Below are 57671 nucleotides of genomic sequence, written 5' to 3' on the forward strand. Positions count from 1 at the left end.
GCGCGAGGCGATCCCCTACAAGCGCACAACGTCTCGATCCTTTTCCGTCAACAACGACTACACTTCCTGCGGGTACCGTTTCTAGCGCTTCTCGAACAAGTACATTATCCTCAAAAACATCTACTGTTGTCATTGGTCCATAAAATGATGTTTTTCCACCATAACTTTGAAATGTCAATGAACAAACGCGTACACGTTCCCCGTATTGATCGCATAAATCTGCCGTTTTCATCCTCATCCCCCATTTTTGTCAATCTCAACATAATAATATTCAATTTATTCAGAAAAATCAATAAATGAAAACGAAAAGAACGAACTGTTCTCTTCTATCGCTCCGTTCGTTAAAAAATAAATAAACAAAACGAGAAAGCAGTAAAAAAGCAACGTTTCAAAAAAGCTAGACGTACGATAAGTCATAATAAAACGATATCTTTTTTTCGAAAATGGCCAAAGTAGCGGAACACCTTGACTCGAACAGTAATCAGCTAACACATGAAACGCATAACCGAGACATAATCCGAGCGTAAAAGGAGAAAAATGTTGGAATAATAAAACGGCTGTGATCGCTCCCCATGCTAATAGCGAGTGCGTAAATCCACGATGACCAAACGCCTTTTTCACTTGTTTCGCCACACCAAGTGAGCGGCGACCAATATACGAATTTGGTTCATCAATATCAGGAAGCAACCCTCCAATAGCTAATCCTGCTGCATAGGTAACAGTAAAAGATATAGGGGTATACGTTGCAATCCCCGCACCAATGGCTAATGATGAAACAATATGAGTATGATAACGCATTGTTTTTCACCTTCCTTTTGTAAACGCTTCACATGACACTAATTATTAACATTCATGAATTTGAGACTGTTTTTTCAATAAATGTTCATTCTTCAACTAACTTTGTGAAACTATTAGCATTATACTAGTATATGAACAAATTGACAAATGAAGCTGGTGAGGAAAAATGATAAAAAAAACACCTGCAGAACTAAGCGTTATGAAAAGTTTAGCATTTTTAGCGGTCGTTTTTCAAAGTGCGTTATTATATGTTATGAATGATCGCTATCCACATGCTGAGGAAGCGATTATGATCAGTATATTGTTTCAAGTCGTCAAATTTTCTGCGCCTGTGTTCGTCTTTTTAGTTGGATTTCATATTGCACAACAAAACGAAGCCATTCATTACTCACGTTACATGGCCCATAAATGGAGAGAGCTAATTATCCCGTATATCACATGGTCATCTATTTACTTTGTATTTAGTCATCCACATGCATGGGAAGCGATGAAACAACTATTGCTTGGGGAAGCAGCTCCTCATTTATGGTATGTCGTCATGATTATACAATTTCATTTACTCATTGGCGCCATTGTTCCCTTTTTCCGTTGGCTGAATGAAAAAAAGTATTGGAAATTATTTATTATTGTTAGTGCGATCATTTACATGAGCTTTGTTACATTCATTTCTCCATTCGTTCAAAGCAAATCATATGTACATTACATTGATCGCACATTTTTATCTTATTTCTTCTATTTTGGTTTAGGTGGTATGGCCGCATACACATTGCCAGCTTGGCGAAAATTTGTTATTCGGGCTATTCCACTTAACACATTTTTATTTTTATCTTTATTTATTTTTGTTGGGTATGAATTATTTACATCGCAAAGCATTTTTTCGATCGATTTAACAACGATCACGTATTTAAAACCTTCAATGGTGTTATATGTCACATCAGAAATTTTCTTGTTATACGGTTTATCAATCACCATTGTACAAACAAAATCGCTCCTATATACAGCGTTACGTTTCGTTAGTCGATATACGTACGGAGCATATATCGGACATGTATTTTTCTTATCCATGTTTGTGTCGATTATTCCGACAACGATGTATTCCCTATTACAAGCGGTCATGTTATTCGCCATGACAACCATTGCTTCCATCGGTATTTGCTATATGATACACGCTACACCGTTTAGCTTACTTTTTATCGGTCAAGCACGTGAACGTCGAACCATTTCCATCCCTATATTTTCAAAACTGAAAAAAGGCGTCCCAAGTTAATTTTTGGGATGTCTTTTGTTTTATTTGCACAAACCCGTCCTTTTACCAAACATATAATAAATTGGACAAATAGAAAAAGGAGGAAAAATATGAACATTAGTCGGAAAATTTTTTTAGGGTGCTTCATCATTTTATTAATCGTTATCGTTGTAGGAGGATTCCAAATATTTAGAATGAATGAAACAAAAGAGATGTACAATCACTTAATCGATCATCGTTTCCATATCATTACGAAAACAGATGAAATGGTCACTCTTTTTTATGAAGAGAGAAAAGATATACTAACTTATTTGCTACTAAAAGATGATAAATTTTTAGCGAGTTATGAAGAAAACCGAAGGAGTTTTTATACAAATTACGAACAAATAAGCTCAATGTTAACAACAACCGAAAGCAAAACGGTTATTAATAAGTTACAACAACTAGAATATCAATATTTCCAGTTCGTACAACAATTTTTACGTACAACTAATAAACAAGAACAAGCAAGTATTGTCCAGAAGCTTCAACAAACAGGTAACCATTTTTTACAAACGGCTGAACAAATGTTACAGCGACAAAAAACATTATTAGCAACGGATCAACAACACATTGAACAGTACATGAAACAAACGTATATGATATCACTCATAATTATCACATCCCTCATTTTATTTGGTAGCGTTGCTTCCTTTTTTATTAGTCGACAAATTGCCAAGCCGATCCGCCTCGTTTCTGACGAACTACAACGCATAGCAAAACAAGACTTATCTTCCCCACCTTTGCCAGTGAAAACAAAAGACGAAACAAAATATATGATTGAATCAATTAATGACATGAAAACAAAATTGAAGCAAACGATTGAAACGATGAAGGATATTTCTATTCATATGGCATCGCAAGCAGAGCAGTTTGCCGCTAGCTCAGAACAAAGTACGCAGTCGTCCGAGAAAGCGACAGAAACGGCTGAGCAAACATATGCAGAAGCGGAACAACAATTGCGCATGCTCAAAGTAGCGGACGATTCTTTACATGAATTTTCCATCGGGATGAGTCAAATTGCCGAAAGTACAGAAGATTTGCTTGCATCAGCAGAACGAGCACATGATTTTGTCAATCAAGGGAAACATTCCATTCAAGCGGTGACAACACAAGCTTCCGATATGCGTGATGCCATGTTTACAACAAAAACACTTGTTGAATCACTTCAACAACATTCTGAGAAAATTGGAAAAATTACGAACGTCATTACGGCTATCGCTGAACAAACGAACTTGCTTGCTCTAAACGCAGCGATTGAAGCTGCGCGTGCCGGTGAGCATGGAAAAGGATTTACTGTTGTCGCTGACGAGGTACGAAAACTATCTGAGCAATCGAAAGAAGCGGCAAAAGAAATTGAAACGATGCTAGATCAAATAAAGATCGGAACAAAAAAAGTAGCGCAAGCCATCGAGGAAAATACGAAAAAGCTTGTTGACGGCACGACATACTATGAAACGGCAAAACGATCATTTCAAGCCATTGATGACTCAGTAGAACGAGTGTTTTCTAAAGTACAAACCACATCAGCAGCGATTGAACAAATGACCGCGATTTCAAACGAAATAACTGAAACGATGAAACAATTAAAACAACTAGCGCATCAAGTCATGCAAAAAAGTAAAGAGAGCGCTCTAACTGCAGAAGAACAGCTAGCCATGAACGAACAAATTTCTTCCGCTGCCCAAACGCTTGCTAAACTTAGCGAGCAACTTCGTACAATAGTTGAATTATTTCGTCTGTAGCTGTGCATACATGTATGCACAGCTACTGCTTGTCAAAATATTGGGCAAGTTCAACAATCATCGCTCCCATCCGTTCATGAGCTGGAGCAATGACGCGTGCAATCCCTTCTTCATGTAATGCCTCTTTTGTTACTTTTCCTACCGCAACAGCTACAACATCATCAGCAAATGCTCGTTTTATTTCTTGAACATATCCCCACTCCTTTACAAATGAAAAGAAAAAGCGCACTTGAATCGCTGATGTAAAACAAACCGCTTGTACAGAACGAGAGATGATTTCTTCAATAAGCTGTTTCATCACATCAGCCGCAGGTGGCGTATGGCGATACGGCCATATCTCTTGATATAACGCGCCTCGTTTAACTAAAAATTGTTGCAACGATGGAGCTGAGTCTCCATAAAGTTGAACAACGACACGTTTGTCTGTCCATTCCACGTCCTTTAGCGCATGCACAAGACCTTGTGTTGTTCCGTCTTCTGCCGTTATGTGTGGGCTTATGCCGTATGTACGTAAAACGTTTGTCGTTTTATACCCACGCACCGCCACATGCGCTTGACGAATGGCTTGAAGAAACTTTTCTCCCACCCCCCACTCGTCTGCTTTTTTCATTAATGTATCAACACCAATTCCTGTCGTAAAAATAAACCAATCGACTGGTTCATTGACCATTTGATGAAGTTGTTGTTTTAGCTCTTCATTAAAAAACATCGTCCCTTGGGCAGGACGCAAGATCGGAATGCCCCCTTGTTTAACGATAAGCGCACTCATTTCCTCTATTTTACGCGAGGCACATAGTGCAATTTTTTTATTCGTTAACGCTTTCTCACCCATTCTCTCATCTCCTTTTCTTCCCATCATACCACATAAAGATGCGAGATGGCGCAAAATTTGTAGAAACGTGACATAAAACATCGAACGATTATGTATTCACAACATGATGAACTTTTCTTACAATATAGAAGACAATTCGACAAAAATATTTCGACAATTCAAACAAATGATTCTTTGAAAGGAGCGGCTTTATATGCCCTCGTTAATTAAAGAAATATTGCTAAATTTATTTTTTATTATATTAGCGCTACTAATTGTTCCTATCTGGCTTGAAGAACGACGCATATCCGATCACGCAAAAACAATTTTAAAAACGATAGCGATCGGGATATGCATTATATTTTGTATGACATTCCCTATACATGTAACAGACGGTTTTATTTTTGATTTACGTCAAGTCGCTATTTGGATTGGCGGTTTATACGGAGGAGCATTGTCAGCCCTTTTTCTTTCGAGCATCGCTGTTATTTATCGCTTCATTATCGGTGGCACGGAGGGTATTATTGTAACGATGATCATTACAACTATCCAAGTCATTATTTGCTTCTTTCTTTACAGAAAGTTTCAAACATCTTTATCTTCGAAACAACGAATTACTTCGATTACTCTTTTATCACTCGGAACAGCTATGTTAACAATGATACTCTCTAGCATATGGATTGTTGATGACTACCAAATTTTACACATTATTTCAACATATTTTCCAGCACAGCCACTTGCAGCGTTTTTAGGTGCCTATATTACTGAAACGATCCAAAAACATAGCGACCTTCGTCGACGCATTATTCGTGCCGAAAAGATGGAAGTGGTCGGACATTTAGCTGCTTCCATTTCACACGAGGTGCGCAACCCATTAACTGTATCTAGAGGATTTATGCAATTGTTACTGCAAAGTGAACGAATGAATTATAAAGATAAACAATACATTCAAATTGCAATTGAAGAAATTGACCGCGCCGAAGCAATTATTACAGATTACTTAACGTTCGCCAAACCAGCTCCAGAACATGTCGAAAAATTAAATGTAAAAACCGAAATTGAGCGAGTACTTGATATTTTACGTCCCCTCGCTAACATGAACAGCATCGAAATTCAAACATCCCTCTTGCCATTTGCGGTAAAAGGAGAACGCCAAAAATTTCAACAATGTTTGTTGAACGTCATGAAAAATGCTATTGAAGCGATGCCAAATGGAGGTACATTGCGTATTAACGTATCAATCGATAAAGATTACGTGCTTATTCATATTAGTGATACAGGAGTTGGCATGACAAAAGACCAAATTGAACGATTAGGAGAACCGTATTTTACAACAAAGGGAGCAAAAGGGACGGGGCTTGGAATGATGGTTGTTTACCGCATTGTTGAGACGATGAAAGGAGATTTATTTATTCATAGTGAAGTGGGGGAAGGAACAGACGTATATATGTATTTTCCATCTTATTACAAATCAGATGTTGAGAAATTTTCACAAAAAAACGAAAAAGCGATCCCAATTTGAACAAGTTATTTATTGACTTGTTCTTTTCTTTTTTATTGATTATTTAGAACATAGTTCAACTAATGAAAAAGGTCGTATATGAAACGACCTTTTATAACTGTTTAGAAAATTCCTTACCAAACGCAATGCATAATTGTTTATCTTTATTTGTTGGCGTCAATTCGATCTTCAATCCTTCAAGAACGACTTCGGCCCCACATTCTTGCAGTTTTTCGATTAAAATATCAACAGCAGCACCATATTTTTCATAACTTGAATCGCATGAGCCGAAAACAGCCGCTTTTTTTCCTGTTAAGTCCACGTCATTCAATTCATCATAAAAATCTAAAAAGTCATCTGGCAGTTCTCCATCTCCCCATGTGTACGCTCCGAGCAAAATGCCGTCATATTGTTCAAGTTCTGTTGCGGTAGCATCCAACACTTCTTTTACATCTAACTCGACTCCTTGTTCACGAACGCCTTGAGCAATCGCTTCCGCCATTTCTTCTGTATTGCCTGTCATGCTTGTAAATACCATGATTACTTTTGCCATCAGTAATCCCCCTATAAATATAATTGATAATTATTTTCAGTAAATATATTAAATGATAATGATTATCTTTGTCAAATAGTTTTCATAAAAAAACGCGCGCTTTTTCTCATCGCGCGCTTATAACCTATTATTCTTTCACTTCTTTTTTCCAGAATCCAACCATTAATGCAGTCACAAGTGAACCGATGAAAATGGCAAGCACATATAACAATGGATTCCCTTTTACAATCGGGATAACAAAAATGCCGCCATGTGGTGCAGGAAGTCCAATACCAAACATCATCGTTAACGCCCCCGCAATGGCTGAACCGACGATAATGGAAGGAATGACACGTCCTGGATCAGCTGCCGCAAACGGAATGGCCCCTTCTGTAATAAACGAAGCACCCATAATATAGCACGTTTTTCCTGCTTCCCGTTCCGCTTTTGTAAATTTCTTTTTGAATAATGTTGTTGCAAGTGCTAATCCTAAAGGAGGCACCATTCCACCTGCCATAATAGCTGCATGTGGGGCATAATTTCCGGCATCAATCATCGCAATGCCAAACGTAAACGCCGCTTTATTAATCGGTCCACCCATATCAACCGCCATCATACCACCGAGGATCAGACCAAGTAAAACAAGGTTGCCTGTTCCCATATTTTCAAGCCATGTTTTCATTCCTTCATTTAACGCTTTTACTGGATCAATGACGACATACATCATAATAAATCCTGTAAGCAATATTCCAAATAACGGATAAAGAAGAACCGGTTTAATTCCCTCAAGTGATTGCGGTAAACGACTAAACCATTTTTTCAATCCGACAACGAGATAACCGGCTAAAAAGCCCGCAATTAGTCCACCTAAAAAGCCTGCACCGCCATTTGCTGCCATAAATCCACCGACCATCCCCGGAGCAAATCCTGGACGATCCGCTATGCTCATCGCAATAAAACCAGCTAGCACTGGAATCATAAGTGCAAAGGCACTACCACCACCAATATCCATCAACGCTTTTGCTACCGGATGGAATGATGGATCATTTGGATCAAATGCTTTAATACCAAAAATAAATGAGATCGCAATTAAAATACCGCCACCGACAACGAACGGAAGCATATTCGATACGCCGTTCATTAAATGTTTATAAAATCCTGTTCGTTCTTTTGATGCATATGAACGCTGTCCACCGCTTGCTCGATAAATTGGAGCCTCTTGTTTTAAAGCTCGATCAATAAGTTGCTCGGGTTTACGAATAGCATCGGCAACAGGTACTTGGATAACATGTTTTCCATCAAATCGATCCATCTCTACTTGCTTATCTGCTGCAACGATAATGGCGACCGCTTCTTCAATTTCTTGTTGTGTTAACTCATTTTTCACACCACTTGAACCGTTTGTTTCTACTTTTATATCTACTCCCATTTCTTTTGCTTTTGCCTTCAAGGCGTCAGCAGCCATATACGTATGTGCAATTCCTGTCGGACAAGCGGTAACAGCTAACACTTTTTTCTTTCCATATGGTTGTTTTTCTTCTTTCACCATTTCTCCCTCCTTTTCTTGAATCACCTGAATGATCTGTTGTTTTGTCGAAGCGTTTTCAATTTTTGAGCGAAACGATGCATCCATTAACAATGTCGACAAGCGAGATAACGCTTCCAAATGTGTGTTATTTGCTCCTTCAGGTGCGGCAATCATAAAAAACAAATGGCTTCGTTTTCCGTCTAACGAATCGTAATCAATTCCTTCTTTCGAACGCCCAAAAACAACGGCTGGAGTGCGCACCGCTTTCGTTTTTGCATGAGGGATAGCAATTCCTTCGCCAATCCCTGTCGTGCTTTGTGCTTCACGGGCAAAAATTGCTTCAATAAACGTTTGACGATTGTGTAACTTTCCTGTCTTCTCAAGAACGTCTACTAATTCTTCAATCACTTCTTTTTTTGTTCGCGCTTTCAAATCAAGAACAATCGTATCCTCTGTCAACAAATCTGTTATTCTCATACCCGATCCTCCATTCGTATAATTTTTACTTCATCTAATAAGCGATGAACCTCTTCTTCTGTGCATAAATCTTCAGAAAATGCTGTTGCACTCCCCGCGGCAACACTATAACGAAACGCTTCTTCAAGCGATGCTTCGTTCACATATGCAGCTAAAAAACCCGCTACCATCGAATCGCCGGCACCAACCGAATTTTTCACTATTCCTTTTGGAGCTTGAGCGACTAATATCACATCTTTATGGAACAAAATGGCCCCATCTCCAGCAAGTGAAACAATTACGTGCTGGACACCATTGTTAATCAGTTTTTTCCCGTATTCCAATATTTGATGATGACTATGAATGCTGACTCCGAACAATTCTCCAAGCTCTATTTGGTTTGGTTTAAGTAAAAACGGCTCGTATGCAACGGCTTGTTTCAGTGCATTGCCACTCGTATCAACGACAACAGCAACCCGTCGTTTTTTTGCTTCTTCCATCATCGTGACGTAAAATGTATCATCTACCGAAGGCGGAAGGCTTCCTGCTAAAACGAGGATATCTCCTTTTTTTAATTGCTTAATTTTAGCAATTAACGCTTCTTTATGTTCGTCGCTAATAACCGGCCCTTCCCCATTTATTTCCGTTTCTTTTTCCCCTTTTAACTTAATGTTTAGTCGCGTTTGTCCAGGTACAGTAATAAAATCTGTTAAAATATGCTCTCTTTTCAATTCATCAGCAATAAACTGACCTGTAAATCCACCAATAAATCCAAGAGCAATATTATGAACGTGTAACCGTTTCAATACACGCGACACATTAATTCCTTTTCCGCCCGGAAAATATGCCGTTTTTGTTGCTCGATTTAATTTTCCAAGTTCGATCTGTTGTGCTTTCACAACATAATCGACGGAAGGATTTAACGTACATGTATAAATCATGACTTCACAACCTCTACTGTCGTTTTTGCTTCATACATTTCTAGCAACTCTTCATCTGTTTCATCCGTAATCATCGTTGCCTCTTGTAATGGTGCAATTTTGGCAAACGTACTTTCGTTTAATTTTGAGTGATCGGCTAATACAAAAGCTTGTTGTGATAAATGAATAGCAGTTTGTTTTATAAGCGCTTCTTCCGGATCTGGAGTTGTATAACCAAAGTCAATATGAACGCCGTTTACACCGATAAAACATTTGTCAAAACTATACTGTTGCAACGAGTGGATAGCTCCTCGACCAATTAACGCATTCGTTTTTTTCTTAATTAGTCCACCAACAAGATACGTTGGAATGTCTTTTTCTAACAGTGCTTCAATATGCATAATGCCGTTCGTTACGACGACGATATTTTTTGCTTCAATATAAGGAATCATCTGTAATGTTGTCGTTCCTGCATCTAAATAAATGCAATCACCATCTTGAATAAGACTTGCTGCGTATTTTCCAATGAGCTGTTTTTCATGAATGTTTTTCGTCGATTTTTCAAAAACGCTCAACTCTTCTCTTTTTTGTTGTAACAACGCAGCCCCACCATGAACGCGCTTTAATTTTTTTTCTTTTTCTAGTTGGCTTAAATCACGTCGAATCGTCGATTCCGAACATTGTGTTGCTTCAACAAATTCATGTAACTTTACAACTTCTTTTTCCTGTAGCAACTGCAAAATAATGCGATGTCTTTCTGGTGTTAACAATTTCACACCTCCTTTTTTAAACCGCTTACATCTTTATCATACCGAAGTATCATCAAAAAATCAATCAAATTCGCTCAATTTTAATCAAAAATTATCATAATTTTTCACATATCATTCAAAAACAATCATATTTCAGAAAAATAAAAACTGCCTCATGTAGAGACAGTTTTTATTTTTCTGTTGATTATTTAGAACATAGTTTTATTTTAAAACAAAACCAGTTACTGAGTGGGTAGCTGGTTTTGTTTTCATTTAAACATTTGTGCAGTGCGAACTGCTTTTTTCCATCCATCATATAAATGTTGGCGAACATCAGTAGACATTTTCGGTTCAAAGGCGCGATCAATATTCCACTGCTTCGCAATTTCTTCTTTACTTTGCCAATATCCAACTGCAAGTCCTGCCAAATAAGCCGCACCTAGTGCAGTCGTCTCATTAATCATTGGTCTCTCAACAGGCACACCGAGGATGTCGCTTTGAAATTGCATTAAAAAGTTATTTTGGACTGCTCCGCCGTCTACACGCAACGTTTTTAACGTAATTCCCGCATCTGCTTCCATGGCAGTTAACACATCTTTCGTTTGGTATGCAAGCGACTCAAGTGTTGCCCGAATGAAATGCTCTTTTGTCGTTCCACGCGTCAAGCCGAATACTGCTCCTCGTACGTCGCTATCCCAATATGGTGTTCCAAGTCCTACAAATGCTGGCACGACGTATACTCCATCCGTTGACTGCACTTTTATTGCATACGCCTCGCTATCTTTTGCTTCCTTAATCATTCGTAATCCGTCACGTAGCCATTGAATTGCAGATCCAGCAACGAAAATGCTCCCTTCTAGTGCATACTCGACTTTCCCATCCATCCCCCACGCAATCGTCGTTAACAAACCGTGTTTTGACTGAACGGCTTTTTCACCCGTATTCATTAACATAAAACAACCTGTGCCGTATGTGTTTTTCGCCATTCCTTCTTCAAAGCATGCTTGCCCGAATAATGCCGCCTGCTGATCTCCTGCAATTCCAGCGATCGGTACCTCTTGTCCGAAGAAATGGTAAGGTGCCGTATGTCCGTAAATTTCTGAAGATGGTCGAACATCTGGCAACATCGCTTTCGGCACTTGTAAAATGTCGAGTAACTCATCATCCCATTTTTGCTCATAAATGTTGAACATTAACGTTCTTGACGCATTAGAGTAGTCAGTTACATGTACTTTTCCGCCAGACAGTTTCCAAGTAAGCCATGTGTCAATTGTTCCAAACAATAAGTCCCCTCGTTCTGCTTTTTCACGTGCACCATCAACATGGTCTAAAATCCATTTCACTTTCGTTCCTGAAAAATAAGCGTCAATGAGCAAACCTGTTTTTTTATGAAATACATCATGATATCCAGCCTGTTTCAATTGTTCACAAATTTGCGCTGTTTGGCGTGATTGCCATACAATCGCGTTATAAATCGGCTGCCCTGTTTGTTTATCCCATACGACTGTCGTTTCGCGTTGGTTTGTAATACCGATTGCCGCAATTTGTTTTGGCTCAATAGCCGCTTCCGACAATACTGTTGCAATGACAGCTAAAATAGAGCCCCAAATTTCATTCGGATTATGCTCGACCCATCCTGGTTGAGGAAAATATTGTGCAAACTCTTTTTGTGCCATATGCACAATTTCCCCTTTTTGATTAAATAAAATGGCACGCGAACTCGTTGTCCCTTGATCAAGAGCTAAAATATACATACACCTATCCCCCTTGCAAAAAAAGACCCACACCGCGATTTATAAAAACGCGTGTGAGTCTCTCCTCTCTCTCACTAACATAATGAACTTAATTATAAGACTAATTGATTTTGAAAACGCTGTCAATACATTTGTTGCGGAGCAAAATACCGCCAAAGTTCGACATTTGATGTCGTTACAGCAACAGCCCCTGCGGCAAGTGCTGCTTCGACCTCTGTTTCATTTTCTATTAATCCGCCAGCAATAATGTTTTTCCCCGTTCGTTCATGAAGTTGAGAAATGACTTTCGGAACAACACCAGGCAACACTTCAATATAATCGGGGTTTGTTTTTTCTACAAGTTGAACGCTTCGCTCAAACGCGTTCGAATCAATAATAAATGTGCGTTGAATCGCGACCACGCCTTTTTGTTTCGCTTTCGTAATTACACTGCTTTTTGTCGAAATCAATCCATACGGTTTGACGAGCTGACATAAAAATTCCGTTGCATATTCGTCGCTTTTTAATCCTTGAATTAAGTCAACGTGAAGAAACATTTTTTTACCATGCTCATTTGCGTATGTATACACACTTTTCAGCATACCAATATGAATATCTAAAAATACCCCATATTCGTAATTCATTTTGATCAGTTTATCAAAATCTTTCATCGAACGTACAGCGGGCAAAATACGTTGTCCGTTCATCCTTCCATCACCTTTACATAAAATGTACGCGTTCTCGGTCCATCGAACTCGCAAAAATAAATGCCTTGCCATGTCCCAAGAAGCAACTGGCCTTTCGTGACAATAACATGCGCTGAGGATCCAACCGTGCTTGCTTTCATATGTGCCGCTGTATTTCCTTCACTATGCCGATCAAGCGCATGATGCCATGGATACAATTCATCAAAACGACGAATCATGTCTCGTTTCACATCCGGGTCAGCATTTTCATTTATTGTTATTCCTGCGGTTGTATGTGGACAATAAACAACAACAATTCCTTCTTGCACTCCACTTTCTGTAACAAATGATTGGACAAACGAAGTAACATCTACAAACTCATCTCGCTTCGTTGTTTGAATCGTCCATCGTTTCATCATCATACCTTCCCACCTTTATCCTCATATATTTATGATCATACATATTTTCACAATTCTTTTCCATAAAAAAATTCATGAGCACCTATCATAGTGAAAGCCCAGGATGATCTGGGCTTCAATCATATACATGGTGAGACGGAATGATATAATCTACCGAAATCACAGGCAAATCGTGCTGTTCAACAGAGGCAACAATTAAACCTTGTTTGCTTACAATACCAAATTGTTCTTTCTGCTGCTCAAATGCCGCTTCGCTAAACGCTAAAACCGTTTGATATAGCTTTTCTTGATCGACTTTTTGCTTTCGTACATGGTTACTTAACTTAATGATGACTTCTTTTCCACAAATTTGACCACGATACATGCCGCTCACTCCCTTTCTATACTCCTTACTGTTAATGTTATGCACTGATTACAAAAATCCTCCTCTAAAAAAATTTTTTGAAAAAATCGCCTTTTTGTCTTGACTCTTCCTTGTCATTCGTGTATAGTCTAATTATCATCTAACTGAATATATGTCCTGCACCGATTGGTTGCTGTGGATATATTCCGTTATATGAAAAATTTTTTCATTAGCCTATTGGCTAAAAGGTATTAGGAGGATTCAGTATTATGCAAAACGGTAAAGTAAAATGGTTTAACAACGAAAAAGGCTACGGATTCATCGAAGTTGAAGGCGGAGACGATGTATTCGTACACTTCACAGCAATCCAAGGTGAAGGCTACAAAACGTTAGAAGAAGGTCAAGCTGTTTCTTTTGAAATCGTTCAAGGAAACCGTGGCCCTCAAGCTGCAAACGTAGTGAAATTATAATCGTCTGAGATGATTCATATATAGCTCGACGAAAAGACCAGCAAACGCTGGTCTTTTTTCATTACATACTCCCCTCCTTTCACACAAATACTACAAACGAGGAGGGATAGCAATGACACAAAATCCAAAAAAGCCGCATCTTCAGTCCGATAGCGTATTTACTAAAATTGAAAATGCACATTTAGCCGTTGAATCAGCAAAAAAAATGGTTGCAACTGCAACAATGAGTTTAGATGACCATGCGTTTGATCATGCAAAACAGGCAATTGAACAAGCAAAAGAAGCAATTGCGCGCGCCAAAACAAACAAAGACGATCCATTATTGTTACAATGTGAAAAGGAACTAGCAGACGCACATCATCAATTATTTGAGACGATCAATCACATGTAGCCACAAGGTGTCCCGAGCATCCGGGACACCTTGTTACACTTTTTGTTTCACAAGCAACTGACCGTATTGTTGTATTTTTTTGCCTACTGTACATGTCTGAATGCAAAACGATTGCGCATACGATTTTCCGCACTCTTTACGAAATGTTCTGTTCACAAAACATCCTTCGCAATACGTATCAAACAACTCATTTAACCGAAGTAACACGTCTTTTCGATTCATCGTTCACGCCCCAACCGCATTGTACTCGTAATGATCGTTCCACGAAGCGCTTGTGTCGCTAATTGGTGCGCTTCACCATTTTGTTTTCTACGAATTGGTTCATAAATTGGTGAAATACAAAGTTTCTTCATTTTTTGCTCAATTCGCTCAATCCATCTCCCCTCTTCTGAAAATACTGGCCATTCATCAGATAATTGATGAAATACGACATGTGCGTCTCCGCGGAAAACGACGGGTAAATGATGAACACCGAGATGTTCAAGCTGTTCGAGTAAAAAATGGAATGCTGCATACTCCGCTTCATTATTTGACTGCAATTCATCTAGCTGCGCATTTGCGCGTATGCGAAATGGATCGCCGTTTTGTTTATAATAAATAACAACGCCAACTCCCGCTTTTTTTGTTTCATGATCAAAACCGCCATCAAAATATGCAACAACATCATGCGGATCCGCTTCGATTTCTTTCATTAGTTTGGCTAACTCTTTCTTTGTCCACGCTATACCACGTGCATCATAAAATAAAAGTTGTTTTACTCTTCCCGTTTTCTCTATATCTTCCGCAAAAACGAAAGCTTCTTCCACTTCCATTTCTTTTGATGTCCACACCATTTCCTTTTTTTTCGGTGTTACATATGTCCACTCCATAAATACCTTCACATCGCTCACCTTTTCTTTTTGATTTTATTATAACAGTTTAGACAAAAAATGATCTCAATTGTATAATATCCTTTGTGTCTTTATACTTTCATACAGAGGAGGGATCACCATGTTCAATGAAATACTCGGTCTTTTTTCTGCTATCGTCACATTTTCACTTGTATTGCTCATTTATCGTTTCTTCGGTCGTTCAGGTTTATTCGTATGGATCGGTTTTTCTACTGTTGTCGCTAATTTACAAGTCGTTAAAACGGTTGAATTACTTGGTATGACAGCTACACTTGGAAACGTCATGTACGGAACTGCCTTTTTAGTGACTGACATTTTAAGTGAAAAGTACGGAAAAAAAGAAGCACAAAAAGCGGTATGGCTCGGCTTTTTTACACTCATTTCACTCACGATCGTGATGCAACTTGCTTTATTATTTAAGCCGCATGCTACTGACTTCGCACAACCGGCATTAGAAACGATTTTCGGTTTGTTGCCACGTATCGCAGTTGGCAGTTTGCTTGCTTTTTTAATTAGCCAGTCACTTGATGTTCACTTATTTCATTGGTTTAAAAAGAAATTTCCGCACGATTCTCAACTTTGGATTCGCAATAATGGAAGTACGATGATTAGCCAATTAATCGATACGCTCGTTTTTGCATCGATCGCGTTTCTCGGTGTATTTCCATTTCACGATTGGATACAAATTTTTATTACGACGTATGTGTTAAAATGGATTGTCGCAATGTTAGATACACCTTTCGTATATATCGCAAAAAAAATATCTCCAAAATATATGGAATGATGGTAAAATGTTGTGTGAGGCTTCTGTCTCGCACAACATTTTTTGTAAAGGAGAGGAATATGAAATACAAAGCAGATTTAAGTTTATTGTTTGTTGCATTCGTTTGGGGAGCGACGTTTGTCGTCGTTCAAAATGCCGTTTCTTTTTTGCCCCCATTGTTGTTTAATGGCGTACGTTTTGCGATCGCAAGCATACTGCTATGGATTTGGGTGTTCATCTTTGAACGAAAACCGCTAGATAAACAGCTTATACTCTCTGGATTTATTCTTGGCATTTGGTTATGTCTTGGGTATGCTCTTCAAACAATTGGCTTATTGTATACTACTTCTTCAAAAGCAGGATTCATTACCGGACTAAATGTTGTTCTTGTCCCCTTTTTTTCATTTATGATTTTAAAGCAAAAACCTTCGCTTCATGCTGTCATTGGAAGCGTGTTAGCTACGTGTGGGCTATATTTTTTGACTATAAATGGAGATATGTCAATGAACAAAGGAGATCTCTTCGTCTTTTTATGCGCCATTGCTTTTGCATTACATATCGTTTCAACGAGCATCTATGCAACAAAATTTTCAGCTGTCCTACTAACAACCGTTCAAGTTCAGACGGTATCAATTGTTTGTTTTATATGTTCGTATTTGTTCGAAGATTGGTCCGTTATTCCGCTCTCCACTTTTTTAACATTTGATGTATGGGGCGCTTTACTCATCACCGCACTATTCGCAACAACCATTGCTTTCTTTATTCAAACGCATTTTCAACAATATACATCTCCAACACGTGTTGCTTTAATTTTTGCTCTAGAACCTGTTTTTGCTGCTTTGACTGCGTATATATGGAATGATGAACGTCTTCAACAGACTGCCTTATTCGGAGCTGCACTCATTTTATTAGGGATGGTTTTGTCTGAACTCCCTCAACATATATGGCAAAGGAAAAAGAGCGCTCGCCTGTCATAGCGAGCGCTTCCACCTACTTATTACGTAAGATAATCCTCCTGTAACAATACCAAGAAACGCTCCACCAATGACTTCAATAGGTTGATGACCAAGCCGTTCACGCAATAACTCCTCTTTCCGGTCAAGCTTCCCATCATCAGGAGCTCCTTTTATCTTTTCGATCTCTTCAGTTAACTCATTCACACGAATAGCTAGCTCCCCTGCTTGATGACGCACCCCTTGAGCATCGTACATAACAATTAAGCCAAAAATGGTCGCAAGGGCAAAATCTATGCTCTGCACTCCTCTTTTTAAAGCAACATACGTGGCAAGTGAAGCAACTCCCGCGGAATGCGAACTTGGCATACCACCTGTCTCGAAAAACAGTGACCAATCCCATTTTTTTGTTTTTCTTTTCGCCAATGGAATTTTTAAAAATTGTGCTAACGCAATTGTACATAATGCTGTTTGAATGGCTCGATTCATGTCCTTGCCTCCTTGCATATATTTTTCGAAAAGACGGATACAATATGCACAGGAGGTGGACGTCATGAGCAAAAATAATGGAAGAAATCGCGGCCAAAACGCTCCAAGTGTCAATCCACAAGGATATGATGCCACATTTACCCCAGATCCAAAAAGCGCATTAGAAAATGCGGCGAAAAAAACAAACAAAAAATAAAGAAGAGAGCGATCTGCTCTCTTCTTATCGTTTTAATTTTTCACGCAATACCATCGGTAAAATACCGCCATGGCGATAGTAATCAATTTCCACTTCGCTGTCAAAGCGTACAAGTACTTCAAATTCCTTTTTGTTTCCTTGTTCGTCTGTTACTGTAACTTTTACATAGTCACGCGGTTTTACATGTTCATCGATGTGTACTTCAAATACTTCTTTGCCCGTTAATCCAAGCGTTTCGGCATTTTCCCCTTCTTTAAATTGAAGTGGTAACACACCCATAAGCACAAGATTGGAACGGTGAATACGCTCAAAGCTTTCAGCGATGACCGTTTTAATGCCAAGTAAATATGTTCCTTTTGCTGCCCAGTCACGCGAACTTCCCATGCCGTAATCTTTTCCAGCAATAACAACAAGTCCTGTACCGTCTTGTTTATATTTCATGCAAGCATCGTAAATCGACATGACTTCGCCTGTTGGCCAATATGTTGTATAGCCACCTTCTGTACCAGGGGCAATTTGGTTACGAATACGAATGTTAGCAAACGTACCTCGCATCATCACTTCATGGTTACCACGACGAGAACCATACGAGTTAAAGTCTTTCGGATCAACACCTTTAGAAATTAAGTATTGTCCTGCTGGTGTATTTATACCGATCGATCCAGCTGGAGAAATATGGTCTGTCGTGACAGAATCACCAAATTTACCAACTACTCGTAATCCAGTAAGTGGTTTCACTTCCTCCACTTCTGGTGATAACCCTTCAAAGAATGGAGGGTTTTGAATATACGTTGAATTTTCGTCCCATTGATAAAGTGGCTCGTCCGTCGTTTCAATCGCATTCCAACGGGCGTTATCGTCGAATACTCGCTCGTATTCTTTGCGGAACAATTCCGGTGTCACCGCTTGTTTTACGACTTCTTTCACTTCTTCTGTAGACGGCCAAATATCATTAAAGTACACGTCATTTCCGTTTTGGTCTTTACCGATCGGCTCATTTAATAAGTCGATATCAACGGTTCCAGCAAGTGCATATGCCACAACGAGCGGTGGTGATGCTAAATAGTTACCTTTGACGAGCGGATGAATGCGTCCTTCAAAGTTTCGGTTACCCGATAATACACTCGTCACAAGCAAATCATTTTCTGCAATCGCTTTTTCAAGCTCTGGAGCAAGTGGACCAGAGTTACCGATACATGTCGTACAACCGTAACCAACGATATTAAATCCAATTTGTTCTAAATAAGGAAGAAGTCCTGAATCTTTTAAGTATCCTGTGACGACTTTTGAACCAGGTGCAAGCGATGTTTTTACGTATTTCGGAACTTTTAATCCTTTTTCCACTGCTTTTTTCGCGACTAAACCTGCCCCAATTAACACATATGGGTTCGATGTGTTCGTACAGCTTGTAATGGCAGCGATCGCAATCGCACCTGTTTTCATTTTTACTTCTTCGCCGTTTAACGTGACTGTCATTTCTTTATCCAAATCCGCTTCTGTCAAGCCAAAACCTTGGTTTCCTTGCGGAGAAACTACTGCTTGACGGAACGACTCTTTCATTTTTGAAAGCGGAATTAAATCTTGTGGACGTTTTGGTCCAGAAAGATTTGGTTCAATTTCTGATAAGTTAATTTCAACAACATCTGTAAATACAGGCTCCTGCGCATCTGGTGTATAGAACAAACCGTTAGCTTTGCAATATGCTTCAACGACTTGAACATGCTGCTCATTACGGCCTGTTAAACGCAAGTAATCAAGCGCTTCTGCATCGACTGGGAAGAAACCGCACGTTGCACCATACTCAGGCGCCATGTTTGCTACTGTGGCACGGTCTGCTAACGGCAATGTTGCCACACCTGGACCGAAAAATTCAACAAACTTGCCGACGACCCCTTTTTTCCGAAGTACTTGTGTCACTTTTAACGCAAGATCTGTTGCTGTTGTACCGTTTGGTAACTTTCCTGTTAAGCGTACACCGATGACTTCTGGTACCGGGAAGTATGAAGGTTGTCCAAGCATACCTGCTTCCGCTTCAATACCACCAACACCCCAACCGAGTACGCCAATGCCGTTAATCATTGTCGTGTGAGAGTCAGTACCTACAAGCGTATCTGGGAACGCTTCATATTCACCGTTTTCTCCTTCAACGACATGTACCACATTCGCTAAATACTCTAAGTTCACTTGATGCACAATACCTGTTGCTGGCGGAACAGCACGATAATTGCTGAACGCTTTTTGTGCCCATTTCAAAAACTTATAGCGTTCTGCATTACGCTCAAACTCTAAATTCATATTGTACTCGAGCGCATCTTCTGTTCCAGCCTTATCAACTTGGACAGAGTGATCAATGACAAGATCGACAGGAATTTCGGGGTTGATTTCATACGGATCTCCACCGATGTCCGCCATCGCTTTGCGCATCGAAGCTAAATCAACGACAGCTGGAACACCTGTAAAGTCTTGCAAAATAACGCGAGATGGTTTAAATGGAACATCTACATCTTTTAGTTCGCTCGTTCCCCATTTCGCTAAATTTTCAACGTGCTCTTTTGTAATGACACGTCCATCAACTTGACGAAGTACTGATTCAAGAAGTACTTTAATCGAATACGGAAGACGTGATACATTTCCAATTCCTGCTTCTTCAAGCGCCTGTAAGCGATAATAATGATATGTTTTCCCGTTTACTTCAAATGTGGAACGCGCTTGAAATACATCATTTTTCACCATTATGTATTACCCCCTTCTAACAAGTCATCTTCTCCCAAACCCACAAAATTCCTACGCTTTTATCTTAATACAATGCTCTACATAAGTAAATAATAATTGTTTATAAGTTTCAGATAAATGCATATTTTTTTGCTCTCTTTCCAACAATAGTTGTAGGAGGTGAAAAAAGATGGTAAAAAGAAAAGCAAATCATGTCATTCCTGACATGAATGATGCAAGCGCCCAAGGAAAAGGTGCGGGCTACAATGAAGAGCTCTCGAACGAGCCACTGACAGAAGCTCAAAAACAAAATAATAAAAAACGTAAGAAAAATCAATAATCCCGCTTGAAGCGGGATTATTCATACATATTTACTTCCTCCACAATCGCTTGCAAATCATCGCGAAATTGTTCAAGCTGTTTGCGCTGTTTTTCAGAAGCTACTTCAAGTGCATTATTAATTTGCTCAAACGCTTCGTTTACTTCTTGTTTTAAATGATGCAATTGACTTCCGTAATCTGCATCACTTTTCACAAGATGATCGTACCATTCTTTCGCCTCCATTGTTCCTTGTTGGGCAGCTTCAAACGCTTGTTGCTTATTTTTATGATAAGGCATCTCATTCACTTCCTCTCTTTTTAATATTTATCGTGCCTATTCATGAGCGAAATATGCATAAATCTCATCCACCATGCCATCATATGAAGGAAAGGAGTGTATGATATGAACAAAAATACAAGCAAAGATATGCGAAAAAATGCTCCAAAAGGAGATAACCCAGGACAACCAGAACCGCTTAGTGGATCGAAAAAAGTAAAAAATCAAAATCATACTCGTCAAAAGCATAACTCAAGTCACGATATGTAAAAGAGCTGACGCAACGTCAGCTCTTTTTCTTGATTCCGCTCTTATTTTTTTACATAATAAATGTTGAGGTGGAATGTATGCTAACAGGTTGGTTTTTATGGTTTATTTTATTTTGGGTCGTTTTTCTCCTTGTTACGATGTCAATCGGTGGCTTTTTTATGTTTCGGAAATTTTTAAAACGACTGCCGAAAGAAGACGGGAAATCCGAATTAGATTGGCAGCAATATTACATTGAACAAACACGCCATTTATGGTCTGAAAAAGAAAAAGCGTTGCTCGAAGATTTAGTTCGTCCTGTTCCTGAACTGTTTCGAGATGTAGCTCGTCAAAAAATCGCTGGTAAAATCGGAGAGTTAGCGTTACAAGAAAAAGCGGATCGGATTACAGAAGATTTAGTTGTTCGTGGCTATATTCTCGCCACACCAAAACGCGACCATAAATTTTTAATTAAAGCTCTTCGAGAAAAACAAATTGATTTTACAAAATACGAACATCTACTAATGAAAAAAAGCTAATCACCCTTCGTTGATTAGCTTTTTTTTCGTTATTTCGCGCTGAAGACGACGATATGATACATACATCGCCACTCGCCAAGGAACAATCATCGAAAAAGCGAGGATCCAAAACATTCCGGCAAGCTCTCCGTACTCAATGGTGCGGCTTAAATATGTTTTTAGAGCTAAACGTAATACAATTAAACCAACAAAAATAAAAACGAACGCTTTGGAGCGTTGTAAATAAATTTCTTTGCCTCGAACTTCAAACGAAGATGTTTTAATTAACAAAATAGAAAAAAGTGCCCCGATGAAAATGGCCTCTCCACATTCAAGCGCCGTTACCCGAAACATCGGATGCACAAACATCAATGCACCTGTGCTCATAAAAATAGGCGGTAATATAATTTTTTTAGCGTTTGTCGGTTTTTCTGCCGCTTTCATTCGAATAAAAAAAACAAGTCCAGCCATCAATACAGCAAATACCGAACTAAAAATGGCCAAAGTGAATCTCCCTCTCTTTTTTACTGCAACACACGTTGAATCGCTTCAATCACACGGCTTTCATCAAATGGTTTTGCGATAAAATCAAGCGCCCCTGCTTCAATGGCTTCAACGACCATCTTTTGTTGTCCCATAGCTGAGCACATAATAATTTTCGCATGCGGATCGCGTTGCTTAATCTCCCTTACCGCTTCAAGTCCGCTCATCACCGGCATCGTAATATCAAGCGTCACAACGTCTGGCTTTAACTCCATGTAAAAATCAACAGCTTCTTTTCCATTTTCTGCTTCCCCGACAACTTCATGATTTGCTTTTTTCAAAATATTCGCTAACGTCATGCGCATAAACTTCGCATCATCCACAATTAAAACTCTTGCCATTTTCTTTCCCTCCACACCCTTCAAAACTAAAAACCTGTAAAACCACCAAATATATTTGTCATATAAATAGTAATTTTCGTCATCCAATCAAAAAATAATACGACACCCATCCCTACCATGACATATCCGCCGATTTTCATTAACTTGACATGATGTTTTCGAATCCAACCCATTTTTCCGATAAAAAAAGACAAGAGCAAAAATGGCAAAGCAAAGCCAAGTGAGTAAGCTGTCATATAAACAACGCCTAAACTTGGATTTGTTGCTGCTAAGGCGATAACGGATACTAAAATTGGACCTGTACATGGCGTCCAACCAGCAGCAAATGCCATGCCAATAAGAAAAGAACCGATGTAACCAGATGGACGATATTGAAAGGACAAACGACGATCAGTCATTAAAAACTTCGGTTTAAAAATGCCGATAATGACAAACCCGAAAAACACCATCAATATTGCACCAATTTGACGAATGAGATCTTGGTATGTATGGAAAAATTGTCCGAGCACCGACGTACCAAAACCGATAGCAATAAAAATAAATGAAAATCCGAGCAAAAAAAATAACGTATGTAACAAACTTCTTCTTTGCAACAACGCATAATCGGATTTTAAATCGCTAACCGACATTCCTGTGATATATGATAAAAAGGCTGGATAAAGCGGCAAACAGCATGGGGAAATAAACGAAAGTACACCCGCCCCAAACGCAACAAATAGTTGAATGTCCATATGTTTGGCACTCCATTTCTTCTTCGTTTGCCTATATTTTATCAAAAAATACAAATATGAGCAACTGCTTCTTTCTGTGCTAAAAAAGACACTCATCGCGAGTGCCTTGCCTTTTATTTTAATTGGTTGTTCATTGCTTTCATCATTTGATTGATTTTCTTTTGGGATGGAGTTATACCCATTTGCATCATCATCATTCGAATCATTTGTTCATTAATCGGTGGATTTTTCTTCAAGTAGTTCATCATTGTTTTACGCGCAATAAAAAATCCGAGCGCAACGCCGGCAGCAAGCGCTACAATGCCTACTAAAATCATTTCCCACATATTTTTTCCTCCTTCATGTTGTCTACATTACACTATACTAAACAATGACGGTTTGTACAATATGTTCAGTAAAAAATCTTTATTCGATAATAAAACGGGGAGATGCGCTCCCCGTTTTATTATTTATTTAGTAATGCTTTGACACGTGCAACGACATTTTCCACTGTAAATCCATATTCTTGCATAATTTTTTCTCCCGGTGCAGAAGCCCCGAAGCGATCGATTGCTAAAATCTCTCCTTCATCTCCTGTATATCGCTCCCAACCAAGAGATGCGCCCATTTCAATTGCAAGGCGTTTCTTCACATGTTTCGGAATCACACTTTCTTTGTAATCAGCTGTTTGCGCTTCAAAACGATCCCATGAAGGCATGCTTACAACTGAAACATGGATCCCTTCATTTGCTAACACTTTCTGTGCCTCTACAGCTAAGCTAACTTCTGAACCAGATGCTAACAATAATGCTTGTACTTCTCCTTGGGCTTCAGAAACAACATATGCTCCTTTTTTCACCCCTTCATAAGCGCGCTCAGCTGTCGTTGCTAGCGTAGGAAGGTTTTGACGTGTCAACACAAGAGCAGTCGGGCGATCTGTAGATTCTACAGCCAAGCGCCATGCAGCAGCTGTCTCATTTGCATCTGCTGGACGAATGACACATACATTTGGCATTGCTCGTAAGGAGGCTAGTTGTTCAATTGGCTCATGCGTCGGACCATCTTCACCGACAGCAATGCTATCATGCGTAAATACATATGTGACAGGCAATCCCATCAGCGCAGCAAGTCGAATGGCTGGACGTAAATAGTCCGAAAAGACAAAGAACGTACCGCCGTATACTTTCACACCGCCGTGAAGTGCCATGCCATTTAGCGCAGCCCCCATCGCAAATTCACGGACACCAAACCAAATGTTGCGACCTTCATAGCTACCCGGCAAGAAGTCTCCTGCACCTTTAATTAATGTTTTGTTTGAACCGGCTAAGTCCGCAGATCCACCTAAAAATTGCGGTACAACTTTTGCGATGGCATTCAATACTTCCCCAGAAGAAGCGCGTGTTGCTAAACTTTTTCCTTCTGCATATACCGGCAATGCTTTTTCCCAATCCTCAGGAAGTTTACCATCAATCGCCATGCGTAATTGTTTTGCTAAGTCTGGATACGCTTTCTCATATTCAGCAAATAAAGCGTTCCATTCCGCTTCTTTTTTCTCTCCCGCTTCTTTCACTACTTTTTCAAAATGAGCATACACTTCATCCGGAACGTAAAAGTCTTCTTCAAACGTCCAATTATACGCTTCTTTCGTTAACTTAATTTCATCTTTTCCAAGTGGAGCACCGTGCACATCTGCTGTTCCTGCTTTGTTTGGTGAGCCATAACCAATCGTTGTTTTCACTTCAATTAATGTTGGACGTTGTAAATCTTTTTGAGCTTCAGCAATCGCTTGAGCAATTTCTTCAATGTTATTGCCGTCTTGTACACGAATGTATTGCCAACCGTACGCTTTGAACCGTTGCTCTACACTTTCTGAGAAAGAAAGATTCAATTCGCCATCAAGTGAAATATCATTCGAATCATAAAGAACGATGAGACGTCCAAGCTTTAAATGACCAGCTAACGAAGCAGCTTCTGCAGAAACTCCTTCCATTAAGTCGCCGTCACCACAAATCGCATATGTAAAGTGGTTAATCATTTCGAACCGGTCTTTGTTGTATGTAGCTGCTAAATGACGTTCCGCCATCGCCATTCCGACAGCCATCGCAATTCCTTGCCCAAGCGGTCCTGTCGTCGCTTCTACACCTGGTGTATGACCGTATTCCGGATGGCCTGGTGTTTTGCTTCCCCATTGGCGAAACTGTTTAATGTCTTCGATTGTAACGTCATAGCCACTTAAATGAAGCAGGCTATACAATAGCATCGAGCCGTGTCCTGCTGATAATACAAAACGATCGCGATTGAACCATTTTGGATTGCGCGGATTATGGTTCATAAACTTTGTCCACAATGTATACGCCATTGGTGCAGCTCCCATTGGCATTCCTGGGTGACCTGAATTTGCTTTTTCAATCGCATCAATCGACAACGTACGAATTGCTGCAATCGATAATTGTTCAATAGAGTGTGTCATCATCTTCATCCTTTCGTTTGCAAACATTCTCATCTTTTATGATATAGAAAAGTTCGTAAAATGTACAATGCTTCACAACATTTTTTTTGACAAACTGACGAAAAAAGAGAACATCTATCAGTATGTTCTCCATCATACGCATATTAATGCAGTCGTTTTTTCTTACTATCTTTTAATTTTTTTGGAGTGACATCATTTCCGTTTGGGTCAATGACTTTTACATGATGCAATGTTTCGATCATCGACGCACGAAACGCAGCAATATACTCTGTGCGAAGTTGAAGCTGTTCTTGTTTTTCTTCAGCCGTAAGACCTTCCATTTTTGCTTTTTTAGCTAACGCATTAATTCTTGCTATTTTTTCAGAAGATAACATTTAGCCTCATCCTTTTGTATTTACTTCTCGCTCGTACCATCATACAAAAATTTTTCATTGTTGACAAGTTGCTCATATTCTTTGTATCGTCGATGCACGGTCGCTTTTGATACATCATAACCAAACGAACGAAGCGTTGCAGCAATCTCAGCAAACGTTAAGCGATTTTGACGCAACCGAATAATGTCTTCAATTGGTACATCTTTTCGATCGCGTCCAGCATGTTCACCTACGTTGCGCAAATTGTTTTCTGGTCGATAGCCGTTTTGAACAGCTCGCTGCATCCCACGTTTAATTTTTAAATTATGTATTTTTCTTTGATACTCTTCTACAATGCTAATGATTTCTAACACCATTGAATCCGCTTCTGACAGCTGAAGTTCTCCTCGATGACTCACCGTATACACCCGAATGTCTTCTTTTTGCAAACAACGAAGAAGGGCGATTTTTGCATTCCCACGGCCAAGTCTTGTCTCATCTTGTACGAGGACGACATCAATGCGATGTTGCTTGATCGTATCAAGTAACTCCATAATTCCTTCTCGTTCGATGTCATAACCGCTTGCCTGCTCTTGAATAATTTTGACAACATTCATTTCATATTCCGCTGCAAGCTTTTCGAGCTCTTCTTTTTGCCTTTGTAATGATGTTTCTTGTGTCTCTTTCGTTGTACTTACACGACAATAAATAATGGCGTTCATTCGTCATCCCTTTCTTTACGGTCTATTCGCAACAAGCCGACTTTCGCTATTTGATTTTAACACAGGAATGACAATTTTCTCACCAACGATTAATCGTTCGTCTGAACGGTTGTTTACGGACATCACCCATTGAATGAATTGTTCATGCGACAATTGATGTTCATGTTTGTATTTGTCCGCAAGCTCCCATAACGTATCACCAGCTGACACAGTAATCTCAACATATTTTTGTTTATCAACCGATTGTGTGACGTGCAAAAACGCCCAAACAAACAATACACTAAATAAAAACATCACGACATAATGTATTTTCCCCATACCTTCTACCCCCTAAAACAGAACATTTGTTTGTTTTTATAATAACAGGAACTTTTGTTCGTGTCAACTATGTTTTCGAACTTATGTTTGTATTCAAAACGAAAATTATGTTATAATATGGGCAAAGATGAGAAGGAAGAGGTGTATAAGAATGGCGAAATTATCAAAACGACAACAACAAATATTAGATTTCATTAAACAAGAAGTACGCACAAAAGGGTATCCACCATCAGTGAGGGAAATTGGAGAAGCAGTCGGTTTAGCATCAAGTTCAACCGTTCACGGTCATCTAGCTCGTTTAGAAAGCAAAGGCTTCATTCGACGCGATCCAACAAAACCACGCGCCATTGAAATTTTGGACGAGTACGAATCCATCCCAAAAACAAATGTCATCAACGTTCCAATCGTCGGAAAAGTTACAGCTGGACAACCGATTACCGCAATCGAAAACATTGAAGAATATTTCCCTCTTCCAGAACGATTCGTCTCACCAGATGATCAAGTATTTATGTTACAAATTGTCGGAGAAAGTATGATTGAAGCTGGTATTTTAGACGGAGACTATGTGATCGTCCGTCAACAACAAACGGCTAATAACGGAGATATCGTTGTAGCGATGACAGAAGAAAACGAAGCAACTGTCAAACGCTTCTTTAAAGAGAAAGACCACATTCGCTTGCAACCTGAAAATTCATCTATGGAACCAATCATTGTTTCAAATGCGATGATTTTAGGAAAAGTGATTGGTGTATATCGTTCAATTCATTAAAAAAGCTAACGGAAAAAACCGTTAGCTTTTTTAGTAAAGGCTCATATATTGTTCGCGTTCCCATGGATGTACCGCTGTGCGGAACATATCCCATTCAATTTCTTTCGCTTCAACAAAATGTTCAAATAAATGTTTGCCGAGCGCGTTGACGATTACTTCATCTGATTTTAAGTTTTGTAGCGCTTCTGCCAATGTTGCTGGCAAATCAACAATCCCTTCTTCTAAACGCTCTTCTTTTGTCATCACATAAATATTTCGGTCAACCGGCGCTGGCGGTGTCAATTTATTTTTAATGCCGTCTAATCCCGCAGCCAACAATACAGCCATCGCTAAGTATGGATTTGCTGCTGGGTCTACACTACGCACTTCAATACGTGTGCTCATACCGCGTGATGCCGGGATACGAATCAATGGACTACGGTTGCGTGCTGACCATGCAACGTAACAAGGTGCTTCATAGCCCGGAACGAGACGCTTATATGAGTTTACTGTTGGGTTTGTTACTGCTGTAAAGTTTGGAGCATGCTTTAACACACCCGCAATAAACTGCAATGCTGTTTCGCTGAGTTGCAATTGACCATTCGGATCAAAAAAGGCATTTTCACCATTTTTAAAGAGCGATAAGTTGCAGTGCATGCCCGAGCCATTTACACCAAAGAGAGGTTTTGGCATAAATGTCGCATGTAAACCGTGTTTACGTGCTACTGTTTTCACAACAAGTTTAAAGGTTTGAATGTCATCACACGCTTTTACCGCATTGGCATACTTGAAGTCAATTTCATGTTGTCCCGGCGCGACTTCATGGTGAGATGCTTCAATTTCAAATCCCATCTCTTCTAGCTCTAATACGATATCACGACGGCAGTTTTCGCCTAAATCTGTCGGTGCTAAATCGAAGTAACCGCCATTATCGTTTAACTCTAACGTCGGCTCTCCTTTTTCATCTAACTTGAATAAGAAAAACTCTGGCTCTGGACCTAGGTTAAACTCTGTAAATCCGAGCTCTTCCATTTGTTTCAATACACGTTTTAAGTTATAACGAGGACATCCTTCAAACGGTGTACCATCTGGATTGTAAATGTCACAAATAAAACGAGCGACTTTTCCTTTTTCAGCTGTCCACGGGAAAATAACAAATGTATCTAAATCAGGGTATAAATACATATCTGATTCTTCAATACGGACAAATCCTTCGATCGATGATCCGTCAAACATCATTTTATTGTCGAGCGCTTTTTGTAGTTGGCTTACAGGGATTTCGACGTTTTTAATCGTGCCAAGAATGTCTGTAAACTGTAAACGAATATACTTTACATTTTCTTCCTTAAAAATACGAAAAATATCTTCTTTTGTGTACTTAGCCATTACATATTCCTCCCCCAAAATAAAAAAGATCGTTTGTGTAAAATCATAAATTTTTAATGGAAAAAGCGAGCGATATCTCCTTGACGAAGTGAGGCACGATTAAAACGACCCGCTTCCATTAATTCGGCACGTAACAGTTTGCGTAATTCCGCTTCGGATAAATCTTGTTTCACTACTTTTGGCGCGACAGGCGGTACGGTGTTCGCATGCTGTTGCTGACGTGAGGCAAAAATTTGTTTAATGCCTGCTAAGTTAACACCTTGTTCAATTAAATCTTTAATTTCGAGCAACCGATCCACGTCATTAAACGAAAATAACCGACGATTGCCTTCTGTTCGCGCAGGTGAAACAAGACCGTGTTCCTCATAATAGCGAATTTGTCGCGCTGATAAATCCGTTAACTGCATAACGATACCGATAGGAAATAACGGCATGGAGCGACGAATGTGACTATTCATGTCGACCCCTCCTTACGTAATACGTATTTTTATTTTATTCTATGTTATTTTATATGTCAATAACATGTTACATTTTATCACATGTTTTTTCTGAAAATATTTTATAATTGAATTAATTGTTTCTCAAGCAACCGATCAATAGCGATACAAATAGCAATTTTAACGTGCGAATACGTCAGTCCCCCTTGTACGTATGCAACATATGGCGGGCGAATGGGTCCATCAGCCGATAGCTCAATACTTGCCCCTTGAATAAATGTGCCTGCCGCCATAATGACGTCATCTTCATATCCTGGCATATAGTTCGGGTATGGGGTAAAGTGCGCATTGACCGGTGAGGCAAATTGAATCGCTTGACAAAACGCAATCATTTGCTCTGCATCGTCAAATTGTACCGATTGAATTAAATCTGTACGTGTAGCATTCCATGTCGGGTACGTATTCATGCCGATGCGTTCGAGCATCGCCGCCGTAAAGACCGCCCCTTTCAACGCTTGTCCGACGACATGTGGCGCTAAGAAAAAACCTTGATACATTTCTTGCAAACTGTATAACGAGGCCCCCGCTTCTGCCCCGATTCCTGGTGATGTCATACGGTATGCACACATTTCAATATATTCGCGTTTACCAACGAGATATCCTCCTGTTTTCGCTAATCCACCCCCAGGATTTTTAATGAGCGAACCAGCGATTAAATCAGCGCCAACATGGCAAGGCTCTTGCTCTTCGACAAACTCCCCGTAACAGTTATCGACAAAAACGACAACGTCTCGTTTGATTGCTTTTACAAAATCAATCATTTCTTTGATTTCAGCAATTGTAAACGACGGGCGCGGGTCATATCCTTTAGAGCGTTGAATGCCGATCATTTTCGTTCGTTCATTGATTGCTTGTTTGACCGCTGCAAAATCGACTTTTCCTTCGTTTGTAAGCGGTACGCTGTTGTAGCCGATATGAAACTCTTTTAACGAACCAATTCCTTTACCGCGAATACCAACGATTTCTTCTAGCGTATCGTACGGTTTGCCTGTAATGTACAAAAGTTCATCGCCTGGACGTAAAATGCCGAATAAAGCAATTGTAATGGCGTGCGTACCAGAAATAATTTGTGGACGAACGAGCGCCGCTTCCCCACCGAATACGTCTGCATACACTTTTTCAAGCGTATCGCGTCCTAAGTCATCATAGCCATATCCTGTCGATGGAATAAAATGTGCGTCACTTACTTGATGACGGCGAAAGCTTTGTAATACGCGATATTGATTGTAGTCAATGCGCTCGTCAATCGCCCGATGAATCGGCGCAATTTGTGCTTCAATTTCTTTAACGAGTGCAGAAATCATTTCTCCATGTGTTAAATGTTGAAACATAAAAAAACCCTTTCTATTTTTGATATGTTCTTAGTTGTAACAAAAGTGGATGTTCTCGCAATAAGTAGCCGCTGCATTCATACATGGCGCTTTGTTCGTTGCAGTGCATGTGTCGCACAATCGTTTCTGCTTTTAGCTGTGCAAGCAATTTTCCTTCAAACGCTGGAATCGTCACGTCGTAACGCTCCATTGCTTCAGTTATTTTTTCTTCGATAAATTGGCGCAAGTTTTGAACGTCTTGTTCATGGAACGCACTCACTAACATATAATCGGTTTTCGGGCTTGGGACAAAACTTGGAAGGACAATGTCTCGTTTGTTATAAACCGTCGCAATTGGAATCGTCGTCGCCTCCAATTCTTCAAGCAAGCGATAAACTGTTTGTTCATGTTGAATATAATCCGGATTCGATGAATCGACAATATGTAAAATAAAATCGGCTTCTTTCACTTCTTCTAGCGTCGAACGAAACGCCGCGACGAGCGTTGTCGGCAAGTCTTGAATAAAGCCGACCGTGTCTGTCAACAGCACGGTATAACCGCTTGGCAGCACAAGTTTTCTTGTGAGCGGATCTAGTGTAGCAAACAGTAAATTTTCTTCAAAAGCATCCGCGTTCGTTAGGCGGTTAAAAAGCGTTGATTTGCCAGCGTTCGTATAGCCGACGAGCGCGATTTGAAACACCGCGTTTTTCTTCCGCCGCTCGCGATAGCGTTCGCGATGTTCAACAATGACTTTTAGTTGGGCCTTAATCTCATCGATACGGCGGCGAATATGACGGCGGTCTGTTTCAAGCTTCGTTTCCCCCGGCCCTCTCGTTCCAATTCCACCGCCTAATCGGGAAAGTTGTGCGCCTTGTCCACTTAAGCGCGGCAAAATGTATTGCAGTTGGGCAAGCTCGACTTGCAATTTTCCTTCTTTGGAGCGCGCGCGGCTTGCGAAAATGTCTAAAATAAGCTGCGTTCGGTCAATGACGCGTACGTTTAACAACTTTGTTAAGTTACGGTTTTGGCTTGGCGAAAGTTCGTCATTAAAAATGACGACATCTGGCTCAAATTGTTCGACAAGACGCACTAGCTCGTCGACTTTTCCTTTTCCGATATATGTAGCCGGGTGAATCGTGTCCCGTTTTTGCGTAAGGGTAATGACTACCTCGCCATTTGCTGTATGAACGAGTGAAGCAAGCTCTTCTAGCGAATACGAAAATCGTTCATCATCCACATGTGGCAATTGGCATCCAACAATAATGACTCGTTCCTTTTCCATATTTCCCCTCTTTCCTATTGAACATCTGTTCTCATCATAACAAATCTAATTTAAAAGCGCTATGTCTGAAAAATGATCATTGATTTTTTTATATTTTATACATAAAATTTTAACGTAATGTTACATAACAGAAAGGATTGCGATGATGACTTGGGAAGTATTAAGTATGATCGGTACGATTGCTTTTGCGATTAGCGGAGCGATTGTCGCTATGGAAGAGGAGTACGATATTTTGGGTGTATACATTCTCGGAATTGTAACTGCATTCGGCGGCGGTGCTGTGCGCAACGTATTAATTGGTGTACCGGTATCTGTTCTTTGGCAACAACAAACTCTTTTTTTCATCGCGTTTATCGCGATGACTATTGTCTATTTGTTTCCACACAAAATGCTACCACATTGGCAACGTTGGGGAAACTTTTTTGATGCTCTCGGGTTGTCAGCTTTCGCCATTCAAGGAGCATTATATGCTGTTCAAATGAATCGCCCGTTAAGTGCAGTCATTGTTGCTGCTGTATTGACTGGAAGTGGAGGCGGAATGATTCGCGATGTATTAGCAGGAAGAAAACCTCTCGTATTGCGTGATGAAATTTATGCTGTTTGGGCGATTTTAGCGGGCGTTGCGGTCGGAACCGGCATCGCACATTCTCCAATTAGCTTGTATGTATTGTTTATTGTCGTTGCAGCATTGCGCATTTTATCGTATACGTACAACTGGAAATTGCCGAATAAATCGTTAAAAACAAACAACTAAAGCAGGAGACCTCAAAGGAGGCTCCTGCTTTTTTATCCTTCCCATCTCTCCACAATGGTCGCGGTTGCCATGCCGTGCCCGATGCAAATGGTTAACAAGCCGTAGCGCCCCTTTCGTCGTTCGAGTTCGTGAACGAGCGATGTCATGAGTTTGACGCCCGTTGCGCCGAGCGGGTGACCTAAGGCGATGGCGCCACCGTTGACGTTTACTTTCGAAAGCGGGGCACCGATTTCTTTTTGCCAAGCGAGGACGACAGGCGCGAACGCTTCGTTAATTTCGACAAGGTCGATATCGTCAATCGTGAGGTTCGCTTTTTGCAATACTTTTTTTGTCGCCGGAATGACACCGTCAAGCATGTACGTCGGGTCGGAGCCAACGACTGTTTGGGCAACGATTTTTGCTTTTGGCTTCAAACCGAGGCGAAGCGCTGTTTCGCGCTCCATCAATAGCACAGCGGCTGCGCCGTCGCTCATTTGGCTCGCATTGCCGGCAGTAATTTTCCCGTTTTGTTTAAAAACGGGCTTCAACGCCGCTAGCGCTTCAAGCGATGTATCTTGGCGCGGTCCTTCATCGGCTGTCACGATGATGTCATTGCCGTCTTTATCAAGTCCGTTGATGGGCACCATTTCTTCCATGAAACGACCTTCCGCTTGCGCTCGAAGTGCCCGTTGATGGCTTTCGTACGCATATTCATCTAATTGTTCTCTCGTCAATCCGTATTTTTCAGCAATCAATTCCGCAGAAATGCCTTGGTGAACAAATTCGTATTTTTCATGGAGCGATGCTGGAATCGTTCGCTCGTTTCCGTCGCTTAAAATTGGCACTTTTGTCATGCTTTCGACGCCAGCAGCGATCGTCATCTCCATATCGCCTGATTTAATTTCTTGAGCGGCAAAATGGATCGCTTGCTGTCCGGAGCCGCACATACGGTTGATTTGCACCGCCGGCACTTCCACTGGAAAGCCTGCCTCCAATGCTGCTAACCTCCCGATATTGTAGCCTTGTTCGCCAATCGGCGTTACACATCCCATCACAATATCTTCGATCAGCTGTTTTTCAATTCCCGCTCGTCTGACGACTTCATCGAGCACTACAGCTGCTAAATGAACAGGATGTTTGTCACGAAACACCCCGTTTCGTTTGCCGACAGGGGTGCGTACCGCTTCGACAATCACGACTTCTCGCATGTCTTTCCCTTCTTTCATTGATAAGTGTAAAATCCTTTTCCTGTTTTTCGGCCGAGATGCCCTGCTTCAACAAGTTTGCGAAGCGTTTGTGGTGGGCGGAACCGGTCGCCGTATGCTTCTGTCATATTTTCACTGACAAATAACATCGTATCTAACCCGACTAAATCGGCAAGTTCAAGCGGGCCCATCGGGTAATTCAGACCAAGGCGAATGGCTTTGTCGATATGTTCCGCGGAAGCGATTCCTTCTTCATACATGCGAATGCATTCCAACATATGCGCCGCAAGCGCCCGTGTTGTCACAAATCCTTGCATATCTTTTACGATGACCGTTTCTTTGCCAATGGATTCCGATAGTTGTTGAATTGCTTCAATCGTTTGTTCCGATGTTTCTACCCCTTTTACGATTTCAATGAGCTTCATGACTGACGCCGGATTAAACCAATGCATGCCGACGACTTGGCTCGGACGTTTGGTCGCTGCGGCAATCGCGGTGACGCTTAATTCCGACGTATTGGTCGCTAAAATCGCCTCTTGTTTCGCATAGCGGTCAAGCTGTTCAAACACTTGCTTTTTGAGCGGCAAATGTTCTGGAACGGCTTCAATGACAACGTCCGCCGCTTTTACTGCTTCGTGCAAGTTCGTTTCAGGTTGAATGCGGGCAAGAACAGCCGTTGCCTCTTGTTCCGATAATTTGCCTGCTTTGACAAAACGGGCAAGGCTTTTTTGAATCGAATTCATTCCTTTCTCAAGGGCAGCATCGGAAATATCGTATAGATAAACCGTTTTCCCACCCATCGCTAGCGATTGGGCGATGCCGCTTCCCATTAAACCAGCACCGATCACCGCAATCATTTCCATCGCAACCCCTCCTATTGAATGTTTGTAAAATAATCACGCAATTGTTCACGTAATTTCATTTTTAAAAATTTTCCGACACTCGTTTTCGGAATTTCGTTCATAAAGACGATTTCATCTGGCAGCCACCATTTCGCAAATTGCGGCCGTAAAAAGTCGTATAGTTCCTCTTTTGTCACACTTTTCCCTTCCTTTACTACAACGCAAGCAAGCGGGCGCTCTTGCCACTGTGGATGCGGAACTGCCACAACGGCCGCTTCAAACACTGCTTCGTGCGCCATCAAGGCATTTTCTAAATCGACAGACGAAATCCATTCCCCGCCGCTTTTAATAACGTCTTTCGTCCGGTCAACGATTTTAATAAATCCTTCTTCATCGACGGTGACGACATCACCTGTATATAGCCACCCATCGCGAAACGCGTCTTTGCTTCGCTCGTCGTTATAATATTCATCGGCAATCCATGGGCCGCGCAAGCATAGTTCGCCCATTTCCGTTCCGTCCCACGCTACTTCGCCGTCTTTGCCGATCACTTTCATTTCTACCCCAGGGACAAGAAACCCTTGTTTCGCACGAATGGCCAATTTTTCTTCGTTCGATACGTGCTGCTGGTAGCTTTTTAGGCGTGATAAGACGACAAGCGGGCTCGTTTCGGTCATGCCGTAAGCATGCACAAACGGGATGCCGTATTTTTCTTCAAAGGCGCGAATCATTCCTTTTGGTGCTGCTGAGCCGCCGCATAAAATGCGCGTCACGCTGCGTAAATCATAGGAGCCTTTCTCCAACTCGTTCAATAAGCCAAGCCAAACGGTCGGCACACCAGCCGCAAGCGTCACTTTTTCTTGTTCCATTAGTTCTGCCAATATTTTCGGCGTAAATGCCGCTCCCGGCATAACAAGCGTCGTCCCGAACCAAACCGCAGCAAACGGCAATCCCCACGCATTCGCATGGAACATCGGCACGACTGGGAGCGCCACATCCGATTCCGACAATGCGGCACTATCAGCAAGCCCTAGCGCCATGCTATGGAGAACGATGCCGCGATGGGAGTACAATACGCCCTTCGGATTTCCAGTTGTCGCAGACGTATAACACATCCCAGCAGGGTGATGCTCGCCAATATTTTTGACAAATGAAATCGGCTCAGCTTGTTGCAGCAATTCTTCATAATGATAAACAGGCGAAAGGGTCGTTTCTGGAAGCGTCGGATCATCGGTCATAACGATAAACGCTTCGACGTTTATTTCGTCTTTCACTCGTTCAATGAGCGGTAGTAAGTCGTCATCAATCAATAGCACACGGTCATTCGCATGATTAATAATATAGGCGATATGTTGCGGTGACAGGCGAATATTGATCGTATGCAACACCGCTCCGATGCCTGGAATAGCAAAATACGCTTCTAAATGGCGATGATGATTCCATGCGAACGTACCGACGCGGTCGCCCGTATTTACACCAAGTGTTCGTAAGGCACTAGCAAGTTTTCTCGTCCGTTCGCCAATTTCTTGATACGTATGGCGGACAAGCCCTTTCTTCATCCGCGAAATCACTTGTTTTTTCGGAAAAAACCGCTCTGCCCGTTCAAGCATTGTCGCAATATTTAATGGAACGTTCATCATTCTCGATCACTCTCCTTCGTCAATAAAAGATGTTCGTGTTCATTGACTTTTGGCGCACGTGTGCGCTTCGTGAAAAAATGTTCATCATAGCGAGTCGCAACTTCCATTCGGTCGTTATCGATATGAATCATCTTTCGGTACGCGTTATTTGCAAATTGAGCTTTCACTTCATCCGTTTCTAACACTGGCGTTAAGCAACAATCGACTTGTTCTGAAAAAGCGATCCATTGTTGAAACGTTTTCGCGCGAAACAATTGCTTCATGTCAAGAAACAAAGGATTATCGTCACAAGCTGCCGATAAATGTCCTTCATACCATTCGAACTTACCAACTGCAGCGCAAAAATTGCGCCAAAAGTGCGCTTCAAGCGCCGCAAGCGCCATATAGCGACCGTCTTTCGTTTCGTACAAATGGTACGACACAACTGTTCCGGCTAATATTGGAATGCCGTTTTTCTGTCCGGTATGATGCTCCAGTACAATGTGGTTCGTCATCATCGAAAGTAGGCCATCAACGAGCGAAAGGTCAATGTATCTCCCTTTCCCCGTTCGCTCGCGAGCATATAAGGCAGCGATAATTTGTTCGACAGCATGGATGCTGCCAATAAAATCAGCAAGCGTAATCGTTGGATGAACAGGGCGGCCACTTTCATCTTTGAATTGAGCGAGCATGCCTGTTAACGCCATATAGTTTAAATCATGACTTCCGAATGACGCATAGCGACTATGCTGTCCGTAGCCGCTGATCGAACAGTAAACGATCGATGGGTTGAAGGCATACACATTTTCGTAACTTAATCTGAGCCGCTTCATCACCCCCGGACGGAAACTTTCGATGACGACGTCCGCTTCGCGGATGAGCTGTTGCGCGATTTGCACATCTTGCGCATTTTTTAAATCTAGCGCAATACTTTTTTTGTTTTTATTGTTCGCTTCAAAAATGCAGTCATCAGTAAGCTTCCGCATCATATCCCCTGTTTTTGGCTCAATTTTCACAACTTCCGCGCCTAAGTCCGCTAAGCGAAGGCTTGCAAATGGATCGGGGAGATAATGGGAAAAATCAATGACTTTTATTCCGTCAAGCAACAAAATCCCCCCTAAAGCCCAAGATGTTTCGCGATGATCATTTTCATCACTTCATTCGTGCCAGCATAAATCGCGCTAACCGGAATGTCGCGATAGCGTCTTGCAATCTCGTATTCTTCCATATAGCCATATCCTCCGTGAAGCTGCATTCCTTCAGAAGCGACACGCTTCGCCATTTCCGTAATCCACCATTTCGCCATCGATACGTTCGCTACGACGTCTTTCCCCGCGATATGTTGTTCGATGACATCATCAAGAAACGCACGCCCTAATGCAATTTCCGTCGCCATTTCCGCGAGCCGAAACTGAACCGTTTGAAATTGGCTAATCGTTTTTCCAAACGCCGTGCGGTCTTTCACATATCGTTTCGTTACATCAAACATCACTTCTGCCGCTGTTTGCGCAGCGATCGCGACGATGAGACGCTCTTGTTGCAGCTTTTCCATCAAATAGTAAAAGCCTTTCCCTTCTTCTCCAAGCAAGTTTTCCGCTGGAACTTTTGCGTCGCTAAAAAATAGCTCGGCCGTATCTTGAGCATGCAGTCCGACTTTTTCTAGTTTCCGACCGCGTGTAAACCCCGGTGTGGCGCGCTCGACAACGAGGAGACTAATGCCTTTATGCGGCGGGGTTGCGCTCGGATTCGTTTTGCAGACAACAATCACTAAATCCGCATGAATGCCGTTTGTAATAAACGTTTTTTGTCCGTTGACGATATAGTCGTCGCCTTGTTTCACCGCCGTTGTCGAAATGCCCGCCAAATCAGAACCGGCGCCTGGTTCGCTCATCGCAATGGCGGTAACGATCTCCCCAGACACGCATTTTGGCAGCCATTTTTTCTTTTGCTCTTCTGTTCCATATGATGCGATATACGGAACGACGATATCGTTATGCAAGCCGATGCCGACAAGGCTTGATCCTACCTTTTCTAATTCTTCATTTATGACGACCGAATAGCCAAAGTCGGCACCAAATCCACCGTACGTTTCGTCTACCCATGGGCAAAGAAACCCGTTCTCCCCCATTTTCCGCCAAAACTCGCGCGGAATGATTCCTTGTTTTTCCCAGTCAGCATAAAATGGATATGCTTCTTTTTGCAAAAATTTTCGGAACGCCTCACGAAAAATATGATGTTCTTCGTGCAAATACGTTGGCATGTTGTCACCACCCTATGATTGCGCCATGTTTTTCATTTGCTCGCGCAACAAAAATTTTTGGATTTTCCCGCTCGCATTGCGTGGCAACGCGTCGACAAAATAGTAGGCACGCGGCCGTTTATACGGAGCGAGCTTGTCGCTTTGTTTGCAAAACGCCTCTAACTGTTCCGCGGTAAGCTGTTGATCCTTTTTCACAATAAATGCAACGACTTTTTCTCCCCATAAAGCATCCGGCTCGCCAAGCACTGCAACATCAAGCACGCCTTCATGTTCATAAAGCACGTCCTCTACTTCGCGCGGATAAACGTTTTCACCGCCGCTAATAATCATGTCGTCGACGCGGTCGGCAACGTATAAATAGCCGTCTTCATCCATATAGCCTAAATCGCCAGAATGATACCAGCCTTTATACATCGCTTTTTCCGTCGCATCTTCGCGGTTGTAGTAGCCGACCATCATGCATGGGCCTTTGACGATAATCTCACCGACTGCCCTTGGCGGCAATATGTCCTCTGGGTCAGACGGTCCGTCTTCGCGAGGTTTGACGATGCGAATTTCGTGGTTTAAGCATGCGCGTCCGGCAGATCCTGCTTTCGTTAACTGCTCATCTTCATATAAGAACGTTACAGCTGGCCCCATTTCTGTCATGCCGTACGCTTGGATTAAATCAATGCCTAACCGCTCTTTACATTCTTTCACAAGCACTGGCGCCATCGGAGCCGCTCCGTACAGCCCGATGCGAAGTGAGGATAAATCGTAATCTGACAATTTTTCTTGCAAAAGCATATTCCACATCGTCGGTGCAGCAAATAACACGGTAATTCGCTCTTGTTCGATGACGGTTAATACTTGTTTCGGGTCAAAATGGTGAACGATGACGTTCGTTGCGCCCGCGTGAACGCGCGGGAGGAAGCAGCAATGCAATTCTGCGCAATGGAACATTGGGGCGGTAACAAGCCCACGCTCTGTTTCACGAATGCGCATGACCGAATTGCAAATTAAGCTTTGTTCAATCATGTCGCGATGTCGATGCATCACGCCTTTTGGCCGCCCTGTCGTTCCGCTTGTATACATAATTGCATACAAATCATTTTCGGAAACGTCTATGGTTGGAAGTTCGTCGCTTGCATGTTGGATTTGTTCGTGGTAAGAAGCAGCGTACGCTGGTACTTGTCCGTCAATGGTCCAAAAAGAAATGTGTGGAAAGTCATGATGGATGGCTGTGATTTGTGGTTCGACCGCTTGTTCAAATAATACGATTTTTGGGGTAGCATCCGTTAAAATGTAAGCGATTTCTTTTGGTCGCAAGCGAAAATTAATCGGGTTGAAGACAGCGCCGATTTTCGCGCACGCAAAAAAAGCGGTCGCAAGCTCTGCCGTATTAAATAACACGGTCGATACACGATCTCCTTTTCGCACCCCTGCTGTTAAGAAAGCGTTCGCAAGTTTATCCACTTCTTTTGCCCATTGTTCGTACGTATAGCGAAGTCCTGTACGAACATCCACGAGCGCTTCTTTTTTCGGAAACTTTCTTACCGTCTGTGTAAACACTTCACCAAGCGTTAAATACAAAACAAACCCCTCCTTCTCTTTTTTATTCATGTAAATAATATTTTTTATTTTCAAATTATATTCTACAAATAAAAAAGAAACCCTTTTTTCCTAATATAAAAAAAGGAAGGTTTCCCTTCCCTATTTATTCAACAACTAAATCCCTCTCTCGTATGATCATCAGTTCTTTTTTGTCATAGCGCCCTTCATGCAACAAACGTACCGCTTGTTTCCGAATTGCTTTTTCAATCAAATTTCGAATGTAGCGACCGTTACTAAATTTTCTTTGATATCCCCCGGCCAGTAGTTGTTCAATATGTTCGCGCAACTTTCGCTCCGCTTCAGAAGTAAGCTCGTATTCTCTTATATGAAGCATTTGTTTTGCAATTTGTACAAGCTCTTCCGTTGTGTAATCAGGAAATTCGAGCATCAACGGAAATCGGGAAGGTAATCCTGGGTTTAACGACAAAAAATAATCCATTTCAGCTGGATATCCCGCTAAAATAACGACTAAATCATCCGAAAAATCTTCAATTCCTTTTACTAACGTATCAATTGCTTCTTTTCCAAAATCTTTCTCTCCTCCGCGTGCAAGCGAATATGCTTCGTCAATAAATAAAATCCCGCCTCGCGCTTTTTTTATTAAATCGCGCGTTTTATTCGCCGTATGTCCAATATATTCCCCAACTAAGTCTGCACGTTCTGCTTCAATAAAGTGTCCTTTAGATAAGACGTTCATTTCTAAAAATAACTTTCCAAGAATACGGGCCACTGTTGTTTTCCCTGTTCCAGGATTTCCTTTAAAAATCATATGAAGCGATTGTTTATTCCCTTTTAATCCATTGGCTTGACGTGCTTTATTAATATATAACCATGCGTAAATTTCCTTAATTAATTTTTTCACTTCATTTAACCCAACTAATTCATCTAGTTCTTTTTGAATCTCTTTTAACACGGCATGTTGATGATAATCAATTCGATTTGTCGTTTCTTCTTTCGATAAGTAATTGACGTTTTTTGCATTAAGCACGATATTAATTTGACTTTTTGTTTGCTTCATCGTCAACTCTGACAAGGCGACGTCACCTCTCCTTCATCGTTGCTTCTTTTATCAATATACGCTGTTGTCACCTATTTCGTGACAAATGCCTAACGAAAAAAATCGCCCACCGATATGGTGAGCGATTTGGCTTACTCCATTTCAATTTTCACATTTTTTTGAGGTGCAAACGTAGAAATCGCATGTTTATAAATTAATTGTTGTCTTCCATCTACTTCTAATAACACCGTAAAATTGTCAAATCCTTTTACTAAACCACGCAATTGAAATCCATTGAGTAAAAAGACAGTAACCGTCGTTTCTTCCTTGCGCAATTGGTTTAAAAACTGATCTTGAATGTTTATTGTGTTTTTCATTACTTCGTCCTCCTCTTTTCTCTCTACATTACGTCTATATATTCGCCTCAAAGTGAAACTTTCCTTCTATGTAATGCGAAATTTCATCTACTCGTCTTTCAAACATTGTATCATCAGTCATGTCAAACCATTGAACAGGCATTTGATTACGAAACCATGTAAACTGACGTTTCGCATAGCGACGAGAGTTTTGTTTCAACTGTTCGATCGCCTCTTCAAGCGTGATTTGTCCATCTAAATATGCATATAGCTCTTTATAACCGATCGCTTGAATCGCTTGACAGTCTCGTAAACCTTGTTCATACAATCGTTTCACTTCTTCAATCAGCCCTTGATCAATCATTTGATCTACTCGTTCATTAATGCGTTCATATAGTTTTTCACGTTCCATCGTCAATCCAATAAGTGCTGCGTTATACACTAGTTTTCTTTTTTGTTCTTTTAGCCATTCTGTCATTGTTCTCCCTGTGCAATGATAAATTTCTAATGCACGAATGACACGACGAACGTTATTCGGATGAATACGTTCCGCACTTAGCGGATCAATTTGTTTTAGTCGCTCGTAAAGTTCAATCGGTGAACATTGTTCTAGCGACTGGCGATACGCTTCATTTGATGGTGCATCTGAAAATTGATAATCGTAAATCACCGATTGAATATATAGCCCTGTACCCCCAACGATGATCGGAAGTTTTCCGCGTTTTGTTATATCTGTAATGAGCGAGCGAGCAAGCGTCTGAAACTCTGCAACAGAAAAAGACTCATGCGGCTCCTTTATATTCAATAAATGATGTGGTACACCTTCCATTTCTTCTTGACGAATTTTAGCGGTTCCAATATCTAATCCTTTATATACTTGCATCGAGTCTCCATTAATAATTTCTCCATGTAAACGCTTGGCCAACTCTATGCTCATTTTTGTTTTCCCTACAGCCGTTGGACCAATTAACACAACGACTTTCTCTCCCATAAAATACCACTACTTTCCACGCTAATTCACATTTATTTATTATAGACAAACGATGTACATTTTATCATCTCATTTTAAAAAATTTTTATTTGAAAGCGGATGAAAAAACATCCGCTTTTTACATGACTCGTTTAAACATTTTTTCTAATTCATAAGTAGAAAAGTGGATAATAATCGGACGACCGTGTGGACATGTAAACGGATCGCTTGTTTTACGCAACGATTCAAGCAACGCAAATATTTCATCGTTGCGCAAAAATTGATTCGCTTTAATCGACTGTTTACAACTCATCATTATTGCTGCTTTTTCGCGAAGTTGCTTTATGTCTACTTTTTTCATCGTTAATACTTGCTTAATCATTTCCTCAATAATTGTAGCTTCCTCCCCTTTTGGAAACCATTGAGGATGAGAACGAACAATAAAACTGTTATGACCAAATGGCTCTAAAATCACACCGCAACTAGCCAGCTGTTCGCGGTAACTTTCAATAAGTACATACTCACTTGATGAATAAGTAAGCGTCAATGGAATAAGCAACGGCTGTAATTCATTTGTAACGGTTGCTAATTTTTCACGGAAATATTCGTATTTGATCCGCTCTTGTGCCGCATGTTGGTCAATAATATACAAACCATTTTCATTTTGAGCTAAAATATACGTCCCATGCATTTGTCCAATCGGATATAATGGCGGAATGCGCTCTTGATTTGTTTCAGCTGTCACATGTTTGTTTTCAACGATTGGTTCGACATCAAGCGGCTTCGTATCCTTCTCGTAAACACGTTCTTCCCGTTCCTCTAACACCATTCGTTCTTCTTTTTTCTTTCCTTGTTCATGATGTGAAATCGTTGTACGCGGAGGAACAATATGCGATTCTTTCACAATATGTTCAAACGAAAACGTTTGTTGCTCTGTTTTCGGCTTTTCCACTCGCGGTGCCGTTACCTCAGGAATTAACGTCTTTTTTTGAAATGCTTGACGAATCGTTTGTTGAACGAGTTCGTTTAATTCCCCTTCTTTACTAAAACGCACTTCCAACTTCGCTGGATGAACGTTCACATCCACAAGAAGCGGATCCATGACGATATTTAAAAATGCGATCGGATGCCGTCCAATCGGAAGAAGCGTATGGTATCCTTCTTCAATCGCTTTATATAACGGATAGTTTTTAATATATCGTCCATTTACAATCGTTGTCATATAGTTACGGGAAGCACGCGTCACTTCAGGTAAAGCAACGTAGCCGTCAATCGTAAAATCAAGCGTTTCTGCACGAATCGCAACCATTTTTTTTGCAACATCAAATCCGTAAATAGCTGCTAATACTTGCCGCACATCCCCATTTCCGTTCGTATAAAACAGTTGTTTTCCATTATGTGTTAATCGAAACGAAATATGTGGATGAGCAAGCGCTAAACGATTCATCACATCCACAACATGTCCAAGTTCCGTATGAATCGTTTTCATATATTTTAAGCGAGCGGGCGTATTGAAAAATAAGTGCGAAACAGTAATATCCGTTCCTTTTCGACTGCTCGTCCGGCCATTTTGTACAAGCTCTCCCCCTTTTAAAACGAGCAACGTTCCCGGACCTTCCCCTGTGCTCGTCTTCAGTTCCAAATGCGAGACAGAGGCAATACTAGGTAACGCTTCCCCTCTAAAACCGAGCGTACGAATGCGGAATAAATCCGCTTCATCTTTAATTTTGCTTGTTGCGTGCCGTTCAAACGCTAAAAAACAATCTTCCTCCTCTAATCCATCACCATTATCAACGACTCGAATTTTCGCTAATCCCGCTTCTTCTAACTCTACTTCAATGATCGTGCTATGGGCATCAATCGCGTTCTCAACAAGCTCTTTCACGACAGAAGCTGGTCGTTCAACGACTTCACCTGCCGCAATTTTATTCGCTAACGCATCGTCCAACTTGCGAATTTTCCCCACAATTCCCCTCCTTTCATTTTAATAGCTTTTGAATTTCATATAGTTTATTCATCGCTTCAAGCGGTGTCATATCAAGCAACTGAAGAGACTGAATGCGCTTGATCACTTCTTTCTCTTTTTTCGATACGCTCGAACGCTCTTCATGATGTTGCTCCGCAAACATACTTAACTGCTCAAACGTTTCTTTATTTTCTTTCACCACACCCGTTGAATTTGTTTCAAATTCACGTAAAATTTGTTCCGCCCTTTGAATTAAATCTAACGGTAACTTCGCTAACTGGGCTACATGAATACCATAACTTTTATCTGCTGGACCTTCTTTAATTTTATGCAAAAAGATGACGGTCCCATTTTCTTCAATTGCGCTAACATGAACATTTTTTAAACGCGGCAATCGTCGTTCAAGCGCTGTTAATTCATGATAATGCGTACTAAATAACGTTTTGGCACCAATGCGATCATGAATGTATTCGATCATGGCTTGAGCAAGCGCCATACCATCATATGTGGATGTTCCGCGACCAATTTCATCAAATAAAATAAGGCTGTTTTGTGTCGCATGGACGATCGCATGACGCGCTTCCAACATTTCCACCATAAATGTACTTTGACCTGCAACTAAATCGTCAGCCGCTCCAATACGCGTAAACACTTGATCAAAAATCGGTAATATCGCTTCTTGTGCTGGAACAAAACATCCAATTTGCGCCATAATGGCTGTTAATGCAATTTGACGCATATATGTGCTTTTCCCAGACATATTTGGCCCTGTAATGAGAAGCATTTCTCGTTCGGCATCCATATAACAGTCGTTTGGAACGTAGACGTTCGATCCTAGCACTTTCTCCACAACAGGATGTCGCCCTTGTTGAATGACAAGACGGCGATCATCAGAAAACTGAGGTTTACAGTAGTTATATTTTTCACTAACAGTTGCAAAACATTGTAAAACATCTAGTTGACTTATATATTTCGCTAATTTTTGCAAACGAACAATATATTGCTTTACCTGTTCACGGATAGAAACAAACAATTCGTATTCTAATTCCATACTTTTTTCTTCTGCTTCTAAAATGAGCGCTTCTTTTTCTTTCAACTCTTTCGTCACAAATCGTTCCGCATTAGCTAACGTTTGTTTACGCTCATATCGTCCTTCCGGCAACAAATGTAAATTTGCTTTTGTTACTTCGATATAATATCCAAACACTCGGTTGTAACCAATCTTTAACGACTTAATTCCTGTTAACTCTCGCTCTTTCGCTTCTAACTGCGCAATCCATGTTTTTCCGTTTCGACTAGCATCCCGAAATCGATCTAACGTTTCGTTATAACCATCTTTAATGATTCCACCGTCTTTCACAGAAAGCGGTGGATTTTCTTCAATCGCCTCTTCTAACAATTGAACAAGGTCCTCGCATGCATCTAAATGTTGCGCAAATGACTGAATATGCTCATCATGCATGTTCATAAGAAGGGTAGAAATGAACGGAACTTGCTTTAACGATTTTTTCAATTGAATGAGATCGCGCGCATTCACATTTCCAAATGCCACACGCCCAGCTAGTCTCTCTAAATCATATACACCACGCAAATATTCGCGCAGTTCTTGTCGCTCGAAATAGTGCATGAGCAGTTGTTCAACCATGTGTAATCGCTGTTCAATTTTTTCACGATCTAATAATGGGCGGTCGATCCATTGTTTAAGCAAACGCCCCCCCATAGCTGTCATCGTTTCATCAAGAAGCCAAAAAAGGGAGCCCGCTTCCCCTTTCGTTCGAATCGTTTCTGTTAACTCTAAATTTCGTTTGGAATACACATCGATTTTCATATGTGCATCAACTTCATACAACTCTACAGGCTGTAAATGGGCTAAATTCCGTCTTTGCGTTTTAATTAAATAATTTAATAACCTTCCAAACGTCACAAGTAATTTTTCTTGTTTCAAATGAGAAACAATCGATTCACAAGAAGGTGGAATCATCGTTTCATCTTCACACGAAATGGTAAGAGCATATCGCTCCTTCAGAGATTGACATTGCTCTTTGTCCTCGGTCGCGACAACGATTTCTTTTGTGCCAATCGAGTAAATTTCATTGAGTACATCTTCAAATGAATGAAGCATCGTCATACGACTTTCACCGGTTGTTAAATCCGTATATGCAAATCCGTACGTACCATCTTCAAATGACGTTAATGAAGCTAAATAGTTGTTTGCTTTCTCTTCTAGTTGCTTTCCTTCCATCACTGTTCCGGGGGTAATCAGTTGCACAACTTCTCGGCGCACAACCCCTTTGGCCGTTTTTGGATCTTCGACTTGTTCACAAATCGCAACTTTATAGCCTTTCTCAATTAAACGCTCGATGTACATAGCAGCCGAATGATAAGGCACACCGCACATCGGCACTCGTTCTTCCCCGCCACCATCGCGGCTTGTCAAAGTAATTTCTAACTCTTGTGACGCTTTAATGGCATCTTCAAAAAACATTTCATAAAAATCACCGAGACGAAAAAACAAAAATGCATCTTTATATTGTGACTTAATTGTTAAATATTGCTGAATCATTGGTGTATAAGCCATGATTTTTCCTCCAACGCCCAAAATATTGACTTCAATTATTATATCAAAAATAAAAACTAGGAAGAATAAACTTCCTAGTTTTTATTGCTTTCTTCTTGAAGAAGCTCTTCATCTAACTGTTCTAATTCTGCATCAATATCTTCCTCTACCTCGTCTGATGATGTATCTACGACGGCGATGCGTACTTTCGTTTCTCCAATGACTTCTGCAACAAACTCGCGCTCTACTTCCACAGTGACTTTATTTCCATTTGGAGCAATCGTGCATTCTAAACAATTCGGCTGTTGAACAACGCGCGCAATCACTTCTTGTTCTTCACTAATAAGCTCTTCATTACGATACTTTAACGGAATGACATCTGTGTACGATACTGTTTCTGTCAGCACTTCCGTTTTCGTATTATCGTTGTACGAATACCAAACGTTCACATCATACTTTCCATGAATTTCAACACTACGATCCACTTTTTTCGCTTCGTATCGATGATTAATAATCCAGCAACCGAGCACGCTTGTCGGACGATGTTGCGCGGAAACGGTATGCGTCGATTGCGTAAACTTTCGTCCTTTTCCCACGACTGCCTTTGTAATAATTTCTCTGTATTGGGACATGAAACAAACCCTCCTCAAAAATGCATTGTTCATTTTATCCTATGCACAGGAAACATAAAAGTGTACAAAAAAAAACAATCATTCCGTATAGTTCATTGTATGCAACTTCTTCGAAATATGTACGAAAAATAAAAAAAGAGCCCATATGAAATGGACTCATTCATGACAATGACCGCAATGGCTATGTTTCACTTGGGCACCTGTTTCTCCGCGTAACACATCGCCACCTGTCGATGTAATAATTTCGTCTGTCACTGTTTTTGAAATGGTGGATGCAACAAGCTGCAATAAATCGTTAATTTCTACTTGTGATTGTTTAAATTGTTCTACAATTGGAATGTCTGATAGCTGTTCGTAAACCTCGTCAATTTCTGCTTCCACTTTTTTCAGCGCTTCAATTTTTCCATAATGTTGTAAGTTGACAGCTTGTTTTTGTAACGATTTAATTTTAGCAATCATCGTGCGCACTTTTTCATTTTCATGAATTTTTGCTTCTGCTTGTTTAAAAATTTCCACTTCTTCTGTTTCAGCAATCATTTTAGCTAATTCTTTTGCCTTCTGTACGATGTCATCTTTCGTATATTTCGCCACGTTATTTCACCTCAATCGCTTCTTCTACCATTTCTCCGTTTAACGTCCACGTTTTCGCTTCTGTAATTCGCACGTTCACCAGTTGACCGATCGCAGACTTTGGCCCAACGAAATTAACAAGCTTGTTTTTGCGCGTGTATCCAGCAAGAACATCTGGATTGTTTTTGCTTTCCCCTTCTACTAATACTTCGACAACTTGTCCCTCATATTCCTTCATTTTCTTCGCAGAAATTTCGTTTACTAATGCATTTAATCGTTGTAAACGCTCTTTTTTCACTTCCATTGGGACGTTGTCAACCATTTTTGCTGCCGGTGTTCCTTCACGTGGCGAGTAAATGAACGTAAATGCTGAATCAAATTCGACTTCGCGATAAAGCGACAACGTTTCTTCAAATTGCTCATCCGTTTCATTTGGGAACCCGACAATGATGTCCGTTGTAAGCGCGACACCTGGAATGGCTTCTTTAATTTTACGAACAAGCTCCAAATATTGTTCACGCGTATATTTACGCGCCATCATTTTTAACACTTCACTACTTCCAGACTGTACAGGCAAGTGAATGTGCTCAACTAAATTTCCGCCTTTCGCCAACACTTCGATTAAACGGTCATCAAAATCACGCGGATGACTTGTAGTGAAACGAATGCGTGGAATATCAATTTTGCGTAATTCATCCATTAAATCACCGAGACCATATTTCATATCGGTAAAGTCTTTTCCATACGCATTCACGTTTTGTCCTAAAAGAGTAATTTCTTTATATCCTTGTGCGGCTAAGTGACGTACTTCTTGGATAATATCTTCTGGACGGCGGCTGCGCTCTTTGCCACGTGTATATGGAACAATACAGTACGTACAAAACTTATCGCAACCGTACATAATATTAACCCACGCTTTAATATTTCCTTTTCGCACTTTCGGTAAATTCTCAATGACATCGCCTTCTTTTGACCATACTTCAACAACCATTTCTTTTGACATGTATGCTTCTTTCAAAATATACGGAAGACGATGAATATTGTGCGTACCAAAAATCATATCAACGTATTGGAATTGTTTTAAAATTTTATTAACAACTGACTCTTCTTGCGACATACAGCCACATACCCCAAGCAATAAGTCAGGGTTGTTTTGCTTCAATGGCTTTAAGTGGCCAATTTCTCCGAATACTTTGTTTTCCGCGTTTTCACGAATCGCACATGTATTTAACAAAATGACGTTTGCATCTTCAGGGCGATCTGTCGGTTCATAACCAAGCGCCATAAAAATACCAGCCATCACTTCTGTGTCGTGCTCGTTCATTTGGCAACCATACGTACGAATGTAAAATTTGCGACCATTCCCCATACCGCGAAATTCTTCAGGAATAGAAAAATCTTTATGATATTTTACTTCCTCTTTTCCGCGTTTTTTTGCTTCTTTCAAAGATGGGGGAACAAATACAGTTGAAAAATATTTTTCATAATCTTGACTCGTTTTTTGCTTTAGACGCTGTAAATTTTCATCCAAAGCGGATTTTTTGTCCGTTGGATGATCTGTTTCAATTTGTGCTGTGTACTGTAAACGTTGTTTTTCGTTCATCGTTATTCTCCTTTCTTCTGTTCATAGATGCACACTAACATAGTATATTATTTTCCGGACTTTTAAACAATGTTTTTTCCATGAAAAAGAGGATGGCCGCTACCACCCTCTTTTCTATCTTACATAAACTCTGCAACGAGTTGATCAAATTTTTCTTTACTCATTGTTAAATCCGCTTCAGTTAGTGGTTTTTCGCTATAACCAGGCACAAGATCTTGATATGATTTACGTTCTTTATTTTGATAAATAAGCCCTGTCACAAGCCCTTTATGTTTCATTAACGTTTGCATGGCCATTTCGCGATTAGACGGATCGTATCCTTCAATTGAACTTAAGCTCGTTAAATTGTCTTTAAACCAATCATATGTGTTCACTTTATTGTATGTGACGCAAGGGCTAAATACGTTAATGAGTGAGAACCCTTTATGCTTCATACCCTCTTCAATTAATTGCGTCAACTCTTTTAAATCGCTAGAAAAGCTTTGAGCGACGAATGTTGCCCCTGCTGTTAATGCCATTTCCATAATCGACAACGCTGGCTCAACTGACCCTTGTGGTGTACTCTTCGTTTTAAATCCAACTTCACTGCGCGGTGATGTTTGACCTTTTGTTAATCCGTAAATTTGGTTATCCATGACGATGTACGTAATGTCGATGTTACGTCGAATAGCATGAATTGTATGCCCCATTCCGATCGCAAATCCGTCACCATCGCCACCAGCAGCAATAACAGTCAAATCGCGATTTGCCATTTTTACCCCTTGAGCAATTGGAAGCGCTCGACCGTGAACACCATGGAAGCCATATGAGTTAATGTAACCAGAAATACGACCTGAACAACCAATTCCAGAGACAACAACAAGTTCATGTGGTTCAAGTCCAACATTGGCAGCTGCGCGCTGAATGGCTGCTTGCACAGAAAAGTCGCCGCAACCTGGACACCAGTTCGGTTTAATATTATTACGGAAATCTTTAAATGTCGCCATGTTTAAAACAACTCCTTGCATTTTGTATAAACTTCGTGCGGTAAGAACGGGTTGCCATCATACTTCAACACGTTAAATACTTTCTCAGCATGTCCAACGTTCATTTTTAAGATGTTGGCAAGTTGTCCTGTTGCGTTATTTTCAACAACAACAACTTTTTTCGCTGATTGCACAAGCGGCAACATTTCTTCCGTCGGGAACGGATGAATGAGACGAACGTGAGCATGGTTTACTTTTATACCATCGCGTTCTAATCGTTCCATCGCCTCTTCAATCGCCCCGCGCGTCGAGTTAAATCCGACAATTAATATATCTGCTTCTTCATGCTTCACATGTTTATGAACTGGTGTCGGGAATTGAATATGTTTTAACTTGCGTAAACGCTTATCCATTTGTGCAATACGGTTCGCTGCGACTTCAGAAGGACGACCTGTTTCATCGTGCTCAACACCTGTCACATGGTGAATACCGTTTTTCATTCCCGGCAATACGCGTGGTGATACACCGTCTTCAGTCACTTCATATCGTTTGAAGCAACCTTTGTCTGGAATTTCAGGAAGTTCTCCTGTGACAAGTTTGCCGCGACGAATTTCAATTTTGTCATACTCTAGCGGCTCAACAGTTTGCTTTCCTAACGAAAGTTGTAAGTCTGTTAAAACGATGACTGGGCATTGATATTCTTCTGCAATGTTAAACGCTTCGACCATATCGTAAAACGCTTCTTGTACAGTACTCGGAGCGATGACTACTTTCGGAATCTCGCCATGTGTACCGTAAATCATGGCCATTAAATCTGACTGCTCTTGTTTCGTCGGAAGACCTGTACTTGGGCCACCACGTTGCGTATCAACAATGACAATCGGCGTTTCTGTAATTCCAGCTAATCCGATCGCTTCCATCATGAGCGAAAGACCTGGCCCAGCCGAAGCTGTCAACGTACGCACACCCGCATAGTTTGCACCAATAGCCATTGTACAAGCAGCAATTTCATCTTCTGTTTGAATGACCGTGCCACCAAACTGCGGAAGCTTTTTAATTAAATATTCCATAATCTCAGATGCCGGTGTAATTGGATAAGCGGCCATAAAACGTGCACCGCCAGCAAGCGCACCAAGTGCAATCGCGTCATTTCCAATCATAAACATTCTCTTTTTGCCATCTGCTTTTTCAAGCTGCATTAATTGAATGTTGTCACCAAGCTGTTCGCGCATAAACTGAGCGCCCGCTCTGATCGCTTCCATATTTTTCGCAACAACTTGCTCACCTTTGCGACCGAAAATCTCCTGAACGACCCCTTCATATACGCTAATATCGAGACCGAGTACTGCGCTAGAAGCTCCGACTGCAACCATGTTTTTCATTAATGCTGTTCCTAATTCTGTTGCAATATCTGTAAATGGAACCGCATACAACGTAGCTCTTGACTCGTCCGGAATCGTCGGATTAAACTTCGCGTCTGCGATGACGATCCCACCTTGACGTAACTCATGGAAGTTGAAATCAATTGTCTCTTGGTCAAAAGCTACTAATATATCAAGATCATCGGCAATCGAACGAACTTGTGTCGTGCTAACACGAATTTTATTGTTCGTGTGACCACCTTTAATGCGAGATGAAAAGTGGCGATAACCGTATAAGTAGTAGCCTAGTCGGTTGAGCGCAATGGAGAATATCTCTCCCGTACTTTCAATACCTTCCCCTTGTTGTCCTCCAACTTTCCACGAAAGTTGACTAATCATGTCTTACACCCCTTTAAAGTTCCATCAATTGTAACGTAACGTTTTACGATTATAAGTGTAGCACTTTTCCAAAAAAAGCTCTACCATTTCGCTTAATAAATTTTTTGAAAAATTTCATATACTAAACGCTTTCATTCTAGCCCTATTGAAAAAAAATTGCAACATATTTGTTACAAAAATGTGAATTTTTCTTCCGATTTTATTGGGGGATTCGCTCATAAAAATTGCAAAACAAAAATTTTTTTACCTGTTCCTCTTTAAAATGCTTTAACAATTCATCAATGAAACGTGGATAATAAGAAACATTTTCCAATTGTTCAACTGTTTCAAAAATGCCGTCAAAATCAGATCCAAAACCGATGTGATTTTCTCCACCTAACGAACAAATATGATCGACATGACGTAATACATCTGTCACCGTTGTCGTATGGGCATCGTGACGTAAAAATTGCGGAACAAACGTCACACCGATGACTCCGTTTTTCTTAATAAGTGCTTGAATTTGATCATCACGCAAATTGCGAGGATGCGGACAAAGCGTATATGCATTCGAATGTGAAGCAATCGGATATTGAGCTAATTCCATAACATCCCAAAACGCTCGCTCACTTAAATGAGATACATCCGTCCAACACTGTTGTTCATTTAATAGTTGAACGACTTCTTTTCCGAATTTCGTCAACCCTCCCCCACGTTGCTCTAGAGCACCGTCTGCTACCATATTCGCATCATTCCAAGTTAAACCAACAGAGCGAACACCAAGGCGAAGAAGTGTGCGTAATTGCGTTAAACTTTCTCCTATGGCTTCACATCCTTCTAATGTGAGCATCGCTCCAATTTCATTCGGTTGTAGTTGATCGATTTCTTTTTTTGAGCGAACCACTTTCATATTCGGTTGCGACACAATTTTCTCGTAAAAATCATCAATCATCTCTAACGCGACAAAAAAGCGTGACTCTGGTCTGATATGTTTCGGAATATAAATCGCAAATCCTTGTACAGTTACACCGGCCTGCTTCAATCCATCGTATGTGACATGTAGCGATGAACTCCGCTCAAACGATACATCTTGGTCACAAAATAGTTGATATAAAACATCACAATGAGCGTCAAATATACGCACAACGACCCCTCCATACGAAAATTCGCTCTTTCCCATATGATAAAAATAACCTGTTTGCTATGCAAGCAAACAGGTTTATGTGTATTAACGCGGCTCAACAATAAGCTTAATTGCTGTCCGCTCTTCCCCATCAATTTGAATGTCCGTAAACGCAGGAATACAAATGAGATCAACTCCGCTCGGTGCTACGAATCCTCGCGCGATCGCTACTGCCTTAACGGCCTGATTTAATGCACCTGCGCCAATTGCTTGAATTTCAGCTGCACCGCGTTCTCTTAACACGCCTGCAAGTGCACCAGCTACGGAATTAGGATTAGATTTTGCTGAAACTTTTAATATCTCCATTTCTAGCTCCTCCTCGTTTCTAACAATTGCTTATGAAAAGTTGTACTGTTCATTATATATTCGTCCCTGTTTGCTCGTATTCCTGCTACGATATGTATTTTTTTCAGAAAAATCTTAAAAGAGGAACTAGTCAAAATACGGATGATCGTCATTGATAATAATTCGTTGAATAGACCTCGTTTTTCCGTTTTTTTCGTCTATTTCAATGAGCACAGCATTCAATTGTGTTCGACCTGTCGTCACTTCAAATCGAACTGGAAGTCCTGTTAAAAATTTGCGCAATACTGCTTCGCGATCCACCCCTAAAATACCGTCATAAGGACCCGTCATACCGACATCAGTAATGTATCCTGTTCCATTTGGCAAAATGCGTGAGTCAGCGGTTTGAACGTGTGTATGCGTGCCAACTACTGCGCTTACTCGGCCATCTAAGTACCATCCCATCGCTTGTTTCTCACTCGTTGCTTCTGCATGAAAATCAACGAGAATCACAGGAGTCCGCGCAAGCGCCATCTCGACTAATTCATCTGCTTTTTTAAACGGGCAATCGATCGCTGGTAAAAATGTTCTTCCTTGTAAGCTAATAATCGCTACCTCATATCCTTCCACATGAACAAATACGATCCCTTTTCCAGGTGTGCCTATTGGAAAATTGGCTGGACGAACAAGCACTTTCGCTTGGTCAATAAACTCGAAAACTTCACGATTATCCCACGCATGATTGCCAAGCGTTACTACATGCACTCCTATTTCTACAAAACGTCGATATATTTTTTCAGTAATTCCTTTTCCACCCGCTGCATTTTCACCGTTTACAACAATAACATGGGGCTTATATTTTGCTTTCAGTTTCGGCACATATTCATCAATCATTTTTCGTCCCGGTTGTCCTACGACATCACCGATAAATAATATTTTCATTGTACTACCCTTTCTATACTCATGATCTCTATTTTTCAGTTTCGCACAAAATAAAGCATTTATCAATACGAAAAAGCTACCCCGAATAAGGAGTAGCTTTTACTTTGCGTATTCAACAGCTCGTGTTTCACGAATCACTGTAACTTTAATATGCCCTGGGTAATCAAGCTCTTCTTCGATACGCTTGCGAATGCCACGCGCTAAACGATGCGCTTCCAAGTCATCAATCATATCTGGCTTAACCATGATACGAATTTCACGTCCAGCTTGGATAGCATATGATTTTTCAACACCTTCATACGACTCAGCAATTTCTTCAAGCTTCTCAAGTCGACGAATGTAGTTTTCCAACGTTTCGCTACGAGCGCCTGGTCGAGCAGCAGATAAAGCGTCTGCCGCAGCAACAAGAACAGCGATAATCGACGTCGGTTCCGTATCACCATGATGGGACGCAATGCTGTTAATGACAACCGGATGCTCTTTATATTTCGTTGCGAGCTCTACCCCGATTTCGACATGGCTTCCTTCTACTTCATGGTCAACAGCTTTTCCGATGTCATGAAGGAGACCTGCTCGTCTTGCAAGCATTTCATCTTCCCCTAGCTCAGCTGCCATTAAACCAGCTAAATATGCAACTTCCATCGAATGTTTAAGCACATTTTGTCCATAGCTTGTACGGAACTTTAAACGCCCTAAAATTTTAATTAAATCTGGATGCAATCCGTGGACACCAACTTCAAACGTTGTTTGTTCTCCCACTTCACGAATATGCTCATCCACTTCTCTTCTCGCCTTCTCGACCATCTCTTCAATTCGTGCCGGATGGATACGCCCGTCTTGAACGAGTTTATCTAGCGCAATACGCGCTGTTTCACGACGGATCGGATCAAAACCAGATAAAATGACCGCTTCCGGCGTATCATCAATGATAAGGTCAATACCTGTTAACGTTTCTAATGTACGAATGTTACGCCCTTCACGTCCGATGATTCGGCCTTTCATTTCGTCATTCGGCAAGTTCACAACAGATACAGTTGTTTCTGCCACATGATCAGCAGCACAACGTTGAATGGCAAGCGATAAAATTTCTTTTGCTTTTTTATCCGCTTCTTCTTTCGCTTTCGTTTCTGCTTCTTTAACCATGAGCGCAATTTCATGCGAAAGTTCTTTTTCTACACGCTCTAAAATGATTTGGCGTGCATCATCACGCGTCAAACTAGAAATGCGCTCTAGTTCGGCTTGTTCTTTTCGAACGAGTTCTTCCACTTTGCTTTCCATCTCTTCAATATGCTGTTGTCTTTCATTCAGAGAATTCTCTTTCTTTTCAAGCAATGCTTCTCGCTTGTTTAACGCTTCATCCTTTCGATCGAGATTCTCTTCCTTTTGCAACAAACGGTTTTCCTGTTTTTGTAACTCACTTCTTCGTTCGCGAATTTCTCGTTCTGCTTCAACGCGAAGTTTGTGAATCTCATCCTTTGCTTCAAGAAGCGCCTCTTTTTTCAATGCGTCTGCTTCTCGTTTCGCTTCTTCGATCATTTGTTTGGCAGCTGCTTGTGCACCACCAATTTTTGCCTCGGCAATGGATTTACGAACAAAAAAGCCAACAACTGCACCGACGACTAGGGCAAGCAAAGCGGAGATGATCGTTTCACCCATTGTCCTCACCTCCTCTTGCTATAAATTCGTTACTTCATCAATGTCGGCATGTACATTGCAACCATTCAACATACACTTCAAAATTGTCAAATATACATGTACATTTTAAAGGTGACCTTTCATATTGTCAAGGCTTGTCATTGTGGGAAAGCGTTTCATATCGTTTTATTTCCCAAAAAAAGAGGGTGTTCCAAAAATAACGGAGCACCCTTTCCATAATTATATATACACATAATCACTTTTTTTATTGAAGCAAGGCGACCTTTTTAATCAATTTTTTACTCTAAAAAGTCTAGATCATCTTCACGCACAGATGTCGTCGATGCCCCTGCTGTAATGCCATAATGTTGGCGAATTTCACGCGCAATTTCTTCCATAATGTGTGGATTTTCCTTTAAAAATTGTTTTGCATTTTCTCGCCCTTGTCCTAATCGCTCATCTTTATATGAATACCAAGCGCCACTTTTTTGAATAATGTCGAGTTCAGCACCCATATCAATAATTTCGCCTTCTTTTGAAATTCCTTCGCCATACATAATATCTACATCCGCTGTTTTAAACGGAGGCGCCACTTTGTTTTTCACGAC

62 protein-coding genes (2 of these 62 cut by a window edge) are annotated in these 57671 nt (G+C 40.8%); 13 read left to right on the forward strand and 49 right to left on the reverse strand.

The annotated features are described in order from the left end of the window. Together rraA and K1I43_RS07320 are read right to left on the reverse strand one after the other, a co-directional pair. Positions 1 to 232 carry the 5' end (the start) of a ribonuclease E activity regulator RraA gene (gene rraA / locus K1I43_RS07315; RefSeq protein ID WP_009361184.1) on the reverse strand. It extends 245 nt beyond the left edge of the window, so 232 of the gene's 477 nt are visible here — the first part of the coding sequence; the start codon lies at positions 230 to 232; the stop codon falls past the left edge of the window. 44 nt (positions 233 to 276) lie between these two features. Then, the gene (locus K1I43_RS07320) at positions 277 to 798 is read right to left on the reverse strand and encodes a metal-dependent hydrolase (protein WP_019416541.1); all 522 of its coding nucleotides are present in this window, start codon (positions 796 to 798) and stop codon (positions 277 to 279) included. Between the two features lie 166 nt (positions 799 to 964). On the opposite strand from K1I43_RS07320, the gene K1I43_RS07325 reads away from it, so the two are divergent. Further along, positions 965 to 2065: an acyltransferase gene (locus tag K1I43_RS07325; protein WP_019416542.1), complete on the forward strand. Its 1101-nt coding sequence runs from the start codon at positions 965 to 967 to the stop codon at positions 2063 to 2065. 89 nt (positions 2066 to 2154) lie between these two features. Next, positions 2155 to 3828, forward strand: a complete 1674-nt coding sequence (locus K1I43_RS07330; RefSeq protein ID WP_019416543.1) for a methyl-accepting chemotaxis protein — start codon at positions 2155 to 2157, stop codon at positions 3826 to 3828. Between the two features lie 22 nt (positions 3829 to 3850). Here the strand turns inward: K1I43_RS07330 and K1I43_RS07335 are convergent, their stop codons facing one another. After that, on the reverse strand, positions 3851 to 4660 hold the full coding sequence (locus K1I43_RS07335; RefSeq protein WP_026011454.1) for a uroporphyrinogen-III synthase: 810 nt from the start codon (positions 4658 to 4660) through the stop codon (positions 3851 to 3853). A gap of 193 nt (positions 4661 to 4853) precedes the next feature. Between K1I43_RS07335 and K1I43_RS07340 the strand changes: the two genes are divergently transcribed. Further along, the gene (locus tag K1I43_RS07340) at positions 4854 to 6161 is read left to right on the forward strand and encodes an ATP-binding protein (RefSeq protein WP_220382629.1); all 1308 of its coding nucleotides are present in this window, start codon (positions 4854 to 4856) and stop codon (positions 6159 to 6161) included. A 91-nt stretch (positions 6162 to 6252) separates the two neighbouring features. Here the strand turns inward: K1I43_RS07340 and K1I43_RS07345 are convergent, their stop codons facing one another. The 8 genes from K1I43_RS07345 to K1I43_RS07380 form a co-directional block, all read right to left on the reverse strand. Beyond that, positions 6253 to 6693 carry a flavodoxin gene (locus K1I43_RS07345; RefSeq protein WP_019416545.1) on the reverse strand — a complete coding sequence of 147 codons (441 nt, stop codon included), beginning with the start codon at positions 6691 to 6693 and terminating at the stop codon, positions 6253 to 6255. Positions 6694 to 6820: 127 nt separating this feature from the next. Beyond that, complete coding sequence (locus K1I43_RS07350) at positions 6821 to 8677, reverse strand: PTS fructose transporter subunit IIABC (protein WP_136260359.1); 1857 nt, start codon at positions 8675 to 8677, stop codon at positions 6821 to 6823. Next, a complete protein-coding gene (gene pfkB, locus K1I43_RS07355; protein WP_019418312.1) occupies positions 8674 to 9597 on the reverse strand; it encodes a 1-phosphofructokinase in 924 nt (307 codons plus the stop codon). Before pfkB ends, K1I43_RS07350 begins: the two co-directional genes overlap by 4 nt. Next, positions 9594 to 10346 (reverse strand): DeoR/GlpR family DNA-binding transcription regulator, encoded by a 753-nt coding sequence (locus tag K1I43_RS07360; protein ID WP_220382630.1) that lies wholly within the window; start codon positions 10344 to 10346, stop codon positions 9594 to 9596. The genes pfkB and K1I43_RS07360 overlap by 4 nt, the downstream gene beginning before the upstream one ends. A 248-nt stretch (positions 10347 to 10594) precedes the next feature. Then, on the reverse strand, positions 10595 to 12079 hold the full coding sequence (gene glpK, locus K1I43_RS07365; protein ID WP_220382631.1) for a glycerol kinase GlpK: 1485 nt from the start codon (positions 12077 to 12079) through the stop codon (positions 10595 to 10597). A gap of 122 nt (positions 12080 to 12201) precedes the next feature. Beyond that, positions 12202 to 12765, reverse strand: coding sequence for a glycerol-3-phosphate responsive antiterminator (locus tag K1I43_RS07370; RefSeq protein WP_009361170.1), 564 nt, complete (start codon positions 12763 to 12765; stop codon positions 12202 to 12204). Beyond that, positions 12762 to 13166, reverse strand: a complete 405-nt coding sequence (locus K1I43_RS07375) for a secondary thiamine-phosphate synthase enzyme YjbQ (RefSeq protein WP_009361169.1) — start codon at positions 13164 to 13166, stop codon at positions 12762 to 12764. Before K1I43_RS07375 ends, K1I43_RS07370 begins: the two co-directional genes overlap by 4 nt. Positions 13167 to 13278: 112 nt before the next feature. Next, positions 13279 to 13527: a hypothetical protein gene (locus K1I43_RS07380; RefSeq protein ID WP_009361168.1), complete on the reverse strand. Its 249-nt coding sequence runs from the start codon at positions 13525 to 13527 to the stop codon at positions 13279 to 13281. Between the two features lie 248 nt (positions 13528 to 13775). Here K1I43_RS07380 and cspD point away from each other — a divergent pair, with 248 nt between their 5' ends. Together cspD and K1I43_RS07390 are read left to right on the forward strand one after the other, a co-directional pair. Beyond that, positions 13776 to 13976 (forward strand): cold-shock protein CspD, encoded by a 201-nt coding sequence (cspD, locus tag K1I43_RS07385; RefSeq protein ID WP_003398931.1) that lies wholly within the window; start codon positions 13776 to 13778, stop codon positions 13974 to 13976. A 112-nt stretch (positions 13977 to 14088) separates the two neighbouring features. Continuing rightward, positions 14089 to 14367, forward strand: a complete 279-nt coding sequence (locus tag K1I43_RS07390) for a DUF2564 family protein (protein WP_019418307.1) — start codon at positions 14089 to 14091, stop codon at positions 14365 to 14367. Positions 14368 to 14400: 33 nt separating this feature from the next. Here the strand turns inward: K1I43_RS07390 and K1I43_RS07395 are convergent, their stop codons facing one another. Beyond that, positions 14401 to 14589: a zinc-finger domain-containing protein gene (locus tag K1I43_RS07395; RefSeq protein ID WP_019418306.1), complete on the reverse strand. Its 189-nt coding sequence runs from the start codon at positions 14587 to 14589 to the stop codon at positions 14401 to 14403. After that, positions 14586 to 15236 carry a ribonuclease H family protein gene (locus tag K1I43_RS07400; protein ID WP_083842736.1) on the reverse strand — a complete coding sequence of 217 codons (651 nt, stop codon included), beginning with the start codon at positions 15234 to 15236 and terminating at the stop codon, positions 14586 to 14588. The genes K1I43_RS07395 and K1I43_RS07400 overlap by 4 nt, the downstream gene beginning before the upstream one ends. 121 nt (positions 15237 to 15357) lie before the next feature. Here K1I43_RS07400 and K1I43_RS07405 point away from each other — a divergent pair, with 121 nt between their 5' ends. Next, positions 15358 to 16041: a queuosine precursor transporter gene (locus tag K1I43_RS07405; RefSeq protein ID WP_026011794.1), complete on the forward strand. Its 684-nt coding sequence runs from the start codon at positions 15358 to 15360 to the stop codon at positions 16039 to 16041. Between the two features lie 59 nt (positions 16042 to 16100). Then, positions 16101 to 16997: a DMT family transporter gene (locus K1I43_RS07410; RefSeq protein WP_019418303.1), complete on the forward strand. Its 897-nt coding sequence runs from the start codon at positions 16101 to 16103 to the stop codon at positions 16995 to 16997. Here the strand turns inward: K1I43_RS07410 and K1I43_RS07415 are convergent. Then, complete coding sequence (locus K1I43_RS07415; RefSeq protein WP_009361162.1) at positions 16992 to 17462, reverse strand: divergent PAP2 family protein; 471 nt, start codon at positions 17460 to 17462, stop codon at positions 16992 to 16994. The two genes, K1I43_RS07410 and K1I43_RS07415, sit on opposite strands and share 6 nt — an antisense overlap. A 64-nt stretch (positions 17463 to 17526) precedes the next feature. On the opposite strand from K1I43_RS07415, the gene K1I43_RS07420 reads away from it, so the two are divergent. After that, complete coding sequence (locus tag K1I43_RS07420) at positions 17527 to 17658, forward strand: Small acid-soluble spore protein (protein ID WP_009361161.1); 132 nt, start codon at positions 17527 to 17529, stop codon at positions 17656 to 17658. Between the two features lie 24 nt (positions 17659 to 17682). Here K1I43_RS07420 and acnA read toward each other — a convergent pair whose 3' ends face one another. After that, positions 17683 to 20391, reverse strand: a complete 2709-nt coding sequence (acnA, locus tag K1I43_RS07425; RefSeq protein WP_019418300.1) for an aconitate hydratase AcnA — start codon at positions 20389 to 20391, stop codon at positions 17683 to 17685. A gap of 169 nt (positions 20392 to 20560) precedes the next feature. Between acnA and sspO the strand changes: the two genes are divergently transcribed. Beyond that, a complete protein-coding gene (sspO, locus tag K1I43_RS07430; protein ID WP_019418299.1) occupies positions 20561 to 20710 on the forward strand; it encodes a small acid-soluble spore protein O in 150 nt (49 codons plus the stop codon). Between the two features lie 17 nt (positions 20711 to 20727). Here the strand turns inward: sspO and K1I43_RS07435 are convergent, their stop codons facing one another. After that, complete coding sequence (locus K1I43_RS07435; RefSeq protein ID WP_009361159.1) at positions 20728 to 20988, reverse strand: hypothetical protein; 261 nt, start codon at positions 20986 to 20988, stop codon at positions 20728 to 20730. Positions 20989 to 21093: 105 nt separating this feature from the next. On the opposite strand from K1I43_RS07435, the gene K1I43_RS07440 reads away from it, so the two are divergent. After that, positions 21094 to 21237: a small acid-soluble spore protein P gene (locus K1I43_RS07440; RefSeq protein ID WP_006318326.1), complete on the forward strand. Its 144-nt coding sequence runs from the start codon at positions 21094 to 21096 to the stop codon at positions 21235 to 21237. A 77-nt stretch (positions 21238 to 21314) separates the two neighbouring features. Next, positions 21315 to 21752 (forward strand): DUF2621 domain-containing protein, encoded by a 438-nt coding sequence (locus tag K1I43_RS07445; RefSeq protein ID WP_009361158.1) that lies wholly within the window; start codon positions 21315 to 21317, stop codon positions 21750 to 21752. Here the strand turns inward: K1I43_RS07445 and K1I43_RS07450 are convergent, their stop codons facing one another. The 8 genes from K1I43_RS07450 to yneA form a co-directional block, all read right to left on the reverse strand. Continuing rightward, positions 21753 to 22235 carry a CcdC family protein gene (locus K1I43_RS07450; RefSeq protein WP_019418297.1) on the reverse strand — a complete coding sequence of 161 codons (483 nt, stop codon included), beginning with the start codon at positions 22233 to 22235 and terminating at the stop codon, positions 21753 to 21755. It lies immediately after the preceding gene. A gap of 20 nt (positions 22236 to 22255) precedes the next feature. Next, positions 22256 to 22615, reverse strand: coding sequence for a response regulator (locus K1I43_RS07455; RefSeq protein WP_026011793.1), 360 nt, complete (start codon positions 22613 to 22615; stop codon positions 22256 to 22258). 26 nt (positions 22616 to 22641) lie between these two features. Next, on the reverse strand, positions 22642 to 23346 hold the full coding sequence (locus K1I43_RS07460) for a cytochrome c biogenesis CcdA family protein (RefSeq protein WP_009361155.1): 705 nt from the start codon (positions 23344 to 23346) through the stop codon (positions 22642 to 22644). Between the two features lie 113 nt (positions 23347 to 23459). Then, the gene (locus tag K1I43_RS07465) at positions 23460 to 23672 is read right to left on the reverse strand and encodes a YneF family protein (protein WP_019418294.1); all 213 of its coding nucleotides are present in this window, start codon (positions 23670 to 23672) and stop codon (positions 23460 to 23462) included. Between the two features lie 119 nt (positions 23673 to 23791). Beyond that, positions 23792 to 25795, reverse strand: coding sequence for a transketolase (tkt, locus tag K1I43_RS07470; protein WP_026011792.1), 2004 nt, complete (start codon positions 25793 to 25795; stop codon positions 23792 to 23794). A gap of 143 nt (positions 25796 to 25938) precedes the next feature. Then, a complete protein-coding gene (locus K1I43_RS07475) occupies positions 25939 to 26169 on the reverse strand; it encodes a DUF896 domain-containing protein (RefSeq protein WP_009362648.1) in 231 nt (76 codons plus the stop codon). Positions 26170 to 26189: 20 nt separating this feature from the next. Continuing rightward, positions 26190 to 26870 carry a YneB family resolvase-like protein gene (locus K1I43_RS07480; protein ID WP_009362649.1) on the reverse strand — a complete coding sequence of 227 codons (681 nt, stop codon included), beginning with the start codon at positions 26868 to 26870 and terminating at the stop codon, positions 26190 to 26192. Between the two features lie 15 nt (positions 26871 to 26885). Continuing rightward, positions 26886 to 27188, reverse strand: a complete 303-nt coding sequence (gene yneA / locus K1I43_RS07485; RefSeq protein ID WP_019418292.1) for a cell division suppressor protein YneA — start codon at positions 27186 to 27188, stop codon at positions 26886 to 26888. Positions 27189 to 27339: 151 nt separating this feature from the next. Here yneA and lexA point away from each other — a divergent pair, with 151 nt between their 5' ends. Next, entirely contained in the window at positions 27340 to 27957 is a 618-nt protein-coding gene (gene lexA, locus K1I43_RS07490) for a transcriptional repressor LexA (protein ID WP_026011791.1), read from the forward strand. Positions 27958 to 27987: 30 nt separating this feature from the next. Here lexA and glnA read toward each other — a convergent pair whose 3' ends face one another. The 4 genes from glnA to hflX all read right to left on the reverse strand — a co-directional run bounded on the left by glnA (position 27988) and on the right by hflX (position 32411). Further along, entirely contained in the window at positions 27988 to 29322 is a 1335-nt protein-coding gene (glnA, locus tag K1I43_RS07495; protein ID WP_019418290.1) for a type I glutamate--ammonia ligase, read from the reverse strand. Positions 29323 to 29375: 53 nt separating this feature from the next. After that, the gene (locus K1I43_RS07500) at positions 29376 to 29780 is read right to left on the reverse strand and encodes a MerR family transcriptional regulator (RefSeq protein ID WP_009362653.1); all 405 of its coding nucleotides are present in this window, start codon (positions 29778 to 29780) and stop codon (positions 29376 to 29378) included. A 101-nt stretch (positions 29781 to 29881) separates the two neighbouring features. Beyond that, positions 29882 to 31150 (reverse strand): methionine gamma-lyase family protein, encoded by a 1269-nt coding sequence (locus K1I43_RS07505; RefSeq protein ID WP_019418289.1) that lies wholly within the window; start codon positions 31148 to 31150, stop codon positions 29882 to 29884. A gap of 13 nt (positions 31151 to 31163) precedes the next feature. Next, positions 31164 to 32411 carry a GTPase HflX gene (hflX, locus tag K1I43_RS07510; protein ID WP_019418288.1) on the reverse strand — a complete coding sequence of 416 codons (1248 nt, stop codon included), beginning with the start codon at positions 32409 to 32411 and terminating at the stop codon, positions 31164 to 31166. Positions 32412 to 32556: 145 nt separating this feature from the next. Between hflX and K1I43_RS07515 the strand changes: the two genes are divergently transcribed. Beyond that, positions 32557 to 33165 carry a trimeric intracellular cation channel family protein gene (locus tag K1I43_RS07515; RefSeq protein ID WP_020424590.1) on the forward strand — a complete coding sequence of 203 codons (609 nt, stop codon included), beginning with the start codon at positions 32557 to 32559 and terminating at the stop codon, positions 33163 to 33165. 32 nt (positions 33166 to 33197) lie between these two features. Here K1I43_RS07515 and K1I43_RS07520 read toward each other — a convergent pair whose 3' ends face one another. From K1I43_RS07520 to recA, 21 genes are all read right to left on the reverse strand, one after another. Then, positions 33198 to 34352, reverse strand: coding sequence for a thiolase family protein (locus K1I43_RS07520; protein WP_220382632.1), 1155 nt, complete (start codon positions 34350 to 34352; stop codon positions 33198 to 33200). Between the two features lie 14 nt (positions 34353 to 34366). Continuing rightward, a complete protein-coding gene (locus tag K1I43_RS07525; protein ID WP_220382633.1) occupies positions 34367 to 35212 on the reverse strand; it encodes a 3-hydroxyacyl-CoA dehydrogenase family protein in 846 nt (281 codons plus the stop codon). 11 nt (positions 35213 to 35223) lie between these two features. Further along, positions 35224 to 36831 (reverse strand): long-chain fatty acid--CoA ligase, encoded by a 1608-nt coding sequence (locus K1I43_RS07530; RefSeq protein WP_035066528.1) that lies wholly within the window; start codon positions 36829 to 36831, stop codon positions 35224 to 35226. Then, entirely contained in the window at positions 36828 to 37916 is a 1089-nt protein-coding gene (locus K1I43_RS07535) for a CaiB/BaiF CoA transferase family protein (RefSeq protein WP_220382634.1), read from the reverse strand. Before K1I43_RS07535 ends, K1I43_RS07530 begins: the two co-directional genes overlap by 4 nt. An 11-nt stretch (positions 37917 to 37927) precedes the next feature. After that, complete coding sequence (locus tag K1I43_RS07540) at positions 37928 to 39070, reverse strand: acyl-CoA dehydrogenase family protein (RefSeq protein WP_035066532.1); 1143 nt, start codon at positions 39068 to 39070, stop codon at positions 37928 to 37930. Positions 39071 to 39082: 12 nt separating this feature from the next. After that, positions 39083 to 40642, reverse strand: coding sequence for a fatty acid--CoA ligase (locus K1I43_RS07545; RefSeq protein WP_035066533.1), 1560 nt, complete (start codon positions 40640 to 40642; stop codon positions 39083 to 39085). 124 nt (positions 40643 to 40766) lie between these two features. Beyond that, positions 40767 to 41696 (reverse strand): stage V sporulation protein K, encoded by a 930-nt coding sequence (gene spoVK / locus K1I43_RS07550; RefSeq protein ID WP_019418281.1) that lies wholly within the window; start codon positions 41694 to 41696, stop codon positions 40767 to 40769. Positions 41697 to 41812: 116 nt separating this feature from the next. Further along, entirely contained in the window at positions 41813 to 42037 is a 225-nt protein-coding gene (hfq, locus tag K1I43_RS07555; protein ID WP_009362664.1) for an RNA chaperone Hfq, read from the reverse strand. 34 nt (positions 42038 to 42071) lie between these two features. Continuing rightward, positions 42072 to 43007: a tRNA (adenosine(37)-N6)-dimethylallyltransferase MiaA gene (gene miaA, locus K1I43_RS07560; RefSeq protein ID WP_009362665.1), complete on the reverse strand. Its 936-nt coding sequence runs from the start codon at positions 43005 to 43007 to the stop codon at positions 42072 to 42074. 118 nt (positions 43008 to 43125) lie between these two features. Next, on the reverse strand, positions 43126 to 44952 hold the full coding sequence (gene mutL / locus K1I43_RS07565; RefSeq protein WP_035066535.1) for a DNA mismatch repair endonuclease MutL: 1827 nt from the start codon (positions 44950 to 44952) through the stop codon (positions 43126 to 43128). Between the two features lie 13 nt (positions 44953 to 44965). Continuing rightward, positions 44966 to 47530 (reverse strand): DNA mismatch repair protein MutS, encoded by a 2565-nt coding sequence (gene mutS, locus K1I43_RS07570; protein WP_220382635.1) that lies wholly within the window; start codon positions 47528 to 47530, stop codon positions 44966 to 44968. A gap of 74 nt (positions 47531 to 47604) precedes the next feature. Continuing rightward, positions 47605 to 48141: an outer spore coat protein CotE gene (locus K1I43_RS07575; RefSeq protein ID WP_009362668.1), complete on the reverse strand. Its 537-nt coding sequence runs from the start codon at positions 48139 to 48141 to the stop codon at positions 47605 to 47607. A gap of 156 nt (positions 48142 to 48297) precedes the next feature. Continuing rightward, positions 48298 to 48732, reverse strand: coding sequence for a YlbF/YmcA family competence regulator (locus K1I43_RS07580; protein ID WP_019418277.1), 435 nt, complete (start codon positions 48730 to 48732; stop codon positions 48298 to 48300). A gap of 1 nt (position 48733) precedes the next feature. Continuing rightward, positions 48734 to 50314, reverse strand: a complete 1581-nt coding sequence (miaB, locus tag K1I43_RS07585) for a tRNA (N6-isopentenyl adenosine(37)-C2)-methylthiotransferase MiaB (protein WP_009362670.1) — start codon at positions 50312 to 50314, stop codon at positions 48734 to 48736. Between the two features lie 119 nt (positions 50315 to 50433). Next, positions 50434 to 51300, reverse strand: coding sequence for a 2-oxoacid:ferredoxin oxidoreductase subunit beta (locus tag K1I43_RS07590; protein ID WP_009362671.1), 867 nt, complete (start codon positions 51298 to 51300; stop codon positions 50434 to 50436). A 2-nt stretch (positions 51301 to 51302) separates the two neighbouring features. Continuing rightward, on the reverse strand, positions 51303 to 53039 hold the full coding sequence (locus K1I43_RS07595) for a 2-oxoacid:acceptor oxidoreductase subunit alpha (RefSeq protein ID WP_009362672.1): 1737 nt from the start codon (positions 53037 to 53039) through the stop codon (positions 51303 to 51305). A gap of 199 nt (positions 53040 to 53238) precedes the next feature. Further along, entirely contained in the window at positions 53239 to 54198 is a 960-nt protein-coding gene (locus K1I43_RS07600) for a dipeptidase (protein ID WP_049720876.1), read from the reverse strand. A gap of 48 nt (positions 54199 to 54246) precedes the next feature. Continuing rightward, positions 54247 to 54507, reverse strand: a complete 261-nt coding sequence (spoVS, locus tag K1I43_RS07605; protein WP_003181955.1) for a stage V sporulation protein SpoVS — start codon at positions 54505 to 54507, stop codon at positions 54247 to 54249. Between the two features lie 126 nt (positions 54508 to 54633). Next, positions 54634 to 55428, reverse strand: coding sequence for a TIGR00282 family metallophosphoesterase (locus K1I43_RS07610; RefSeq protein WP_009362674.1), 795 nt, complete (start codon positions 55426 to 55428; stop codon positions 54634 to 54636). A gap of 99 nt (positions 55429 to 55527) precedes the next feature. After that, complete coding sequence (rny, locus tag K1I43_RS07615; protein WP_026011789.1) at positions 55528 to 57084, reverse strand: ribonuclease Y; 1557 nt, start codon at positions 57082 to 57084, stop codon at positions 55528 to 55530. A gap of 278 nt (positions 57085 to 57362) precedes the next feature. Then, positions 57363 to 57671, reverse strand: partial view of a recombinase RecA gene (gene recA / locus K1I43_RS07620; RefSeq protein WP_026011788.1) — the end only. The gene runs 729 nt beyond the window's last position; only the last 309 of its 1038 coding nucleotides appear in the window; its start codon lies off the right edge, out of view — the gene reads right to left on this strand; the stop codon is at positions 57363 to 57365.

This window comes from Anoxybacillus sp. ST70, from assembly GCF_019553625.1.
Classification (GTDB): Bacteria; Bacillota; Bacilli; order Bacillales; family Anoxybacillaceae; genus Anoxybacillus; species Anoxybacillus gonensis.

What these genes read in the sequence shown, in the direction of transcription:
- K1I43_RS07320 (WP_019416541.1), bottom strand. Translation starts at nt 798, where the DNA reads ATGCGTTATCATACTCATATTGTTTCATCATTAGCCATTGGTGCGGGG.
- K1I43_RS07325 (WP_019416542.1), top strand. Translation starts at nt 965, where the DNA reads ATGATAAAAAAAACACCTGCAGAACTAAGCGTTATGAAAAGTTTAGCA.
- K1I43_RS07330 (WP_019416543.1), top strand. Translation starts at nt 2,155, where the DNA reads ATGAACATTAGTCGGAAAATTTTTTTAGGGTGCTTCATCATTTTATTA.
- K1I43_RS07335 (WP_026011454.1), bottom strand. Translation starts at nt 4,660, where the DNA reads ATGGGTGAGAAAGCGTTAACGAATAAAAAAATTGCACTATGTGCCTCG.
- K1I43_RS07340 (WP_220382629.1), top strand. Translation starts at nt 4,854, where the DNA reads ATGCCCTCGTTAATTAAAGAAATATTGCTAAATTTATTTTTTATTATA.
- K1I43_RS07345 (WP_019416545.1), bottom strand. Translation starts at nt 6,693, where the DNA reads ATGGCAAAAGTAATCATGGTATTTACAAGCATGACAGGCAATACAGAA.
- K1I43_RS07350 (WP_136260359.1), bottom strand. Translation starts at nt 8,677, where the DNA reads ATGAGAATAACAGATTTGTTGACAGAGGATACGATTGTTCTTGATTTG.
- pfkB (WP_019418312.1), bottom strand. Translation starts at nt 9,597, where the DNA reads ATGATTTATACATGTACGTTAAATCCTTCCGTCGATTATGTTGTGAAA.
- glpK (WP_220382631.1), bottom strand. Translation starts at nt 12,079, where the DNA reads ATGTATATTTTAGCTCTTGATCAAGGGACAACGAGTTCGCGTGCCATT.
- K1I43_RS07370 (WP_009361170.1), bottom strand. Translation starts at nt 12,765, where the DNA reads ATGAACGGACAACGTATTTTGCCCGCTGTACGTTCGATGAAAGATTTT.
- K1I43_RS07375 (WP_009361169.1), bottom strand. Translation starts at nt 13,166, where the DNA reads ATGATGATGAAACGATGGACGATTCAAACAACGAAGCGAGATGAGTTT.
- K1I43_RS07380 (WP_009361168.1), bottom strand. Translation starts at nt 13,527, where the DNA reads ATGTATCGTGGTCAAATTTGTGGAAAAGAAGTCATCATTAAGTTAAGT.
- cspD (WP_003398931.1), top strand. Translation starts at nt 13,776, where the DNA reads ATGCAAAACGGTAAAGTAAAATGGTTTAACAACGAAAAAGGCTACGGA.
- K1I43_RS07390 (WP_019418307.1), top strand. Translation starts at nt 14,089, where the DNA reads ATGACACAAAATCCAAAAAAGCCGCATCTTCAGTCCGATAGCGTATTT.
- K1I43_RS07395 (WP_019418306.1), bottom strand. Translation starts at nt 14,589, where the DNA reads ATGAATCGAAAAGACGTGTTACTTCGGTTAAATGAGTTGTTTGATACG.
- K1I43_RS07400 (WP_083842736.1), bottom strand. Translation starts at nt 15,236, where the DNA reads ATGGAGTGGACATATGTAACACCGAAAAAAAAGGAAATGGTGTGGACA.
- K1I43_RS07405 (WP_026011794.1), top strand. Translation starts at nt 15,358, where the DNA reads ATGTTCAATGAAATACTCGGTCTTTTTTCTGCTATCGTCACATTTTCA.
- K1I43_RS07410 (WP_019418303.1), top strand. Translation starts at nt 16,101, where the DNA reads ATGAAATACAAAGCAGATTTAAGTTTATTGTTTGTTGCATTCGTTTGG.
- K1I43_RS07415 (WP_009361162.1), bottom strand. Translation starts at nt 17,462, where the DNA reads ATGAATCGAGCCATTCAAACAGCATTATGTACAATTGCGTTAGCACAA.
- K1I43_RS07420 (WP_009361161.1), top strand. Translation starts at nt 17,527, where the DNA reads ATGAGCAAAAATAATGGAAGAAATCGCGGCCAAAACGCTCCAAGTGTC.
- acnA (WP_019418300.1), bottom strand. Translation starts at nt 20,391, where the DNA reads ATGGTGAAAAATGATGTATTTCAAGCGCGTTCCACATTTGAAGTAAAC.
- sspO (WP_019418299.1), top strand. Translation starts at nt 20,561, where the DNA reads ATGGTAAAAAGAAAAGCAAATCATGTCATTCCTGACATGAATGATGCA.
- K1I43_RS07435 (WP_009361159.1), bottom strand. Translation starts at nt 20,988, where the DNA reads ATGCCTTATCATAAAAATAAGCAACAAGCGTTTGAAGCTGCCCAACAA.
- K1I43_RS07440 (WP_006318326.1), top strand. Translation starts at nt 21,094, where the DNA reads ATGAACAAAAATACAAGCAAAGATATGCGAAAAAATGCTCCAAAAGGA.
- K1I43_RS07445 (WP_009361158.1), top strand. Translation starts at nt 21,315, where the DNA reads ATGCTAACAGGTTGGTTTTTATGGTTTATTTTATTTTGGGTCGTTTTT.
- K1I43_RS07455 (WP_026011793.1), bottom strand. Translation starts at nt 22,615, where the DNA reads ATGGCAAGAGTTTTAATTGTGGATGATGCGAAGTTTATGCGCATGACG.
- K1I43_RS07460 (WP_009361155.1), bottom strand. Translation starts at nt 23,346, where the DNA reads ATGGACATTCAACTATTTGTTGCGTTTGGGGCGGGTGTACTTTCGTTT.
- K1I43_RS07465 (WP_019418294.1), bottom strand. Translation starts at nt 23,672, where the DNA reads ATGTGGGAAATGATTTTAGTAGGCATTGTAGCGCTTGCTGCCGGCGTT.
- tkt (WP_026011792.1), bottom strand. Translation starts at nt 25,795, where the DNA reads ATGACACACTCTATTGAACAATTATCGATTGCAGCAATTCGTACGTTG.
- K1I43_RS07475 (WP_009362648.1), bottom strand. Translation starts at nt 26,169, where the DNA reads ATGTTATCTTCTGAAAAAATAGCAAGAATTAATGCGTTAGCTAAAAAA.
- K1I43_RS07480 (WP_009362649.1), bottom strand. Translation starts at nt 26,870, where the DNA reads ATGAACGCCATTATTTATTGTCGTGTAAGTACAACGAAAGAGACACAA.
- yneA (WP_019418292.1), bottom strand. Translation starts at nt 27,188, where the DNA reads ATGGGGAAAATACATTATGTCGTGATGTTTTTATTTAGTGTATTGTTT.
- lexA (WP_026011791.1), top strand. Translation starts at nt 27,340, where the DNA reads ATGGCGAAATTATCAAAACGACAACAACAAATATTAGATTTCATTAAA.
- glnA (WP_019418290.1), bottom strand. Translation starts at nt 29,322, where the DNA reads ATGGCTAAGTACACAAAAGAAGATATTTTTCGTATTTTTAAGGAAGAA.
- K1I43_RS07500 (WP_009362653.1), bottom strand. Translation starts at nt 29,780, where the DNA reads ATGAATAGTCACATTCGTCGCTCCATGCCGTTATTTCCTATCGGTATC.
- K1I43_RS07505 (WP_019418289.1), bottom strand. Translation starts at nt 31,150, where the DNA reads ATGTTTCAACATTTAACACATGGAGAAATGATTTCTGCACTCGTTAAA.
- hflX (WP_019418288.1), bottom strand. Translation starts at nt 32,411, where the DNA reads ATGGAAAAGGAACGAGTCATTATTGTTGGATGCCAATTGCCACATGTG.
- K1I43_RS07515 (WP_020424590.1), top strand. Translation starts at nt 32,557, where the DNA reads ATGACTTGGGAAGTATTAAGTATGATCGGTACGATTGCTTTTGCGATT.
- K1I43_RS07520 (WP_220382632.1), bottom strand. Translation starts at nt 34,352, where the DNA reads ATGCGAGAAGTCGTGATTGTCGAAGCGGTACGCACCCCTGTCGGCAAA.
- K1I43_RS07525 (WP_220382633.1), bottom strand. Translation starts at nt 35,212, where the DNA reads ATGGAAATGATTGCGGTGATCGGTGCTGGTTTAATGGGAAGCGGCATC.
- K1I43_RS07530 (WP_035066528.1), bottom strand. Translation starts at nt 36,831, where the DNA reads ATGATGAACGTTCCATTAAATATTGCGACAATGCTTGAACGGGCAGAG.
- K1I43_RS07540 (WP_035066532.1), bottom strand. Translation starts at nt 39,070, where the DNA reads ATGCCAACGTATTTGCACGAAGAACATCATATTTTTCGTGAGGCGTTC.
- hfq (WP_009362664.1), bottom strand. Translation starts at nt 42,037, where the DNA reads ATGAAAAACACAATAAACATTCAAGATCAGTTTTTAAACCAATTGCGC.
- miaA (WP_009362665.1), bottom strand. Translation starts at nt 43,007, where the DNA reads ATGGGAGAGAAAGTCGTTGTGTTAATTGGTCCAACGGCTGTAGGGAAA.
- mutS (WP_220382635.1), bottom strand. Translation starts at nt 47,530, where the DNA reads ATGGCTTATACACCAATGATTCAGCAATATTTAACAATTAAGTCACAA.
- K1I43_RS07575 (WP_009362668.1), bottom strand. Translation starts at nt 48,141, where the DNA reads ATGTCCCAATACAGAGAAATTATTACAAAGGCAGTCGTGGGAAAAGGA.
- miaB (WP_009362670.1), bottom strand. Translation starts at nt 50,314, where the DNA reads ATGAACGAAAAACAACGTTTACAGTACACAGCACAAATTGAAACAGAT.
- K1I43_RS07590 (WP_009362671.1), bottom strand. Translation starts at nt 51,300, where the DNA reads ATGGCGACATTTAAAGATTTCCGTAATAATATTAAACCGAACTGGTGT.
- K1I43_RS07595 (WP_009362672.1), bottom strand. Translation starts at nt 53,039, where the DNA reads ATGATTAGTCAACTTTCGTGGAAAGTTGGAGGACAACAAGGGGAAGGT.
- K1I43_RS07600 (WP_049720876.1), bottom strand. Translation starts at nt 54,198, where the DNA reads ATGGGAAAGAGCGAATTTTCGTATGGAGGGGTCGTTGTGCGTATATTT.
- spoVS (WP_003181955.1), bottom strand. Translation starts at nt 54,507, where the DNA reads ATGGAGATATTAAAAGTTTCAGCAAAATCTAATCCTAATTCCGTAGCT.
- K1I43_RS07610 (WP_009362674.1), bottom strand. Translation starts at nt 55,428, where the DNA reads ATGAAAATATTATTTATCGGTGATGTCGTAGGACAACCGGGACGAAAA.
- rny (WP_026011789.1), bottom strand. Translation starts at nt 57,084, where the DNA reads ATGGGTGAAACGATCATCTCCGCTTTGCTTGCCCTAGTCGTCGGTGCA.